This window comes from Citrobacter sp. CK180 (assembly GCF_030333655.1).
GTDB lineage: Bacteria > Pseudomonadota > Gammaproteobacteria > Enterobacterales > Enterobacteriaceae > Citrobacter_B > Citrobacter_B koseri.
In genome coordinates, this window is record NZ_JAOWFM010000031.1 from 1 (window position 1) to 56,610 (window position 56,610).

Below are 56,610 nucleotides of genomic sequence, written 5' to 3' on the forward strand. Positions count from 1 at the left end.
TTTAATGAGATGGTCACTCCCTCCTTCCCGGTACTATGCTGAGGACAGGCTTTCATTCGGAGAACTATCATGGAAAACATTGCGCTCATTGGTATCGATCTGGGTAAAAACTCTTTCCATATTCATTGCCAGGATCGTCGCGGGAAGGCTGTTTACCGTAAAAAATTTACCCGGCCAAAGTTGATCGAATTTTTGGCGACATGCCCCGCTACAACCATCGCAATGGAAGCCTGTGGCGGTTCTCACTTTATGGCACGCAAGTTGGAAGAGTTGGGGCATTCCCCAAAGCTGATATCACCACAATTTGTCCGCCCGTTCGTTAAAAGCAATAAAAACGACTTTGTCGACGCCGAAGCTATTTGTGAAGCTGCATCGCGTCCGTCTATGCGTTTTGTGCAGCCCAGAACGGAATCTCAGCAGGCAATGCGGGCTCTGCATCGTGTCCGTGAATCCCTGGTTCAGGATAAGGTAAAAACAACCAATCAAATGCATGCTTTTCTGCTGGAATTTGGCATTAGCGTTCCCCGAGGAGCTGCCGTTATTAGCCGACTGAGTACCATTCTTGAGGATAATAGTTTGCCTCTTTACCTCAGCCAGTTATTGCTGAAATTACAACAGCATTATCACTATCTTGTTGAGCAGATTAAAGATTTGGAATCCCAGTTGAAACGAAAGTTGGACGAAGATGAGGTTGGACAGCGCTTGCTGAGCATTCCCTGCGTCGGAACACTGACAGCGAGTACTATTTCAACTGAGATTGGCGACGGGAAGCAGTACGCCAGCAGCCGTGACTTTGCGGCGGCAACAGGGCTTGTACCTCGGCAGTACAGCACGGGAGGTAGGACGACATTGCTGGGAATTAGTAAGCGAGGTAATAAAAAGATCCGAACTTTGTTGGTTCAATGTGCCAGGGTATTCATACAAAAACTGGAACACCAGTCTGGCAAATTGGCCGATTGGGTCAGGGATTTACTGTGCCGGAAAAGCAACTTTGTCGTCACTTGTGCTCTGGCAAACAAGCTGGCCAGAATAGCCTGGGCCCTAACGGCACGACAGCAAACTTATGTAGCATAACGGCAGAAATACACCGGTTTAAAGAATTACTGATCTGGTTTTGCGAATACTGATATTGATGATACTAACGGCCCACCGGCCTGTTGAGGAACCTGTAAAACGGAAAGGCTCATTGAAGCCGTATATTTTCTGGAGGTTCATCAGGCGCGGAACTCATCAAGGCGCGGGAATAAAATCCCATTCAGACGCCGGATAGATTCAAGCAAGCCAACTTGTCGTCAAAATCGGTGTTGCAAAAACGGGAGTGACCATAGATTCCGTTTTCGTTCTGAGTGTTGAATTTATCAGCAAAGCGTACAATTTAGCGCCAAATTCACCCCGCCGCAAGCACACCCGGCAGGCAAATCGTAAGCCGGATAAGACGCTTCGCTTCGCCATCCGGCAAACACGCCGTTTACAGCTTAATAAAATTCTCGCGGTAATAAGCCAGCTCCGCCACCGACTCGCGAATATCATCCATCGCCTGGTGCGTCCCCTGCTTGGTAAAACCGGCAAGGATTTCCGGCTTCCAGCGACGCGCCAGCTCTTTCAGCGTACTCACATCCAGATAGCGATAGTGGAAATAGGCTTCCAGTTCAGGCATGTACTTAAACAGAAAACGGCGATCCTGGCCGATGCTGTTGCCACAAATCGGTGATTTACCTGCCGGAACCCACTCTTTTAAAAATTCAATGGTCGCCAGTTCTGCGGCGCGATCGTCAAACGTGCTGGCTTTTACCCGATCCACCAGACCACTTCCGGTATGGGTACGCACGTTCCAGTCATCCATTAACGCCAGCTGTTCAGCAGACTGATGCACCGCAATCGTCGGCCCTTCCGCCAGGATATTCAGGTTGGCATCGGTCACCAGCGTCGCGATCTCAATAATGCGATCGCGCTCGGGATCCAGGCCGGTCATCTCAAGATCTATCCAAATGAGGTTGTTTTCATTGGCACTCATGCTATTTTCCACCCTTCAGAGGTCACAGTCAGTGTGACTATATTCATCTAAAATAGCGTGTATCATAGATGTTTTGCCCATTGCGGGCGACCAGGAGCCAGTACGATTGAGTAAAAATAAACTCTCCAAAGGCCAACAGCGCCGCGTGAAAGCCAATCATCAGCGTCGTCTAAAAACGTCCACGGAGAAGGCAGACTTCGATGACAACCTGTTCGGCGAGACCGCTGAAGGTATCGTCATCAGCCGCTTTGGCATGCATGCCGACGTAGAATCTGCCAATGGCGAGATTCACCGCTGCAACATCCGTCGCACGATCCGTTCGCTGGTCACCGGCGATCGCGTCGTCTGGCGTCCGGGTAAAGCGGCGGCTGAAGGCGTCAACGTCAAAGGGATCGTCGAAGCCGTACACGAACGCACCTCCGTGCTAACGCGCCCGGATTTCTACGACGGCGTGAAGCCTATTGCCGCCAATATCAACCAAATCGTCATTGTCTCCGCCATTTTGCCGGAGCTGTCGCTCAATATTATCGACCGCTATCTGGTGGCCTGCGAAACGTTGCAGGTTGAACCGATTATCGTGCTCAATAAAATCGATCTGCTGGATGACGAAGGGATGGACTTCGTTAACGAGCAGATGGATATCTATCGCGGCATCGGCTATCGCGTGTTGATGGTATCCAGCCATACGCAAGATGGCCTCAAACCATTAGAAGAGGCGCTAACCGGCCGTATCAGCATCTTTGCCGGGCAGTCTGGCGTTGGAAAATCGAGCCTGTTGAACGCCCTTCTGGGCCTACAGGAAGCGATCCTCACCAATGATGTGTCGGATAACTCCGGTCTGGGGCAGCACACCACGACCGCCGCGCGCCTGTATCACTTCCCGCACGGCGGCGATGTGATTGACTCCCCTGGGGTACGCGAATTTGGCCTCTGGCATCTCGAACCGGAACAAATCACCCACGGATTTGTCGAATTTCATGACTACCTGGGCCATTGCAAATATCGCGACTGCAAGCATGATACCGACCCAGGTTGCGCCATCCGTGAAGCGGTAGAAGACGGTAAAATTGCAGAAACCCGTTTCGAAAATTATCACCGCATTCTGGAAAGCATGGCACAGGTAAAAACACGTAAAAACTTTTCTGATATGGACGACTGACAACTACGCTAAGCATCGCTAGAATCGTCCCCTTTTTTCAGGATGCCGGCGTCAATGCCGGTTCAGGAACAACAATGGCCTGGAGGCTACCTTGTTAAACTCATTTAAACTTTCGCTACAATACATTCTGCCGAAACTATGGCTCACTCGCCTGGCGGGCTGGGGCGCGAGAAAACGAGCGGGCTGGCTGACCAAACTGGTTATCGATCTGTTCGTGAAATACTACAAGGTCGATATGAAAGAGGCGCAGAAGCCGGATACCGCCAGCTATCGCACCTTTAACGATTTCTTTGTTCGTCCGCTGCGTGACGACGTCCGTCCGGTGAATACCGATCCAAACGTACTGGTAATGCCGGCTGACGGCGTGATCAGCCAGTCAGGTAAAATCGAAGAAGATAAAATCCTGCAAGCGAAAGGTCACAACTACAGCCTGGAAGCGCTGCTGGCAGGTAACTACCTGATGGCGGACCTGTTCCGCAACGGTTCGTTTGTCACCACCTACCTCTCTCCGCGCGACTACCACCGCGTACACATGCCGTGCAACGGTATCCTGCGCGAGATGATCTACGTACCGGGCGATCTGTTCTCGGTGAATCACCTGACCGCGCAAAACGTACCAAACCTGTTTGCCCGTAACGAACGCGTGATCTGCCTGTTTGACACGGAGTTTGGCCCAATGGCACAAATTCTGGTCGGGGCGACCATTGTCGGCAGCATCGAAACCGTCTGGGCGGGAACCATTACGCCGCCGCGTGAAGGCGTGATCAAACGCTGGACCTGGCCGGAAGGGGAAAGCGAAGGGTCTGTGGCGCTGTTGAAAGGTCAGGAGATGGGCCGTTTCAAACTGGGTTCAACCGTGATCAACCTGTTTGCGCCGGGTAAAGTCACGCTGGCTGAACAGCTGCAAAGCCTGTCAGTGACCAAAATCGGTCAGCCGCTGGCCGTTTCTACCGAACTCTTCGTGACCCCTGAAGCGGAACCCGCGCCGCTGCCGGAAGAAGAGATCAACGCCGAACACGACGCCAGCCCGCTGGTTGACGACAAGAAAGACGAAAGTTAAATAAAGGATCGCTGCTGTGCGCCTGATTATCACTTTTCTGATGGCCTGGTGCCTCAGCCTGGGGGCGTACGCTGCGACGGCCCCCGACGCCAAACTGATTGCCCAGGAACTGGAGCAGGCTAAAGCGGCAAAACCCGCTCAGCCAGAGGCCGTAGAGGCCCTCCAGTCCGCGCTGAACGCGCTTGAGGAACGAAAAGGTTCTCTTGAGCGCGCCGAACAATATCAGCAAGTTATCGACAATTTCCCTAAGCTGTCCGCGACGCTACGCGCACAGCTCAATAACTTGCGCGATGAACCGCGCAGCGTGCCGCCAGGCATGTCCACCGATGCGCTAAGCCAGGAGATCCTCCAGGTCAGCAGCCAGTTGCTGGATAAAAGCCGTCAGGCCCAGCAGGAGCGAGAGCGCGCTCGTGAAATCGCCGATTCGTTAAGCCAGCTTCCACAACAGCAAACGGATGCCCGTCGCCAGTTAAATGAGATTGAGCGGCGCATCGGCACCGCCAGCGGCAACTCCCCGCTCAACCAGGCGCAAAATCTGAGTATGCAGGCCGAATCCGCCAGACTCAAAGCGCAGGTTGATGAGCTGGAACTGGCGCAGCTTTCGGCGAATAACCGTCAGGAACTGGCGCGAATGCGCTCCGAACTGGCGGAAAAACAGAGCCAACAGCTGGATGCCTGGTTGCAGGCATTACGCAATCAATTAAACAGCCAGCGCCAACGAGAAGCAGAGCGAGCGCTGGAAAGCACCGAACTGCTGGCGGAAAACAGCGCTGACCTGCCGCCGGGCATTATCGAACAGTTCAAGGTGAACCGCGAGCTGTCACAGGCGCTTAACCAGCAGGCGCAACGCATGGATCTGGTGGCCTCACAGCAACGCCAGGCCACCAGCCAGACGCTACAGGTTCGTCAGGCCCTGAACACCCTGCGGGAACAGTCGCAGTGGTTAGGCGTATCGAATATGCTGGGGGAAGCCCTGCGCGCGCAGGTATCGCGTCTCCCGGAAATGCCCAAGCCACAGCAGTTAGACACCGAAATGGCGCAGCTGCGCGTACACCGTATGCGCTACGAAGATCTGCTCAACAAACAACCGCAACTGCGTCAGATTCGCCAGGCCGACGGTCAAACGCTGACCTCTGAGCAGAGCCGCATTCTTGACGCCCAACTGCGTACCCAACGCGAGCTGCTGAATTCACTGTTGCAGGGCGGTGATACGCTGATCCTCGAACTCACCAAGCTGAAAGTGTCCAATAGTCAACTGGAAGACGCGCTGAAAGAGGTCAACGAAGCCACTCACCGTTACCTGTTCTGGACGTCTGACGTGAGTCCGATGTCGCTCTCGTGGCCTATCAGCCTCGTTCAGGATCTGCGTCGACTGATCTCACTGGATACGTTCAATCAGCTCGGCAAAGCCAGCATCATGATGCTTACCAGCAAGGAGACGCTGCTGCCGCTGTTTGGCGCGCTGGTGCTGGTTGGTTTTAGTCTCTATTCGCGCAAACATTTCACCCGTTTTCTGGAGCGTTCATCCTCCCGCGTCGGGAAAGTCACGCAGGATCACTTCTGGCTGACGCTGCGCACCGTGTTCTGGTCGATTCTGGTCGCCTCCCCGCTGCCCGTACTGTGGGCCACGCTGGGCTATGGGTTGCAGGAGGCATGGCCTTATCCTCTGGCCGTCGCCATCGGCGACGGGGTGACAGCAACGGTTCCGCTGCTGTGGGTCGTCATGATTTGCGCCACCTTTGCCCGCCCTAACGGTCTGTTCGTGGCGCATTTTGGCTGGCCCCGAAACCGTGTCGCGCGCGCCATGCGCTATTACCTGATGAGCATCGGGCTGATTGTCCCGCTCATTATGGCGCTGATTATGTTTGATAATCTTAACGATCGGGAGTTCTCCGCGTCGCTGGGGCGTCTCTGCTTCATCCTGATTTGCGGCGCGCTCGCGATTGTCACGCTGAGTCTGAAGCGCGCCGGTATCCCGCTGTACCTCGATAAAGAGGGCAGCGGTGACAATATGGTTAACAGTATGCTCTGGAATCTGCTGATGGGCGCGCCGCTCATTGCGATCCTTGCGGCCGCTGTCGGCTATCTGGCCACCGCACAGGCGCTGCTGGCGCGACTGGAGACCTCCGTTGCTATCTGGTTCCTGCTGCTGGTTATCTATCACGTCATTCGCCGCTGGATGCTGATTCAGCGTCGCCGTCTGGCGTTCGATCGCGCTAAGCATCGCCGGGCCGAAATGCTGGCGCAACGTGCGCGCGGTGAAGAAGAACCCGCCCACTCCACCAGCCTCGAAGGGGCCGTCGAAGTGGATGAAAGCGAAGTGGATCTCGACGCCATCAGCGCCCAGTCGCTGCGCCTGGTACGTTCTATCCTGATGCTTATCGCCCTGCTGTCGGTCATTGTGCTGTGGTCGGAAATCCATTCCGCCTTTGGCTTCCTGGAGAATATCTCGCTGTGGGATGTCACCTCCACGGTGCAAGGGGTTGAAAGTCTGGAGCCGATTACGCTGGGCGCGGTGTTGATTGCGATCCTGGTGTTTATCATCACCACGCAACTGGTGCGTAACCTGCCCGCACTGCTGGAGCTGGCGCTCTTGCAGCATCTGGATCTGACGCCCGGCACCGGCTACGCCATCACCACCATCACCAAGTATCTGTTGATGCTGATTGGCGGGCTGGTCGGTTTCTCGATGATTGGCATTGAATGGTCGAAGTTACAATGGCTGGTCGCCGCGCTCGGTGTCGGTCTGGGCTTTGGTTTACAGGAGATCTTCGCCAACTTTATTTCCGGCTTAATCATCCTGTTCGAAAAGCCGATTCGTATTGGCGATACGGTGACCATTCGCGACCTTACCGGCAGCGTGACCAAAATCAACACCCGCGCCACCACCATCAGCGACTGGGACCGTAAAGAGATTATCGTGCCGAACAAAGCGTTCATCACCGAGCAGTTTATCAACTGGTCGCTGTCGGATTCGGTAACGCGTGTGGTGCTGACCATCCCGGCGCCGTCAGACGCTAATAGCGAAGAGGTGACGCAAATTCTGCTGACTGCGGCGCACCGCTGTTCACTGGTGATCGACAACCCGGCGCCGGAAGTATTCCTGGTTGACCTGCAACAGGGGATTCAGATCTTCGAACTGCGTATCTATGCCGCAGAGATGGGGCACCGTATGCCGTTGCGCCACGAAATCCACCAGTTGATTCTGGCGGGCTTCCATGAGCACGGTATTGATATGCCATTCCCGCCGTTCCAGATGCGCCTGGAAAGCCTGAATGGCAGGCAGACTGGAAGAACGCTGACATCCGCCGCCAGGAAAAGTCGCCCGGTGGGAAGTTTGTAAGCCGTAATAATGCCGGATGGCGGCTTCGCCTTACCCGGCCTACAGAACAGCAATGAACGCGTAGGCCGGGTAACGGCAAAAAGATTACTCCACCGCCCACTGGGGCTGGTTTGCCATCCGGCGGCTGTAGTTCTGATAAATCGCCATCGCTAACAGCGAGAAGAATATCGGGCCGCCGGTCATCCACAGCGCGCTATTCCAGTCCCCGGCTTCAATCACCGGCTGAATGATGGTAAACACATTCGCAAACGTCACCACCAGCACGACCACGCCCGTTGCCAGCATCGTAGAAACATGGGTTTTGAAGATCACAAATGGCCGTTCCAGGCCTTCGCGAGACTTAAAGAACGGGAAGGCCAGCGCGAGGAACAGGTACGGCAACGTCATCGACACGTTCGCCATCAGCGTCAGTTTGTTGTAGAACGCCGACGCGGTATCACCGCCAAAAGAGACCAGCAGAATAAACAGACTCACCAGCAGACACTGCATCCACATTGCGGTGGCTGGCATACCTGCCGCGTTCAGCGTCGTCATCGGCGCAGGCCACAGCGCTTTTGGCGTTCCCTGGATAATGGCCTTCAATGGCGAGTAGCTCAGCGTAAAGAACGCGCCGGTATAGGCAAGGAACATGGAGAGGCCAGTGATACGCGCAAACCAGACGCCGGTCGCCATTGCCGCTTCCGGCGACAGATGCAGCGCGTTACCCAACGTCATCCCCAGGCTTTTCATCAGAATATAGGTGATATTTCCTAGGTTAACGGAGCCATTACTTAATACCTGTTGCCAGTTGGTGCTAACGCCCCATAAAAATATCGCCAGCGAATAACCAACGGAAATAACAATTGCCGCAAAAACAATTCCTTTCGCAAAGTTCTTTTCCGGCTTTTCTGTTTTATCCACCAGGCCGCCTACCGCTTCAATTCCGCCGTAGGCAAAAATAGCGAAAACAACAAATGAGAGCATGGCCAGGCCGGATTGATATCCGGGATTGGGCGAGGAGACAAAATGAATATTTTCCGCAAAATGCCCACCATTTAATAACAAAATAGCGACACTCACTAACAACAAAACCAAATTAAGACACATCACGGCAATCCCCCCTACTGCCGTAATACGCGCAATTTTATTAATTCCCTTTGATGCGATACAGGTCACCAGAATCATCCAGCCGACGGCGAGCAGACCAACAACCTGCGTCGGTTCAAGCCCGGCGATCCGCCAGTGCTGCGTCATATCTGCACCAAACAAGAACGTAGAGAAAGGCACCCAGACTTTCGCCGCAGTGCTCACCATCCAGATAACATAGGAGGAGAACCACATAAAAGTGCCGATAAACGCATAACGCGGGCCAACGCTATTATTCATCCACGAATAGATTCCGCCCTCTTCTTTTCGATAAGCAGAACCCATTTCAGCCATCATTAAGGCAAATGGAATAAAGAATAATAATGCAGAAAAGATATACCACGGGATCGCGCTATACCCCATTAAATAAAACGCCGACGGGCTATTGGCAAAACCAAAAACGGACGTAAATATCATCAGGATGAGGCCAGCCAGGCTCATCTTCTTTATTGTCTGGTTCATGAAACCATCCCTTACTCTGGGCACGTTGGCTAAACGGCGCTCACCGGTTTGCACTGCCCCCTTGCAGAGGTCAGCAATAAAAATCAACACAGAATTGATACCTGAATGGTATCAAACATCCAGACTTATATTGTGGCTATAAGAGGGGAATTGAAAAAATGTGCTATAAAATGGCGCTCATTGCGCCATTTTGTTTCGCAAAAGAGGGGTTTTCAGATTTATGCCCGATCAACGGTAAAAGCGATAACCTCAGCGAGGCTTTCCGCCCCCAGCGCCAGCATCACCAGACGATCCACGCCCAGCGCCACGCCGGAACAGTCAGGCATCCCCACCTTCAGCGCCTCCAGCAGATTGTTATCGATAGGCTGCTGCGGTAAGCCTCGCGCGGCGCGCTTACGGTTATCCTGCTCGAAGCGTTGCTGCTGCTCGCGCGCATCCGTCAGTTCGTGGAAACCATTCGCCAGCTCAATACCTTTGAAGTAAACCTCGAAGCGTTCAGCCACCCGATGGTCTTCAGTGCTGATTTGCGCCAGCGATGCCTGGCTTGCCGGAAAATGGTACACAAACGTCGGCTTCTCTTTGCCAATGTGCGGTTCCACGCCCATAGTAAACAGCAGTTGCAGCAGCGTATCGCGATCTTCTTCGGTATCCGCGATATTGCTTAAATCCAGCTTCGCCGCCGCTTCGCGCAGTTGAGTTTTATCCGCAGACAGCGGATCAATCTCCAGATGGCGCTGAAACACCTGCTGGTAAGAAAGACTCTCCGCAGGTTGACATTCCAGCACCTGTTGCAGCAGGTCGTCCACTTCGTTCATCAAACGGTACATGTCGTAGTGGGGACGATACCACTCCAGCATGGTGAATTCCGGGTTGTGATGACGCCCCATCTCTTCGTTGCGAAAGCTACGGCACAGCTGGAAAACCGGGCCACATCCCGCCACCAACAGGCGTTTCATGTGGTATTCCGGGCTGGTCATCAGATAAAGGTTCATGCCCTGAGAGTGGCCAGGGCCGACGAAACGCGTTTCGAACGGGAACAGATGAATGTCCGTTACCGTCGCCTGGCTCATGCAGGGCGTCTCAACCTCCAGCACTCCACGATCGGCAAAGAAACGACGGATCTCCGTCATAATTGCTGCACGTTTTAACAGGTTAGGAATGGACGCGCTCGGCTGCCAGGTTGCCGTTTCGCTCATGGTACTTTCTCCGATTTAAGACAAGGGCACGAAGTCTACTCGTAACACGCCAGTGAAACAAATTTTGTGCGGGAATAATGCGCTCCGCCGGAAAAGTAAAAAAAGTGAAGCCAGGTGGTTTAGTAATTAAATTAATCAGAATCAATGATAAATCGACCCGTTGATGCGCTAAAAAAATCGAACACGTCAAATTTCCCTCACATCCGTAAGACTATACTGTTGTACCTATAAAGGAGCAGTGGAAACGCGTTCGCAACCCGCATCAATCAGGAGTTCAATCTGATGGTGTACGGGGACGAAATAACAACAATCTGGAGGAATGTCGTGCAAACCTTTCAAGCCGATCTTGCCATTATAGGCGCCGGTGGCGCGGGATTACGTGCTGCAATAGCTGCCGCGCAGGCGAATCCTAACGCTAAAATCGCACTGATCTCAAAAGTGTACCCGATGCGCAGCCACACCGTTGCTGCCGAAGGGGGTTCAGCCGCTGTCGCCCAGGATCATGACAGCTTTGACTACCATTTTCACGATACGGTAGCGGGCGGAGACTGGCTGTGTGAACAGGATGTCGTGGATTACTTTGTCCACCATTGTCCAACTGAAATGACGCAACTTGAGCAATGGGGTTGCCCGTGGAGCCGTCGCCCGGACGGCAGCGTCAACGTACGTCGTTTCGGCGGTATGAAAATTGAGCGTACCTGGTTTGCCGCGGATAAAACCGGCTTCCATATGCTGCATACCCTGTTCCAGACCTCTTTGCAGTTCCCACAAATCCAACGCTTTGATGAACACTTCGTCCTGGATATCCTGGTCGATGACGGTCATGCCCGTGGCCTCGTGGCCATGAACATGATGGAAGGCACGCTTGTGCAGATCCGCGCCAACGCGGTGGTGATGGCTACCGGCGGCGCAGGCCGCGTGTATCGCTACAACACCAACGGCGGCATCGTGACCGGCGACGGTATGGGCATGGCGCTGGGCCACGGCGTACCGCTGCGTGATATGGAATTCGTTCAGTATCACCCGACCGGTCTGCCGGGTTCCGGTATCCTGATGACCGAAGGCTGCCGTGGTGAAGGCGGTATTCTGGTCAACAAAAATGGCTACCGCTATTTGCAGGATTACGGCATGGGCCCGGAAACACCGCTTGGCGAGCCGAAAAACAAATACATGGAACTGGGGCCGCGCGACAAAGTGTCTCAGGCGTTCTGGCACGAATGGCGCAAAGGCAACACCATTTCCACGCCGCGTGGCGATGTGGTTTACCTCGACCTGCGCCATCTGGGCGAGAAAAAACTGCTCGAACGTTTACCGTTCATCTGCGAACTGGCGAAAGCCTACGTGGGTGTCGATCCGGTTAAAGAGCCGATTCCGGTTCGTCCGACCGCGCACTACACCATGGGCGGCATCGAAACCGATCAGAATTGCGAAACCCGCATTAAAGGTCTGTTTGCCGTTGGCGAGTGCTCCTCTGTGGGTCTGCACGGCGCTAACCGTCTGGGTTCTAACTCTCTGGCGGAACTGGTGGTCTTTGGCCGTCTGGCGGGCGAACAAGCAATGGAACGCGCCTCAACCGCAGGCACAGCTAACGACGCTGCGCTTGATGCGCAGGTTGCGGGCGTTGAACAACGTCTGAAAGACCTCGTTAACCAGGAAGGCAACGAGAACTGGGCGAAAATCCGCGATGAAATGGGCCTGTCGATGGAAGAAGGTTGCGGTATCTACCGTACGCCGGAACTCATGCAGAAAACCGTGGATAAGCTGGCGGAGTTGCAGGAACGCTTCAAGCGTGTTCGCATCACCGATACCTCCAGCGTATTCAACACCGACCTGCTGTACACCATCGAGCTGGGTCATGGTCTGAACGTAGCGGAATGTATGGCGCACTCCGCGCTGGCACGTAAAGAATCACGCGGCGCTCACCAGCGTCTGGACGAAGGCTGCACCGAGCGTGACGACGTCAACTTCCTCAAACATACCCTCGCCTTCCGCGATGCTGATGGCACAACTCGCCTGGAATACAGCGACGTGAAAATCACCACTCTGCCACCGGCAAAACGTGTGTATGGCGCTGAAGCGGAAGCCGCCGATAAGAAGGAGAAGGCGTAATGGCTGAGATGAAAAACCTGAAAATTGAGGTGGTGCGCTATAACCCGGAAACCGACACCGCGCCGCACAGTGCTTTCTACGAAGTGCCTTACGATGAAGCGACGTCGTTGCTGGATGCGTTAGGCTACATCAAAGATAACCTGGCGCCGGACCTGAGCTACCGCTGGTCCTGCCGTATGGCGATCTGCGGTTCTTGCGGCATGATGGTCAACAACGTGCCAAAACTGGCGTGCAAAACCTTCCTGCGTGATTACACCAAGGGTATGAAGGTTGAAGCCCTGGGGAACTTCCCGATCGAACGCGATCTGGTCGTCGATATGACGCACTTTATCGAGAGCCTGGAAGCGATCAAACCGTACATCATCGGCAACCCGCGTACGCCGGATCAGGGGCCAAATACCCAGACCCCGGCGCAGATGGCGAAGTATCACCAGTTCTCCGGTTGCATCAACTGTGGTCTGTGCTACGCCGCGTGCCCGCAATTCGGCCTGAACCCTGAGTTCATCGGCCCGGCGGCGATCACGCTGGCGCATCGTTATAACGAAGACAGCCGCGACCACGGTAAGAAGGAGCGTATGGCGCAGTTAAACGGTCAGAACGGCGTATGGACCTGTACCTTCGTGGGCTACTGCTCCGAAGTCTGTCCGAAACACGTCGATCCGGCTGCGGCCATTCAGCAGGGTAAAGTGGAAAGTTCGAAAGACTTTCTTATCGCCACCCTGAAACCACGCTAAGGAGTGCAACATGACGACTAAACGCAAAGCCTATGTGCGGCCAATGACGTCCACCTGGTGGAAAAAACTGCCGTTTTATCGCTTTTACATGCTGCGCGAAGGCACGGCGGTTCCGGCAGTCTGGTTCAGCATTGAACTGATTTTCGGCCTGTTTGCCCTCAAACATGGCGCGGAATCCTGGATGGGCTTCGTTGGCTTCCTGCAAAACCCGATAGTGGTGATCTTAAACCTGATCGCCCTGGCGGCAGCCTTGCTGCACACCAAAACCTGGTTTGAGCTGGCGCCAAAAGCCGCCAACATCATTGTTAAAGACGAAAAAATGGGGCCAGAGCCGATCATTAAAGGTCTCTGGGTTGTTACTGCGGTTGTCACCGTAGTCATACTGTATGTTGCCCTGTACTGGTAAGGAGTCCGGGATGATTAATCCAAATCCAAAACGCTCTGACGAACCCGTATTCTGGGGCCTGTTCGGTGCAGGTGGTATGTGGGGCGCGATTATTGCGCCGGTAATGGTTCTGTTGGTGGGTATTCTGCTGCCGCTGGGACTTTTCCCGGGCGATGCGCTGAGCTATGAACGCGTACTGGCATTCGCCCAGAGCTTCATTGGCCGCGCGTTCCTGTTCCTGATGATCGTCCTGCCGCTGTGGTGCGGTTTACACCGTATGCACCATGCGATGCATGACCTGAAAATCCATGTGCCAAGCGGAAAATGGGTATTCTACGGTCTGGCGGCGATTCTGACCGTTGTTACAGCAATCGGTATCCTCACAATCTAAGCCATACGCCCTCTTATCTGCGCGATAAGAGGGCGCTTTTTTATTTCCCCTTCCCCCTTATTTCTCCCGCCAGGTTCTACACTTAGAAAAAACCGCTAAGGAAAATCCCATGCGCCTGCTGCCTGTCGTTGCCGCCGTTACCGCTGCGTTTCTGGTCGTCGCGTGTAGCACGCCTGTCCCGCCCAGGGGCGTTACCGTTGTCACTGACTTTGATGCCAGACGCTACATGGGCACCTGGTATGAAATCGCGCGTTTCGATCACCGCTTTGAAAGCGGTCTTGAAAAAGTGACGACAACCTACAGTCTGCGGGATGACGGTGGCCTGAACGTCCTCAACAAAGGCTACAACCCGGACAGGGGCATGTGGCAGAAAACAGAAGGGAAAGCCTGGTTTACGGGCGACCCCAGCCGCGCCGCGCTGAAAGTATCGTTCTTCGGCCCTTTCTACGGCGGGTATAACGTCATTGCGATCGACAGAGAGTACCGCCATGCGCTGGTGTGCGGCCCGGATCGCGACTACCTGTGGATACTCTCACGCACGCCGACGCTCTCCGAAGAGATGAAGCAGCAGATGCTGGCCGTCGCGACCCGGGAAGGGTTTGATGTCAGTAAATTAATCTGGGTAAAACAACCCGGCGCTTAACGCTTTTCCCGGAGGATTAGTGAGCGCTGAGCTTCAGCCCAATAATCCCCGCTACGATCAGCGCAAGGCTCGCCAGACGCGCAGGACTGGCGGATTCGCCAAGCAGCAAAATACCGGTGATGGCAGCCCCTACCGCGCCAATACCCGTCCAGACCGCATAGGCAGTACCGACAGGCAGCGTTTTCATCGCCCATGACAACAGCGCCATACTGACAATCATCGCCGCAATGGTAATGACGCTGGGCGTCAGGCGACTGAATCCGTGGGTATATTTCAGGCCAACCGCCCAAACGACTTCAAGCAGACCCGCAATGAACAAAATTATCCAGGACATATCTGGCTCCAGAAAAATGGGGCCGTCCCCGGTGAAAGATACATTTGCAGGTCGTCCTGCAAAGCAGAGGTGTGAGAAAGCATTTTTGCCTGCGAAAAAATCAAATTCAACCCTTTTATTTTCCGCCGTTGCAAAAGCATGAATTGGGCGCAATTCGCAGCGCAGTTCACGCATTCGACGCTCATCGGACTTCTCTATGATGAGACGCTTTCTGAGGTCAGGAAGCCATCGCCTACTTCTGGATGCGGAAAGTTTATGTTAAAAATTTTAGTGATTGACCGCTGCCATTTCACCCGCACGGGGATAGAGGCCTGGCTTAATCATTCTGGCTTATTTGATTCTTCGTTCCTGGTATCAGGGTTGAATAACCTGCTACTGGCAAAAGAGCATATTTCCCAGTGGAAACCTCATCTGGTTATCGCTGACTTATATAGTTTTTTCAACTACAGCCACTCTTTTAAGCCAGCAGCGCCGCTCCTGATGGCCTGCGGAGCCACGCCTTTAATTTTGCTGCAATCAGGCGGCGGACAGTACCAGGCCGATAGCGACCCGCTGTATCAGGTTCATGCCGTAGTGTCGAAACAGGCCACGCTGCATGAGCTATCGCGGAATATTCAGGACGTGCTGCTTGCCCAGTCCGTTACTGACACGCCAAAAACCGCCACGCCGCTGCTTACGCCGCAGGAGGAAAAGGTGCTGACAATGTGGATGGAAGGTGCGGGAAACAACGCGATCGCGGCTGCGCTCGGTATTCACGGCAAAACGGTCTACACCTACAAACGCAATATCCGCATGAAATTGCATATGGATAATCGCTACTCGCCGTTTTTATCCTTACCGGAGCAAATCAATTAACGGTACGACGCCACGCCGTACCGTTCACATTTATTGCTGGGCTCTGGTCGCGGCGCCTGAAATGGCGCTGCCGCCTTCAGAGATATCCTGCCCAACGCCGCGTGTTGTATTACACGCAGTTAGCACGGAAGAAAGCACCAAAACAGAAAAGATCGCTGCAATTGTTTTCTTAACCATAACGTCTTCCTTTTCTAGCCAATGTTGTTTGTGTATAGCCACTTAAGCATAGACAAGATCCCGCAATGTGACGGGCGTTCGACGATTTTTTAAGACACCTGGAAATAATTAGCTGGCAGCGTGAGAGATAGAATTGCCGAGATGTTTGATGTCTTCACCAAAGCCACGCGCGGTATTACACCCCGTCAGCAACGCGCCGGTGAAAAGAATGAGTGCTACAAGACTGATAAGACGTTTCATCATTCCTGCCCTGGAAAAGGTATGGCGCAGCTCAATGCCGCACCATAAATTCAACTTAGCAAATTGCTGACAAACTCCACGTCTGTTTTACCGGATGGCGGTAATACCCATGCGTCACGCAGTCGCCGTAGGCCCGATAAACTTGCGCCATCGGGCATTTCAGACGTTGTCATCAATCTTAATGTCAGCGTCTTATTTAACGCGGGATACGTATTCGCCAGAGCGCGTATCCACTTTGATCACTTCGCCAATCTGGACGAACAGCGGAACTTTAACCACTGCACCAGTAGACAGCGTAGCCGGTTTGCCGCCAGTACCTGCGGTATCGCCTTTCAGGCCTGGATCGGTATCTACGATTTCCAGCTCAACAAAGTTCGGCGGGGTCACGGTGATCGGCTGGCCGTTCCACAGGGTCACGATGCACTCAGCCTGATCCAGCAGCCATTTCGCGCTGTCGCCGATCGCTTTGGCGTCAGCAGACAGTTGTTCGAACGTTTCGTTGTTCATGAAGTGCCAGAACTCACCGTCGTTGTACAGGTAAGTCAGGTTCATATCGACAACATCAGCACCTTCAGCAGAGTCGGTGGATTTGAAGGTTTTCTCTACACGAGTGCCGGTCAGCAGGCGGCGCAGTTTAACGCGTGCGAACGCCTGGCCTTTACCCGGTTTAACGAATTCGCTGGCTTCAACCGCATAAGGTTCGCCGTCCAACATGATTTTAAGACCAGCACGAAAATCGTTGCTATAGTACGTTGCCATAAGGCCCTCTGAAAATTGTTAACTGGTAGCTAAGCCACAAAATGGCGCATATTGTAACCCTAAATACCCCATCCAGAGAAGATTGGTTAGCGCAACTTGCCGATGTTGTGACCAATCCCGATGAACTACTGCATCTTTTGAATATAGACGCAGATGAAAAACTGTTGGCCGGACGCGACGCCAAACGCCTGTTCGCCCTGCGCGTACCGCGATCTTTCATCGCGCGTATGGAGAAAGGCAATCCCAACGATCCGCTTCTGCGTCAGGTACTTACCTCGCAGGACGAATTCGTAACCGCCCCCGGTTTTTCCACCGACCCGCTGGAAGAACAGCACAGCGTCGTGCCCGGATTACTGCACAAATACCGCAACCGTGCGTTGCTGCTGGTAAAAGGCGGATGCGCGGTAAATTGCCGCTACTGCTTCCGTCGCCACTTCCCGTATGCGGATAATCAGGGCAACAAACGCAACTGGCAGGTCGCGCTGGACTACATCACCGCACACCCTGAACTGGATGAGATCATCTTCTCCGGCGGCGATCCTTTGATGGCGAAAGATCACGAACTGGACTGGTTGCTTACGCAACTGGAAGCGATTCCGCACATCAAACGGCTGCGTATCCACAGTCGTTTGCCGATCGTGATCCCCGCGCGCATTACGGATGGGCTGGCAGCCCGCTTTGCGCGCTCTTCTCTGCAAATTCTGCTGGTGAACCACATCAACCACGCCAACGAAATTGACGACACGTTCCGTCAGGCCATGACGACGCTGAGCAACGCGGGCGTTACCCTGCTCAACCAGAGCGTACTGCTACGCGGGGTGAACGATAACGCGCAAACGCTGGCAAACCTCAGCAATGCGCTGTTTGACGCCGGCGTCATGCCCTACTACCTGCATGTGCTGGATAAAGTTCAGGGCGCGGCGCATTTCATGGTGAGCGACGATGAAGCGCGGCGAATTATGCGTGAACTGCTGACGCGGGTATCCGGTTATATGGTGCCCAGACTGGCGCGTGAAATTGGCGGGGAGCCGAGCAAAACACCATTAGATTTGCAGTTACGCCAGCAATAATTGTTCAAACGAGTGTCCGGTTTCGGACACTCGCCCTTAAAATCGCTTATTTGAATCCGTTCATATAGCGCGACACTTTCCATATTATGTTATTTTAATAACATAACACACTGAATATAGTTCAAAATTATATATTGATTCAAATTAAGTTACCTGATTAATAATTGGTTAGGGAGAACCTTTATGGCGATGAGTATCAAAGGCGTTAATACGGGCGTTATTCGCAAAGCGAATGAGTTTATTGCGCTGGCATTAAAAATAAAAGAACCGAGGAATAAAGAGTCGTTGTTTTTTCTGACGGCACTGGAATTAAGAGATCTGCTGATCGCTCTGGAAAGCAGGCTGCACCAGAAGCATCACCTGTCCCCCAACGCTCGCCAACAATATGAAAAAGCACGGGATAGAGTCAGTAAAAAAATGCTTGAGAGCATTCCGGCCATTCAGGAAGAGGAACTCAAAAACGCAGATATTAATCGCCGGGTGAATACATTAACGCTGGTAGACGACCAGAGCGAAAACGTCATGCTTTCTTTTACGCTGCATGACGGTAAAACATGCGAGCTGATGATTAATGAATTACAGATTGACGTTCTGGTGCGCGCAATTATTCGCGCTATAGATAATGCCGGTATGCGTGAGCTGGTGCTGCGTATTACATCACTACTGGATTTTCTGCCATTATATGATGCTGACTGTCTGGATAACGGTAATCTGGAATATGACGCCTACGCGCAACCTGAATGGAAGCACAATCTCTTCAGCCATTATCTGGCGGTGCTCTATCGTTATACCGATGAGACAGGTAAAACACATTTTAGCGGCGCCGTGGTGAAAAACCGCACCCCTTCTGGCAGCAAAGAGGCAGAGGCCATTTCACGCCGACTGCTTGATTTCAGCCCACGGCTGAAGAAGCTGGCCGGGAAACCGTGCCAGGTGTTTGTCAGAACGCTAACCGCTGATAAGACGCACAAACTCACTCAGGAGCAGTGCCTGCGCGCGTTGCATCATTTACGCGTTCAGTCGGTTGAGAAAGCGAAAAACGCCTGATGGCGCTGCGCTTATCCGGCCTAAGACCACATGCGCCTGTATAGACCCACTGTATTACACAAAATCATTCAACCTGCATCGCAGCGGCAAGCAAAGAAATCCCCAGCAGCACAGATAACTATGTGACTGGGGTTTCACAGCGCAGCCAACAAAGAGGCAGGTTGAAGAATGAAGTGTAATCAGTTAGGGCACTTATAAACCTGACCGTTCATTTCACTGGCGGTCGGGACAAAGCTGGACAACATTCCCTGCGTTGGGCTGCTGACGCCATAAATCACATTTCCGCCCATTGCCGCAGCCTGGTTACGCAGGTCGTTCGCTGCACCACGCATAGAGCCGCCCTCTTCACCGTGCTGACCAGAAAGCCAGTTGCTTTGCTTACCGGTCGCAGTGCCGATCAACTGGCACTCTGCACCAGGCTTGTCTTCCACAAAACGCACACTTTGCCCGGCAGCGGTCAGTTGGTTGCTGGAGCTACAACCCGCCATCAGCAGCGCAGCACCGACGATCCCTGCTAAATATTTTACGTGCATGTTATTCCCCATAATCAATGAGCTGGACGCCACTCACGTCGTCCATGTCTGAATCTTATACTAAAAAGATGACCAAAAGAAAAACCCCCGAACATTTCTGCCCGGGGGTTTCTAAATTCTGGGAGATGAGCCCCCAAATCATTCTGGTTGCAGGAAGGCGGCCAGTTTGTTAATCCCCAGGAGCTTACTCAAGTAAGTGACTGGGGTTAGCAAACGCAGCCAACGCATCTGCGGCCTGAAGGATGCAGGGTGTGGGCAATTACATCATGCCGCCCATTCCACCCATACCGCCCATGCCGCCGGCTGCGCCTAAGTCAGGAGCATCGCCTTTCGGCAGGTCAGTTACCATGCACTCGGTAGTGATCATCAGACCAGCCACGGATGCCGCGTACTGCAAAGCAGAACGGGTTACTTTGGTCGGGTCCAGGATACCCATATCGATCATGTTGCCGTATTCTTCGGTTGCTGCGTTGTAACCGTAGTTGCCGTCGCCGCTTTTAACGGTGTTAGCCACAACAGACGGTTCTTCGCCGCAGTTCAGCACGATCTGACGCAGCGGGGATTCCATTGCGCGCAGCGCAACTTTGATACCCACGTTCTGGTCTTCGTTCTGGCCTTTGAGTTCCGCAATTTTAGACGCGACGCGAATCAGCGCTACGCCACCACCGGCAACCACGCCTTCTTCAACCGCAGCACGGGTCGCGTGCAGGGCATCTTCAACGCGTGCTTTTTTCTCTTTCATTTCAACTTCGGTCGCAGCGCCAACTTTGATAACCGCAACACCGCCTGCCAGTTTCGCTACGCGCTCTTGCAGTTTTTCACGGTCGTAATCGGAAGTGGCTTCTTCGATCTGCTGACGGATCTGAGTGACACGGCCCTGGATCGCAGACTCTTCACCCACGCCATCAATGATGGTGGTGGTGTCTTTGTTGATCACAACGCGTTTTGCCTGACCCAGGTCTTCCAGGGTAGATTTTTCCAGCTCCATACCGATCTCTTCAGAGATGACGGTACCACCGGTCAGGGTTGCGATATCTTGCAGCATCGCTTTACGACGGTCACCGAAGCCCGGCGCTTTAACCGCCGCCACTTTCACGATGCCGCGCATGGTGTTAACCACCAGCGTAGCCAGCGCTTCGCCTTCCACATCTTCAGCGATGATCAGCAGCGGTTTGCCTGCTTTCGCAACGGCTTCCAGAACCGGCAGCATTTCGCGGATGTTAGAGATTTTCTTATCAGCCAGCAGGATGAACGGGCTTTCCAGTTCTACTGCGCCAGTTTCCGGCTTGTTGATGAAGTAAGGAGACAGGTAGCCACGGTCAAACTGCATACCTTCAACCACGTCCAGCTCATCCTGCAAACCAGTACCGTCTTCAACGGTGATCACGCCTTCTTTACCGACTTTGTCCATCGCTTCAGCGATCAGTTTACCTACGGTTTCGTCGGAGTTAGCGGAGATAGTACCAACCTGAGCAATGGCTTTAGAATCAGAGCACGGTACGGACAGGGTTTTCAGTTCTTCAACCGCAGCAGCAACCGCTTTGTCGATACCACGTTTCAGATCCATCGGGTTCATGCCCGCAGCAACGGCTTTCAGACCTTCAGTGATGATGGACTGAGCCAGTACGGTCGCGGTGGTGGTGCCGTCGCCTGCCGCATCGTTCGCTTTAGAGGCAACTTCTTTCACCATCTGCGCGCCCATGTTTTCGAACTTGTCTTCCAGCTCGATTTCACGCGCTACGGAAACACCATCTTTAGTAATGGTCGGCGCACCGAAAGATTTATCCAGAACCACGTTACGGCCTTTCGGACCGAGGGTCACTTTCACTGCGTCTGCCAGTACGTTTACGCCGCGCAGCATTTTCACACGAGCGTCGTTACCGAATTTTACGTCTTTAGCTGCCATTTTCTCTTTCCCTTAAATTCGTATGTTCAGTGTCGTTCGCGGATTACGCTTCAACAATTGCCAGAATGTCGCTTTCAGACATGATCAACACTTCTTCATTGTCGATCTTCTCAGATTTCACACCATAGCCATCGTTGAAAATAACGATGTCGCCAACCTTAACGTCCAGCGGCTGCACAGTACCGTTATCCAGGATGCGACCCTTACCGACAGCGATGATTTCGCCACGCGTTGATTTACCCGCTGCGGAACCGGTCAGAACAATGCCGCCAGCAGATTTGGATTCAACTTCTTTACGTTTGACGATCACACGATCATGTAACGGACGAATACTCATTGATAGCTCTCCTTTGAGAAAGTCTTTATCAGTTATGGGTGACGCCGGCCCGTGAACGGTTTCCCGGCTAGTGACCAGAGAGATGGGGATGGGTTTTTGCCCCTTCAAGGGGGCAGATGAAAAAAAATTCTTATCAGCAGAAAATCGCGCGAAAACGGTAGCTCACCTCACATTTCATAACGATTTAAGGCGGCCCGTCATAAGTAAATCCGATTGTGTTACCATCGAAAATCTGCGCAGTTGCCCAAAAATTGGGCGTAACCGGATAGTGACTCATGAGTGGACTAAAACAAGAGCTGGGACTGGCTCAGGGCGTGGGCCTGTTGTCGACATCACTGTTAGGAACCGGCGTCTTTGCCGTCCCGGCGCTGGCCGCGCTGGTGGCGGGCAATAACAGCCTGTGGGCCTGGCCTGCGCTCATCGTTTTAGTCTTTCCTGTGGCGATTGTTTTTGCCATCCTGGGGCGTCATTTCCCCAGTGCGGGCGGCGTGGCGCATTTTGTCGGGATGGCGTTTGGTTCGCGAATGGCGCGCGTCACCGGATGGCTGTTCCTGTCGGTCATCCCCGTCGGCCTGCCAGCGGCGCTGCATATCGCCGCCGGGTTCGGTCAGGCGATGTTTGGCTGGCACGGCTGGCAGCTTTTACTGGCGGAATTCGGCACGCTGGCGCTGGTGTGGTTCATTGGCTCTCGCGGCGCCAGTTCCAGCGCCAACCTGCAAACGATCATTGCCGGGCTGATTGTGGCGCTGATTGTCGCCATCTGGTGGGCGGGCGATCTCAAGCCGAACCAAATTCCATTCCCTGCCCCTGCGGATATTGAGCTGCCCGCCCTGTTCGCCGCGCTGTCGGTTATGTTCTGGTGCTTTGTCGGCCTTGAAGCGTTCGCCCATCTGGCATCAGAATTTAAAAACCCTGAACGCGATTTCCCGCGCGCACTGATGATCGGTCTGCTGCTGGCTGGCTCCGTTTATTGGGCGTGTACGGTGGCGGTTCTGCATTTTGACGCCTACGGCGCGCAAATGGCGGCGGCAGCGTCGCTCCCTGACATCGTCGTGCGATTGTTTGGCGTACAGGCGCTGTGGGTCGCCTGCATTATTGGTTATCTGGCCTGCTTCGCCAGCCTGAATATCTATATCCAGAGTTTCGCCCGCCTTGTCTGGTCACAGGCGCAGGACAGGCCAGATCATTATCTGGCACGCCTTTCTGCCCGCCGCGTTCCCCGCAATGCGCTGAACGCCGTACTGGGCTGTTGCGTACTCAGCACATTGTGCATTTACATCCTTGAGATCAATCTCGACGCGCTGATCGTCTATGCCAACGGCATTTTCATTATGATCTACTTGCTGTGTATGCTGGCCGGGTGTCGGTTGCTGGCAGGACGCTATCGCGCGCTGGCGGTGACTGGCGCTCTGCTGTGTCTGTTATTGCTGGCGATGGTGGGATGGAAGTGCCTGTACGCGCTGATTATGCTGACGGCGCTGTGGCTGTTTTTACCCCGCAGGTTGGCTAAGCGTCAGCAGTTGTAGGCCCGGTAAGCATAGCGCCACCGGGCATTTATGCCGGATGACGCCGCTGAAGCGGTTTATCCGGCCTACGGTTCAACGTTTGATTTAATCCTTGCGGTCGTCTTTATGATCTAAACGGTCACGCTCGTCCTCTTTACGCTGAAACTCACCGTCAAACGTCTCGCCGCCGCCCGTTCCGGCGCTAAAACCGCCGCCAGGCATACGGGAAAAACGCAAATGCGGCAGCAGCTTCATGGTCAGGTGTTTCTGCACGGGCGGCAATAAAAGAAGCAGCCCCAGGAAGTCGGTGAAGAAGCCGGGCAGCACCAGCAGCAGGCCCGCGATGATCAGCGACACGCTCTTGATCATCTCCGCCGCCGGACTTTCGCCAGCCGCCATTTTCTGCTGCATCAACAAAAAGTTCTTGAAACCCTGGTTTCGCACCAGCGACATACCAATGACCGAGGTGAAAATCACCAGGATCAGCGTCATCAGGACACCCAGCACATGGGCAACCTGGATAAAAATAGAAATCTCAATGTAAACATAGAGAAAGATGGCAATAAACGGTATCCAGCGCAAAGGACTCTCCTGTAAATGACAGCCGTTTTCATCACGTCTGTCTGATATGGGTGCGCGATTCGCATGCGTCAGATGTTGAGACGGTTAGCAAAATTTCAAGCTGTTTGTACACTTATTTTTAGTGGTAATCCCAAAGCGGTGACCTATTTCACAAAATAATAAATAAGGGGTAACTTCCCACACTTTAAGTGATCCAGGTTACGGTAGAAATCCTGAAGCAGAATATGATCTCGAGTATCAGACCGATGCAGGGGATAATCGTCGGTCAGGAAACATTCGAAACCACATATATCCTGTGTGTTTATGTAATTATTGGCAGCTTGAAAAAGAAGGTTCACATGTTAAACAACATTCGTATCGAAGAAGATTTGTTGGGTACCAGGGAAGTTCCAGCGGATGCCTACTATGGTGTTCACACTCTGAGAGCGATTGAAAACTTCTACATTAGCAATAACAAAATCAGCGATATCCCTGAATTTGTACGCGGTATGGTAATGGTGAAAAAGGCAGCGGCCCTGGCCAACAAAGAGCTGCAAACCATCCCTAAAAGTGTGGCCAACGCCATCATTGCCGCATGTGATGAAGTCCTGAATAACGGCAAATGCATGGACCAGTTCCCGGTAGACGTTTACCAGGGCGGTGCAGGTACTTCCGTCAACATGAATACCAACGAAGTGCTGGCCAATATCGGGCTGGAGCTGATGGGTCATCAGAAAGGTGAATATCAGTACCTGAACCCGAACGACCATGTGAATAAATGTCAGTCCACCAACGACGCCTATCCGACTGGTTTCCGTGTTGCCGTTTACGCGTCTATCGTCAAACTCATTGATGCAATCAATCAGTTGCGTGAAGGCTTCGAGCGTAAAGCCGTTGAGTTCCAGGACATCCTGAAAATGGGCCGTACCCAGTTGCAGGATGCTGTACCGATGACCCTCGGCCAGGAATTCCGCGCTTTCAGCGTACTGCTGAAAGAAGAAGTGAAAAGCATTGAACGTACTGCTGAGCTGCTGCTGGAAGTTAACCTCGGCGCGACGGCAATCGGTACTGGCCTGAACACCCCGAAAGAATACTCTCCGCTGGCGGTGCAGAAACTGGCTGAAGTCACTGGCTTTGCCTGCGTACCGGCAGAAGACCTGATTGAAGCAACGTCCGACTGCGGCGCTTATGTCATGGTACACAGCGCGCTGAAACGCCTGGCTGTGAAGATGTCTAAAATCTGTAACGACCTGCGTTTGCTCTCCTCAGGCCCACGCGCGGGTCTGAACGAGATCAACCTGCCGGAACTACAGGCGGGCTCTTCTATCATGCCAGCGAAAGTAAACCCGGTAGTACCGGAAGTTGTTAACCAGGTATGCTTCAAAGTCATCGGTAACGACACCACCGTAACGATGGCAGCCGAAGCAGGCCAGTTGCAGCTGAACGTAATGGAGCCGGTTATCGGCCAGGCGATGTTCGAATCTATCCACATTCTGAGCAATGCCTGCTACAACCTGCTGGAGAAATGCATTAACGGCATTACCGCAAACAAAGAAGTGTGCGAAGGATACGTTTATAACTCCATCGGCATCGTCACCTACCTCAACCCGTTCATCGGCCACCACAACGGCGACATCGTTGGTAAGATTTGCGCCGAGACCGGTAAGAGCGTCCGTGAAGTGGTGCTGGAGCGCGGCCTGTTGACTGAAGCAGAGCTGGACGATATTTTCTCCGCACAGAACCTGATGCACCCGGCTTACAAAGCAAAACGTTATACTGATGAAAGCGAACAGTAATCGTACAGGGTAGTAACACAGGAGGCACGTCAGATGACGTGCCTTTTTTCTTGTCATAAGTTACCAAATAACAACAATTTAATATCAACTTGTTAAACAACAAGGAAGGCTAATATGATAGTTTTAGAACTTATCATCGTTTTGCTGGCAATCTTTTTGGGTGCCAGACTTGGGGGCATCGGTATTGGATTTGCAGGTGGGCTTGGCGTTCTGGTTCTTGCAGCCATCGGCGTTAAACCAGGGAATATCCCGTTCGATGTTATTTCCATCATCATGGCGGTTATCGCTGCCATCTCCGCAATGCAGGTTGCGGGCGGTCTGGACTATCTGGTTAACCAGACGGAAAAACTGCTGCGCAAAAACCCGAAATACATCACGATCCTTGCACCGATCGTCACCTATTTCCTGACTATCTTTGCCGGTACTGGCAACATCTCTCTGGCAACCCTGCCGGTTATCGCTGAAGTGGCGAAGGAGCAAGGCATCAAACCTTGCCGCCCGCTCTCCACGGCGGTGGTTTCCGCACAGATTGCGATCACCGCATCGCCTATCTCTGCGGCGGTGGTGTACATGTCTTCCGTCATGGAAGGTCATGGCATCAGCTATATTCACCTGCTGTCCGTGGTGATTCCGTCCACTCTGCTGGCGGTACTGGTGATGTCCTTCCTGGTCACAATGCTGTTTAACTCTAAACTTTCTGACGACCCGGTTTACCGCAAACGTCTGGAAGAAGGGCTGATCGAGCTGCGCGGCGAAAAGCAAATTGAAATCAAACCGATGGCAAAAACCTCGGTCTGGCTGTTCCTGCTGGGCGTTGTCTGCGTCGTGGTTTATGCCATCGTCAACAGTCCAAGCCTCGGCCTGGTCGCAACACCGCTGATGAACACCACCAACGCGATTCTGATCATCATGCTGAGCGTCGCGACGCTGACGACCATCGTCTGCCGCGTCGAAACGGACTCCATCCTGAACTCCAGTACCTTTAAAGCGGGTATGAGCGCCTGTATCTGTATTCTGGGCGTAGCATGGTTGGGCGATACTTTCGTTTCTCACAACATCGACTGGATCAAAGACACTGCGGGTAGCGTGATTCAGGGCCATCCGTGGCTGCTGGCCGTCATCTTCTTCTTTGCTTCCGCTCTGCTGTACTCTCAGGCAGCCACAGCGAAAGCGTTGATGCCAATGGCGCTGGCGCTGAACGTCTCTCCGCTGACCGCTGTCGCGTCTTTCGCTGCGGTTTCCGGCCTGTTCATTCTGCCGACCTACCCAACGCTGGTTGCTGCGGTTCAGATGGATGACACCGGTACAACCCGTATCGGTAAATTCGTCTTTAACCACCCGTTCTTTATCCCAGGCACGCTGGGTGTTGCCCTTGCCGTTTGCTTCGGCTTCCTGCTGGGCAGCGTCATGCTGTAAGTTCTCCTCGCGGGGCGTATACGCGCCCCGCTTTCTTACCTCCGCTTTGACTAACATCCCGCCGCCTTCCGTTGTATAGTGACCACACTCTTGCTGCTCTTTCTGTTCTTTCGAGGTGTTTATGCTTGATGATAATAGTCAGGATATCTCCATCCCCGAGGCCGTCGTGGTGCTCTGTACCGCGCCGGATGAAGCAACAGCCCAGGATCTGGCCGCTAAGGTGCTGGCGGAAAAACTGGCCGCCTGCGCCACGTTACTGCCGGGCGCGACATCCTTGTATTACTGGGAGGGCAAACTGGAGCAGGAATACGAAGTGCAGATGATTTTAAAAACCACCGTTTCGCACCAGCAAGCGCTTCTTGAATGCCTGAAGTCTCACCACCCGTATCAAACGCCTGAACTTCTGGTTTTACCCGTCACTCACGGAGACACTGATTACCTCTCATGGCTCAACGCATCCTTACGCTGATCCTGCTGCTGTGTAGCACATCCGCCTTCGCCGGATTATTTGACGCACCAGGCCGCTCGCAGTTTGTCCCTGCTGACCAGGCTTTTTCCTTTGATTTTCAGCAGAATCAACATGACCTGAACCTCTCCTGGCAGGTGAAAGACGGCTACTATCTTTACCGCAAACAGATAAGCATCACCCCCTCTCAGGCCGAAATTGCCGAAGTCCGGCTCCCGGCGGGCGTCTGGCATGAAGATGAGTTTTATGGCAAAAGCGAAATCTACCGCAAGCGCTTAAACATTCCGCTCATCGTTAACCAGGCCGCATCCGGCGCGACGTTAACCGTGACGTATCAGGGCTGTGCTGACGCAGGCTTCTGCTATCCGCCGGAAACCAAAACCGTGCCGTTAAGCGAAGTGAGCGCCAGCACGGTGGCTAAATCCACGCCGTCGCCGGTCGCGGCGCAAACGGAAGAGACGCCGCAACCTGCCGCCCGGCTGCCTTTCTCCGCACTGTGGGCATTGCTGATTGGCATCGGGATCGCCTTTACGCCCTGCGTCCTGCCGATGTATCCGCTGATTTCCGGCATTGTGCTCGGCGGTAAACAACGCCTCTCAACCGGACGCGCGCTGCTGCTGACCTTTATCTACGTACAAGGTATGGCGCTCACCTACACCGCGCTGGGGCTGGTTGTGGCCGCTGCCGGGCTACAGTTCCAGGCGGCGCTCCAGCACCCTTATGTGCTAATCGGCCTTGCGCTGGTCTTCACGCTGCTGGCGCTGTCAATGTTCGGACTGTTCACGCTACAACTGCCTTCTTCATTGCAAACGCGCCTCACGTTGATGAGTAACCGTCAGCAGGGCGGCTCTCCTGGCGGCGTATTTGTCATGGGCGCGATTGCCGGGCTTATCTGCTCGCCATGCACCACCGCGCCGCTGAGCGCCATTTTGCTGTACATCGCCCAGAGCGGGAACATGTGGCTTGGCGGTGGAACGCTGTATCTCTACGCGCTGGGCATGGGGCTGCCGCTGATTCTGGTCACCGTGTTTGGCAACCGTCTGCTACCGAAAAGCGGCCCGTGGATGGAACACGTCAAAACCGCTTTTGGCTTTGTGATCCTCGCGCTGCCGGTCTTTTTGCTGGAGCGGGTAATCGGCGACGAGTGGGGACTGCGTCTGTGGTCGCTGCTGGGCGTCGCCTTCTTCGGCTGGGCGTTTATTACCAGCCTGCACGCCAGACGCGGCGGGATGCGCATTGTGCAAATCATCCTGCTGGCGGCGGCGCTGGTCAGCGTACGTCCGTTACAGGACTGGGCGTTTGGCGCAACAACCGCCCAGACGCAGGCGCACCTGAACTTCAAGCCGATTACGACAGTCGATGCGTTAAATCAGGCGCTGGCAGAGGCAAAAGGAAAGCCGGTAATGCTGGATCTCTACGCCGACTGGTGCGTCGCCTGTAAAGAGTTTGAGAAGTACACCTTCAGCGATCCGCAGGTTCAGCAGACGCTGGGCGACACCGTGCTGCTACAGGCTAATGTCACCGCCAACAATGCGCAGGATGTCGCCTTACTCAGGCACCTGAATGTGCTGGGTTTACCGACAATCCTGTTTTTTGATGCGCAAGGCCATGAGCACCCGAATGCGCGAGTGACGGGCTTTATGAATGCGACGACCTTTAGCGCACATTTGCGCGATCGCCAACCGTGAGCGACACTTTCTGTGGGAAAGACGGAGGAGAATACCGTGCAACGTGAAGATGTCCTGGGAGAAGCCCTGAAATTACTTGAGGTTCAAGGGATAGCAAACACCACGCTTGAAATGGTGGCAGAACGCATTGATTATCCACTTGATGAGTTACAGCGCTTCTGGCCCGATAAAGAGGCTATTCTGTACGACGCCCTGCGTTATCTGAGTCAACAGGTAGACATCTGGCGTCGCCAGCTTTTGCTTGATGAAACCCTTACCGCAGAACAAAAACTGCTGGCGCGCTATAACGCGCTTTCGGAGTGCGTGAGCAACAACCGCTATCCTGGTTGTCTGTTTATTGCTGCCTGTACGTTTTATCCCGATCCTGCCCACCCTATTCACCAACTGGCCGATCAGCAAAAACGGGCGGCGCATGACTTCACCCACGAATTGCTGACAACGCTCGAAATTGACGACCCGGCGATGGTGGCGAAACAGATGGAACTGGTGCTGGAAGGTTGCCTCAGCCGAATGCTGGTCAATCGCAGCCAGGCTGATGTGGATACCGCCCACCGTCTGGCGGAGGATATACTGCGCTTTGCCCGCTGCCGTCAGGGCGGCGCGTTGACGTAATTAGAGCCAATTTTGCGCTTTTTGCGTGAAAAGCAGGCAGTCAGCTGTCTTTTGTCATTTTTTTCATGGAAAGCCGTTGACGCCTGCGCCCCTTTACGGTTTAATGCGCCCCGTTGCCCGGATAGCTCAGTCGGTAGAGCAGGGGATTGAAAATCCCCGTGTCCTTGGTTCGATTCCGAGTCCGGGCACCACTTCTTCAGAGCCTGTTCGTTAAGAGATGAGATCCTTAACGGGCAAGACAGTAGTCCCCAGACGGCATGATGATGGTACTTGTGTTACCGCATCAGTTGAACACGGGACTTAAATCCAGAGGATGTTCGAACCATCCTCTGGATTTCTCACGTCCACAATTTACTTCACGAACGTATTTACCCTCAGATCTTCCCTGTGTCAATCTTTTGTAAAGCAAACATCCCTTTTTTTTCCATTTTTAATTTCATCAACTTAGATTTAACTTAAGATTAGTCTTATGCCGCATCCAGCTCCTCCAGCATGTCCCGGACCTTATCCAGGTCACTTTCAACATACTCCAGCGTGACCGCCGGCGTTGAATGACCCAGCAGGTCCTGTGCCATCTTCAGATTACGATCCGGCAAACGCATCAGGTTAGTCGCGATGGTGTGTCGGAATCTGTGCGGGCTGACTGTAAAACCGCATTCTCGTGAAAGTCGTCTGAAAAACGCGCGCAACGGCGGATAATCCATGTTGCTGCTGATTTCATTCTTCCGGCCATCAAAGCGAGAAAGATTAAACAACTGATCCTGCATCTTCGCGCCACGCTCAAGGGAAAGGTTATAGAGCCTTTCAAGTCTGGGTCGTAGGTTTTCAGTAATCGGAACCCGGTGTTCCTTATGGTTCTTGGAACCCTCAGGCCGGAGATTAATCCATCGGTGCTCAAAATTTACATCCTCCAGGCGAATGTGCAGCAGCTGGTTCTGGCGCATCCCTGTTCTCCGCAATGCATCCAGTACCGTTAACCAGAACCATGCTGGCCGTAAGGCGCTTTTTCTTAACTCCATCATACCAGTCCGTTCATCCTCTTCCCTCGCCTGCATGTGCAGATAAATTTTATTCATCTGCACATCAGTCAGTGTTTTTTTGCGTTTGACATCGGGTCGGGTAATTACCCCGTTGAAAGGATTTTCCCTCATCGTTACAAGCCCATTAACGATGGCGTGATTAAATATAGCGCGCATATGAGTCACTTTATTATTCCAGGTCGTTCTGCTCAGTCCTTCCTCATGGATAATTTTTCGGCGCCACGTTAAAACCAGCGTTTTATCAACCTGCTCAGGTGAAATACCTTCACCGCTAAAGGAAATGAATGATCTGACTACCTTCCTGTAGCTCCACTCCGTAGCCGGGCGCAAAGATTTACTGAAAAAATAATCATCCAGCACTTGTTCAAATGCATTGTTCATATTCACCTCGTATATTGTTATTCTGACTTAAGCAATAGTATTAATTTCTTCGTGCAAGCCATACGCTGTCCGGTGGACAGGTTCCTTTTCTGTAAATAATGTCAGCGCTCAGCATGTATCCTGACATTTTGGTGTAACGACCGCTTTTGTCCGGCGTATCGTATTTATGGTAATGCCAGAGGCCTTTACCATTTCGTGAATAATGAACGTTCAGAGCTTCAAAGCTTTTTTGTAACGCTGATTTATCCAGTGACTCGTTTGTATTCAGCGATAAATATTTAAAAAAACACTCAGGTGAAACAATGAATACAAACTGAGCAAGAATATGTGCAAAACTCTCGCCCTCATTGACACTAACCGTACCGTCATGGATTGAGGATTTCAGCCAGTCCAGAAACTTTTCTCCTGGAGTGCCAGATTCCATCCCGACTAGCGAAAACTCTTCAGAAGAAGTAGTTTCAACCTTCGCTTCAACAACAGGTGCACCAGAGCCCGACATCTGGTCAAGCACGCTAAGAAGTTCTGCGGTTGATACCGACTCATCCGGGACAGTGTCATCACCTGTTCGTTCATCGGATGACTGCGTATCATGATTATCAAATGCCGAAAGCAACGTAACCTGACCGGTAACATCCTTGGCAGCATAATCACCTGTCTGGTTAGTATCGTAACCTATTGATGCATTGTTAATTGGCTCTGGAACCGGTGTTATATTTTTGTGACTGGACGTTTGATGCATATCGTCGTCTATTAAATTTGGGATATTGTTTGTTCTGGATTCTTCCTCCCCTTCCTCCCCTGTGGTGATCACCTTATCGCTTTCAGAGGGGCTTGCTGTACCAGAAACGGTTCCTGATTTATTGGCAACGCTGGCAAGCGCATCGCTGATGATGCTGTTGAGAATTCCAGACTGAGCTTTTTGTCCGCTGAGGTACAAAAATAGCGCACCTGAAATCGCCGGCCAGCGTTGAAGCCAGATAGCCGCAGCATCCGGGATGAGTTTACTGGCAATGTACATTCCGTTCATTGAAGCCGTTCTCCCCTGCCGGGGACGCACCCGCCAGTTTGCACCGGGTATTTCCATCCCCGGACACCAGGCTTTTCCGTTCGCCAGGCTCCCTTCAATCTGCGACAACCAGTCAAGATGATGAAAAAGCCCAGCCCAGAACACTGCGCATATCCAGGCTGGCCCCTGCTCTGCCTGCTCCTCAGGCGTCGCTCCCGGAGGTAACATCATACCGCGTACCAGCCTCACGGCACTTGCGGCCACGGATAAACTGAGGTCAGTAAAGCCCCCTGGAGTGGCGAACGGCCCCGCCCAGGCTGCCGGTACTTCCTGAACGCGAGCGGCCATTTGCTCTAAGGGTTTTAGCCAGAATTCGTCAAAGGCAGACTGTGACAGTGGGCAATTTTCCCGCAACATCCGGACGAACTTCTGTCGCTCCGCAGTTCCCAGTAACAACTGACCGGACAGTACGTTCCGGAACCCTCCCGCTTGCGCCGGCTGCACGGATGGCCTTACTGAGTGTTCCGTTCCGACTGCCAGCCCAAGGCCTGTTAACCATTTCAGTCCACGCATAACCACCCCATAACCAGATTCCGAATTGACGCTACGCTATGGAGACGGTTGTATTTTGCAAGTCAAAAGCCTTAGTTCCTGATTAAACAAAACGAACTTGCATTAATCCTTAAAGGCCGGTTCACAGTTTTCAGATGAAGAGAATTAATCAGCATGCTTCCTTAAGCGCCATCAGAAATCTGAGGGAAGCGACAGAAATGCAAAGATTAGTAGTCTCTGGAATTATCCTCTGCTGGGGTCTTGTGAGTTACGGGCTCATCGCTCTGATTACGGGGTATCAGGATGGGATGGTGTATCTCTGGGGGCTTGTTTTGCTATCCCCTTTTTCTCTGAGAGTGGTGAACTGGATGCAGCGCAGACTCATCAACCAGCCCTGCATCCTGAGCTACCATAAGCGCAGCTCAAGGATATTCGTGCATCTGTCGCCAAACCAGCCAACCGTCAGTATTTCATCCGAACGTGTGGCCTGGTTCTGGAATGGAGTGCTAACCAGTATAGAGGACGCTCTCAGTGGCAGAGAAAACACCATCGTGATTGCCTCCCATCTCCTCACCTCTTATCGAATTAAACGTATCAGAAGGCATCTTCAGATTCAGGCCGGACATTACCGAAGCCATGTCATACATGTCCCCTTCACACCCGCTGCGCGTGCAGTTATGCAACTGGAAATTCTTCTTGCACAGTGGCGCTGGCGTGTACCGTCCAGAACGTTATGGCCCGTTCTTGTCATACGAAAAACTTTCAATCCGGAAAAATAATTTCCCCTGTTTTGATTTTTCACCTGTTGTCACACTGGCTACATCAATGTAGTCGATCTGAACGATCGATTTTCATCGTTATACATCCACTCTGGTGCGCGGTAACGTATCCACAGTGGATACAATAATTAATAACTTAAGTCGAATTAATGTATTAGCCAACACCGGGAAATGATATGAACCGTCTGAACATCACCTCCATCCTTGCCAGTATCATCACTGAACGGGATGAAAATATGCAGCAGCTGGTAGCCCAGCTTTCGGACGGAAAGAAAACGTCTGGCAGCCCTATTGCAATACGTTTTAAACCAGCTGTCAGGGATTTCGTCACACTGGTATCAGGACGCCTGGGTATTTCATCAGCTGAACTGGTCAATATTCTCGTCGAGGGTATCATGCGCGAGACGCTTATCCCCCGACAGGCTGTGATCACACATATCCACGAACGGTTCTGGCTGCTGATGGATGAGCACCGCCTGTCGGTACTGGACGTGGCTCGCCTGCTCTCGGACTGGAATATCGGTCTGAGCGTTCTGGAAAGCCGTGAAAGAACGATGGATTACTTAACTGCACCTTTGCTGAAACAGCTATCTGACTGGTTCTGTGTAAGTACCAGATGGCTGGAAGGAAGTGATCCCCGGCCAGTGTACCTGACCGCTTTCAGCGAATGGATGCAGGTTGCCATGATAATTAAAAAAAGAATTCAGGAATATACATCTGACGACAACCTGACCCGTCCTGACATATTCCTGGTCAGAGAGAATCAATACACCTCAGGAGATATCAAAGACGAATCCGGACATGTTTTCATTTTTATTCGGCGCTATAAAACCGTTAATAACACAACAATTCGTGTAGTTGAATGTATCGGGCACTGTCCATCTTCAGGTGCTTATAAAACACAACTTAATTCATTTCTGAGCATGAGCAACATTCTCTTCAGAGCGCATATTCTCAACAGTTTCGACACATTTTATGCATCCGGTTATTTACTGGATGCGCTGAGAGAAGGAAAGATACTTCCGGCCGCTGCACTGTGGGAGATTCAGAAACTTCAACGAACAGAGTCAGGTAAGTTTTCTCAAAATATTTGGACCGAAGAGGAAAGAGAACCTTTTCTTTTCCCTGAGGAATTTATAACACCAGAATGGAGTAAATTTGTTAGCCAAATAACAGCCCTCAATATTAAGTGAAATAACCAGTCAGACACATTGTTTTATTGGTGCGCCAGCGCCAGGGGTTTTTTTTGCCTTAAACACCATAAACGACAAAGGATATAAATGATGAAAGCTTCAATTTCAATGATTACACGCTGCGTTTCCCTTGCTCTTCTGGTTTCCGCAGTGCCATCGGTTAATGCTGCGACGAACTGGATGGAGGCACGCGGTGATGCTATGGGTGGCACCGGCGTGGCATCCGCGCACTACGGTACAGCTGCTCTGTCTAACCCTGCTCTGTTAACTACGTCCGGACCAACCGATGATTTCAGCCTGGTGCTGCCATCGATGGGCGCCCAGGTCTCTGACCCGGATAAAACCGTGGATAAAGCGGATGATGTTAAGGACCTCTGGGATCGTTTCGACAGCGCCGTCGCTAATCAGTCCGGTGTCAGCGAAAGCGCCGCGGCACTCAAGAGTAAGCTTCAGGATTTGAAAAACACACATGCGAACGGCCAGGTCGGGGCTTCAGTTATTGCAACTGTGCCGAACCAGACACTACCGTTTGCCGTTGTGGTGAAATCATGGGGTACTGTCTCTGTCGATGGTAAGGTCAGCGATCACGACCTGGAATACCTCGACAAGGTCGCCGATGGCACAATCCCCCCTTCTGCAGTGGATACTGACTCACTTACGTCAAGAGCCTACGGTCGTGCGGCTGTGATCACCGATGTCGGCGTGGCCATGGCGCATGAGTTCGAAACTGCAGGACATGCCTGGTCCTTTGGTATCACACCAAAATACCAGCGCGTTGACCTGTTTAACTACAACGTTTCCGTCAGTAATTTTGACAAAAACGACATTGACTCCAGCGAGTACCGCAATACCAAAACCGGTTTTAACGCCGACGTCGGTCTGTCCACAAACCTGAACGATAACTGGACTCTCGGTCTGGCCGTACAAAATATCATCCCCCGCTCAATCGATACCAAAGAAGTAAATGGTGAAAAGGGAACGTTCAAGATTAAACCGCAGGCCACTGCCGGCGCCTCATGGCACAACAGCTTCATCACAACCGCGCTCGATGTCGACCTGACTGAAGCGAGTGGTTTCACCAGTGATAATAAGCGTCAGTTTGCAAGTCTGGGTGCCGAGATTAATGCCTGGAACTGGATGCAGGTGCGTGCGGGTTACCGCCAGAACATGGCTTCCGGAGAAGGCAATGCTTTCACTGCCGGCCTGGGGTTCTCTCCGTTTGATGTGGTTCACCTGGATATCACGGGCATCGCAGGCACTGATCGTACCTACGGGGCGGTTGCACAACTTCAATTCACTTTCTGATCCAGCAAAATGAAGGGGCTGTTTACTGACAGCCCTGGAAGTCCTCAGGAGAACACTATGAAAAAACTCATTCTTTGCTCAGGTATCTCTTTTGTACTTATGGCTCTTGCGGGGTGTAGCCAGAACCAGCTCAATCAGTTTCAGCAGCAACTGTCAGATGTCAGCACAATGATATCACCTGGAGAGCAGCATACTTCTGACAAACAGGCTGAACGTAATGAGATTACCCAGGCATTCAGCCTGCCAGTCGGCGTAGATACTGCTGCACTACGCCTGAAGCAACATTATGGTTTTCCCTCAGATGAAGATGTTTCAGCAGCAAGAAACAATGGCCAGGGAAATGCTGGCTGGTCAGCATCGGCAATTTCAGAAGGTGCCAGTTGGTCAGCCCAACCTGGGTCTTATTATCGCATGAGCCGGAACTGGGCAGCTAATGATCGCCTGACAATAGAAGTCACAGGCGATGCTAAACGCAGCAACGTGACCGCAATTTATCGTTCCTCCAATCCGGAGCATCTTAAACCTGAATGGACCGCGCGCCTGTGGAAACAAATTCCGGAAGTCGCACGCGGTACGAAGGTTAGTCGGGAGGTCGGGCAATGAGCAAGTCACCTTCTCCACGGCCGCAGGAGACTGATATGTCCAGTTTACCAACTGGTGAAAATATCAAAGCCATTGAAAAGCTAATTAGCGATGCCTCAGAGGTTATTGCAAAACGCGAGCGCTCAGTCAGACGTGCAGAACGAAATCTGGAAATAGCCGAAGACCACCTTGCAGACCTGGAAAATCAGAGAGATGAACTCGTCATAGCGAGCTGGGGAGATGTTCCTAATTGGCATGGAATATTTAGTATGAGTGAGGATGCCTCAACTACCATGCGAGCATACCGTGATAAATGGGTCGGTACGATCGCAGGTCTGCGTCTAACTGCCTTCGGCAATATTTATACCGGACAGTCAGTTTACGGGATCGGTTTCACAACAAAGTCTGAAGAAGAACTGGAGCAAACAGTCCAGATGGTGGAGTTTGTTCTGCCGTACCTTATTGCTGATGAGCGAAAAGAAAAATCATTAATGATTTATAACTACCCCGCGGTGGACTGCTACCACAGCTTCGTTTTTAATATCGAAACAGGTACATATGGCATCGCCACAGATCGCTTTATGTCACGTCAGGAAACGATGGAGTTTCCCTCACTGGAATTCGCACTTCGTCATCTCCAGGCAAACACCTTAATAGACGATGTAGATAAACGGAAAAGCCTGAACGATGAGGTGACGGAATGAAAGATGTGTACTGGGTAGTCGAAGCCAACGGGAAGGAAATTGGCGCTATGACACTGGATGAGTTTGAAGACATCCAAAAGTCCGTGAAGGCAAACTGGTTGAACAGGATCGTTGCCGTTATCAGGTTTTTCTTTTTCCCTGCATATAAGAAAACAGGCCTGTATTTGCCTGAAATTGAAGAGGAAGTAAAAGCACTTTTGCAGGTCAGAACTGATGCTCCGCTAACCATTAAATTCGTTCGCGGAGAAATGCCATCTCAGATAAGACTACTATAACGGCCAGTAGCAAGATGCTGCCTCATCAACCATTCAATCTCTATACCCAATAAAAAAGCCCCCGGGAGGGAGCTTTTTATTATTCAGGCGGCCTGATTCAGGACATGACGTAAACGACCGGGCCAGTTGCCCTGGTAATGCGCAAACGTATGCAACACACGACGGCGTTCATCGCAAAGAGAGTTGCCAATAACCACTTCACCTGGCACTCCACACAGCGTTAACTGAATATAAGCCATCCCCGCAGCCAGCGGATCGATATCAGTAGCTGAAACCCACAAATACCGGTGTGGTGAATAACCGGCATCGCGCAGCACAGTGGCAAATGCGAGCACCATACATCCTGCGCCACAGGCTGGCTCCGCCAGGGTAATAAAAGGCTTGTCCGCAAAATTATCAGCAACGTTGCCGAGTTGCATGCGCGCCATCATGATGCCCACATCCCATGGGGTAAAAAACTGACCACGATATTTATCACCCAGTTCGAGCTGCATGAAAACCTGTCCAAGAAAATCCCCCGGTGAATCATCCAGCCCATTGACAACATGGGCCAGCAATTCTGCCATACGGACTACATCCTTCTTTTCATAACGTGCAACTATGTGTAGATATTTCTGCTCCCGCTTTTCGCAGAAACTGAGGGCATTCTGAAGAGCAATAACGCTGCAACTGATGAAGTCTTCAAAAACCTGATGTCGATGGTGATAACGAGCAGTCTGGTTGAAAAGCGAAATGAACGCCTTTTCATGGTTTATAAGATTTTTCATGCATGTCTCCTTTAACGGGAAACACGCCCCTGACGGGGAAACAGTGTTTCCCGTCAGGGTGAAAAAAAGCCACAACAAGTGTTGTGGCCAGTATGTTGAACCGGTTAGCCCGGGTTATCCTGGTTTAGTGTCAGGCCCGAATGCTCCCGTATTGTGCCGCTGGCGCCGCATATGGCGTTACCGCTGTGGTTTCCGTAGAGACAAGGTACATTCTTGCTGTTTCACCGTTGCTCAGTTGCTGCATTTCTTCCGGCCAGGGGCCACTGTCAACGTGATCACCGCGGTCAAAACAGTTATATCCGGAAAAACCTTCATCCACTGATTTCCAGTAATGACGGATCTCACAGTCAAACAGCTCTGACATCTCACCCATAACCTCTCCAGATGGCGGGTACCAGGGGGTATCGAACGTCAGTAATATCGTGCCCAGTGATTCACGGCTCCAGTTGGCTTTATGACCAGCCGGGAACTCCACACCATACAGCTGCGTGTAAAGATCTGCAGTTGTGTTAAGCCCCCGGAACAAACCACTGTTACCGTTCAACTCAGTTGCAAGACGTGACGGCATTATCATCAGCATATCGCAGGGACAACTCGCGGCCGGCATTATACTGAGCCATTCCCAACGCTCCTGCGGATCGAACTGTTCCCCGAAGCTGGCAACACCAAACCAGTCAGCATAGTGAACAGCCATCAACTGGGACATTATCTGGCGCGATGAAACTGGAATACTCTCCCATTTAAGTGTTTCCAGGCCGGACTGAACCCAGATCTTCTCCATACGTGCAATAGTAGCGCTGTCGAGCCACGCATCCTTTTCCATTAATTCCAGGAAATGCTGGAACGCCTGGTTTGCCGAAGTAGAAGCCCCCGTACCGGCGGCCGTAAGCATCGGATAAGCAGTAAACTCTGTCGCTTTTGTTGGCTTAAGTATCCCGGCACATCCAGCAAGAAACAGCTTTATGGCCTGCCGTATGGCATGTCGATAACGCGGAGTTTCAGTGCCGGCAATCCAGGACTGCATCACGTCAATACAAACAGATTTCGCAGTGATTTCCAGACGGTTTTTGCACCATGAAAACATAGTTATTACTCCTCTTTAGTTTAGACAGAGGGCATCTCCCTGAGGAGATACCCTCAGGGGATGCTGATGACCAGGGCCATCAAGTTTATTGTTAAGCAGCCTTGTTCTGTTCCGGTTGTCGGTTCAGTGGCTGCAGTAAAAATTCCGACGCTTCCCGGGCAAACCGGCAGGCGCGGAAAAAGGCTTTTTTATCGTCACGAAGTACCTTCAGCCAACTGGCCAGATAGCTTTCATGTTGAACATCACCGTAAATACCCAGCTCTGCACAAAGAAAAGCACTGCCGGTTTCGGCAATAAGCTCCTCAAAGGCGTAAACCGGATCACCGAATTTTCGCGAAGAAGATGTTATCCCTTCACGGCTAAGGCGGCGGCTGTGGCCGGTTGCATGAACCAGTTCATGCAGTAGCGTGGACCAGTAATCAGCTTCAGAATTAAACTGCGAAGTCGTAGGCATCACAATTCGATCGGTTGATGGCTGATAATACGCCCGGTTTTGTCGGTACGATGTGCAAACCACACCGGTTGCATTCAGTACTGACAGTACCTGCCCCTGTTGTTGTTCACTGAGTATGGAATGCCGCTCCTCTTCTGCCTCTGTTGGCGGCATGCCGGCAACAGCATCCGGCAGTCCATCACACTGGGCGACATTGAAAAGTTGCAGCGGCTTCAGCATCGCAAGCGACTCCATGACGGGATTACCGTCTTTATCGAACAGCTTGTTATCGTTGCCATCCGTCGCCTGTTTCTCAAACGGTTTGTAGATAATGGCCATCGAGCTGGTTTCACCCTTGCGCACCTGACCACCCACGGCTTTCGCCTGCTGGTATGTCAGCCATCGATCGGATGGAAATCCCCGCTCTTCAGCAGACATCCACAGCAAGGGTATATTCACTCCGCTGTAATGGCGGCCGGTTGTGGCATTCACCGGTAACGCGCTGCCATGTACGTTCTGTGCAGAACGCCACGGCCGGCGCCACGGTGGAACCCCTTTTCCCAGGGCAGCAATGATTTTGTCGGTGACCTGCTGGTAAAGATCGGCTTTCTGAGCCGGCGCGGCCTTACGGCCGCGAATGGATTTGTTCATAAGGATGCAACCTGTAAAAAAGGGCGCATCCTCCCCGGGGGCGGAAGAATGCGCCACCGGGAGTGGAAAAAAGTCAGAGATAGTCAGTAATACAACCTAACGGCGGGTTGCCGCGTAACGGAAAGAGCCATCAGACATCACCTCGCTGACGCTGCTGCGCACGCTGCGAACCGCACTCTCAAATATCGCGCGATCAGCAGGTTTTGCCCGTTTACAGTCGAGACGGATTACCCTGTCAAGCACATACAGCGCCTGCGAGCGCCAGCTCAGACGTTCCGCATTCCCCACACAGGCAGGTAAATGCCGGAGAGACTGATCGTAGAGCCAACGAATATTGCTGCGATATTCCTCCACCAGGACATACACCTTTTCTGGCGGACGGGTCTCTTTACGAATTGTCATACCAGTCCCCAGTGGACCGGCCGATGGCATCATAAAAAGATCGTGGTGTTCGGTCAGAACGGCGTCGAATTTGCTCTGCTCCATAAAGGTCTGAAAAGCGTATTCCTTCCCGGGAATTAACAGGTCTGCATTTTCCGACCAGTTTGCATCTTTCGAGGGATTACAACCTTCCGCCCATGCCCTGAGCCATTCGCCGGGGTTTCGGTCATCCGGAACCCGGATGTATATACCAAGGTTCTTTTCAAGCAGCAGTGGCCTTTGCATACCGCCCTGCTGTGATAAAAGAGGGCGTAATTCGGTTGAGGTAAAGCGAATCATCAGGACTCCTTAAATTAATAAGGAGGAGACTTCCCCTGGAGGGAAGGTCCCTCCGGGAAGTGTTAATCAGTCAGAACTGATTCAGTCGAAACGGTAACGCAGCCAGGCCATCTGCTGCGCCATCTGCCGTCCCGCCCGTAAAGCCTTACGTGCGGAGGCAAACTGACCGGCGCTGGCCAGTTGCTGATACTGCCAGTCACGCGAACTGTAGCCCGTTCTGCGTGAAATGATGGCGGTAAAACCCCCTTCAGACTGAACGACCTCGGCGCGGAAACTGCTGTGACCGCTACGGTTGGTGAACCATTCGGCCTGCTGCTGCCGCATTGCTTCTGAAATGCGGCTGAGGACGCGCGTGGTATGGGTGATAAACAACAGTATTATACTGCTCATGGTTTTCTCCTTAGTTAATGCGGAGAAAACCATCACCGCAGATGCAGGGAGGTTGTCCCCGCATGGGTTGGTACATCAGTTATAAGCTGGCTTCATTCAGAAAACACAACCACCTCCGTATGGAGAAAGTCCCCATAGGGTTCAGTGCATCACGTCAGAAATCAGCATCGCTGCGTTCCATAGACAGAAAGGCCTCTTCGTCTTTGACTGCGCTTTTGTAGAAATATATCCAGGCTTCTTTATCAATACCTTCTGCCATGCGGCAGAGGTCGTTAAAGAATGCCTCCCATGATCCCGGTATAAGTTTTCGAACATACAGTTCAGCCAGTTCCCGGGCAACAGAAGCCATATCCCAGACATAATACGGAAAGCCGTCTTCATCTGTCCCGGTATTTAGGTCAAGGCGGCGAAGCGCTGCGATACTCAGCAGCTCGCCTTCCGCTTTAGCCAGTGCAACTTTGTGAGCATTACGCTCGCTGGCACGGATGTGAAAATCTTCGGTGAGAATTAACTCGTTCATAAAGGATTCCTTAAAGAGTTGTGGAATCCTGTCCCTGACCGGGACAGAAGTCCCGTTAGGGTGAGAAAATCTTCGACTAATAAGGCCGTCAGGCGATGTCTGAGAAATGGGCGCTCTGATAAAACATTTCGCGCAATTGCTCTGTAGCTTCGTCCAGCTCTTTTTCCTCGCGAGACCTGGTAACGCCCTGAAGAAAAGCTGTACTCCAGTGAAAACTGTGAACATCTGTCCCCAGAAGCGTAAGCTCGCTCACTGCTTCTTCGACAAAGGTATGTTTTATGAAGCCATGCTCAGTTGCAAAACCAACTGTATGCGCGACATGTCTGAGAAAAGTCAGGTAATCAGGAAGGCCGTCAGCAGGAACCTGAGGATCTGCGTCGACCATGAGTTTGTTATCCAGACGAACGTTAAGCTGAGTTTTTACGTAATCCACAATGATTTTTGCAGAAGCGGGTGAGTCACAACTCAGTAACGCGAGCGGATTGATCATTCTGGTGTAATGCATGGGTACGATTCCTTATGAAAAAAGGGAACCGTCCCAAAGGGAAAGTATCCCTCAGGGTGAGAATCAGGCCAAAAATGCCGGATGAGTAAATCAGGTGTTTGGTAGTGTGAAGTGATGTAGAAAAGGACCTTAACCTGTAATCAGGTTCCTGTTTGCAAAGGTTAAACAGGTTTGAACCGCCCGAAAGCGCCATCTCTCAGGTTATGATGGCATTGGCATGTGATTACCCGAAGGCGCCTGTCTCAAATCACTCAGGCATTGGCAGTTGTCAGAGACAACGTTAGCAAATTAAGCGTACACAATTCCCGCACCTCAGGCAATAGTGTCAACGCAAAGATCTTCCCACATTGTGGTTTGAACCAGGACGATGAAGCCCTTAACGGAAAGTCACTACTGCTGAGAATATCCTGAGAAAATGTGTCATGTTTAAATTGACCAGAAAAAAGGATCATATTTTTACATTTCATGAGCGTTTTCTTTTTCTCTCAGTGATTTCCTGAAAGTTTCAGACAGTGCGCCACGGATGAAATACAGACAGGCATCAGTACGGGTAAATTTGTCTCCGTAATGCGCATGAACCTCCTGTGAACAAGCCACCTCGTAATGCCCCCTATCGATAATACGTGAAATCCTTTCCTTCCATCCCAAAAACACACGACCAATAACCAAATCCTCACCAGAAACAAAAATGCTTTTACTCATTACCCTCTACCTTATTATAAACACGAGCCACGTATTGTCCCCTGCCATCGCCATGTCCCAAATCCATTGATGCCAGAGCCTGTGCCTCTTCTTTAGTGAAACCTCTTTTCATATGATAATTCATGACATCAACAGAGTAGGCATAGCGTAAACTATGAGGCGCATATTTTCCTGTTAATCCGGACTCACGGACAACATTGCGATAACGTTCAATAGCCGTATGTAATGATGGCTTATCAATCAACTTTCCATTATTTTCATTCAAGTGTTTAAGGGACGCATTGATTGCAGCCAGAGTTGATTCACGATCTAATACCGTTGTATCTCTTGGTCGTCCTCCTTTTGTCCCAAATACAACACGTATTTTTTCGTCACCATTGAGTAAAGCTTTTTTCCAGGTACGCAACGATTTAGCAGACTGTACTGTTTCTTCTGTTCTTAACCCGAGTAATCTGGATAATCTCATTGCACATGCAACGCCATCATCCTTTTGCTCTACACTCGTCAATACCTGCCGAAAATAAGCATCGGGAATAGCAACCTTAGTTCCATCCCGGCTCGTTTCCGAAATACCCAGAGCCTGATTGCTCAGTTTATCATGAGAAGGATTTGCCATGAATGTTTTCCCCGCAACACGTAACAAAGCCCGGATAGCTGCCATTTCGTTCTGAAGTGTGCGTCTGGAAATATCTTCAGAAAGGCGGCTCTTCATATACAACTCGATATGCCCCGTCTTGATATTTTTAATATCTCTGATTTGAACATTAAGTTTTAATAAACGTTCGGCAAACCTGTCCGCAATTTTCATTCGGTCAGAAACGGTTTTAAAACTTCCCCCTGCCTGCCTGGCAAGCGTTTTAAGATTTTTATTCAGTTTTGCCATAAACAACCCTCCATTTAAACAGGTGTCAGTGCTTTTCCGTCTGCGTGAACGGAAAAGCACTGACACCGGCTGCGCCACAGCTACAGACGATGAATTTCACCCCGACGGCACGGTTTATGGTTGTGCTTCCTGCGTCTCGACAGATATCTGTGCATCGGGGCGGCGAAATGTTGAGTTATTGCGAAGCTCCCCAGGTCTCTGACCTGTTCGCGGTTTGCACCGGGCTGAAATTAATCAGTCTGCTTCCACACACCAGTATGTTGACTGGTGTCGCCATCGATATCGTGTCGATTTTCTCCTTTCAGAATGAAGTCCTTACCCGTTTTTACGAGAAAGACGTTTGGTTGATAAATGAACAAGAAGTGAATGAAGTACGTTTTTAAGGCCCTTAAAACCTTTAAGTACGTGTTGGTCAGTTGGTAAAAAAGTTGTCGAAATGGCAGTGCGTCAGCTCTGCCTGTTATGCGCTGCGCGCGTCACTTGGTACTCGTTTCACTCGTGCACAAGTGACGCCGCGCTCCTCTGCTCTCAATGCAGTCGTGGAAGATGCCCAAATGTTCCAAATGGTCATACCCACGCCGCAAAGTTCGCAACGGCCAGCAGCGTCATAAAGAGTGAAAACGATAAGAAAATTGCGGCCAGACAACGGCTGCAAGACGTATCTGAAAAACAGATACAGAAGTGAAAGGGACCTTCATCGCCAGATTCAAACTGTATGCGATCTTCGTTTTCAAAGGGTAAACGAAGTTACCGCCCGAAGGCGCCACCTCTCAGGTCACGGTGGCATTGGCATGGCGATCACCCGAAGGCGCCTCTCTCAGATCGCCGAGGCATTGGCATGTTGCATACAACGCAACGGTACAACGAGCAAGATATTAGATCGGAGCGTGATCCTTTATCAAGTTTTTATCTGTGACATGGAAGACGAGTCTGCAGGAAACCCTCCAAAATTTGAAGGGTACCTTTAATGATTTACATGTAATCAATAGTCACCTTTATGATGGATTCTCGACGATGAACTTATCATAAATATCGTCCAGACCAGTGGCCAGACTATGGTAAAACTCCGTATGATATTCCCCATTACATGAGTACTTTATAATCCATCCATATGAAAAGTCTTTCGTTGTATATTCAATATCTAAAATTGTCACAGAACTACCGAAACACAATAAACGTATAAGTCTGTTAAATCTGTTTAAATACTCAACTGAATTTATCTCTACATCGTAATTACTTTCTATATGACCTATTCGATCAGCAATAAACCAAGTTTCTGATAACATGCCTTTAATTGTTGATGGAAATAACCTACATGCCATCAAACCATCAATAATATCCTCATTGAATGATACGCCCTGGCAGTTTATTTTCGTTCTGACAGAACCCAGAAAATAAAAAATGAATCTTAAATAACCACGACATTTATCATAATTCCATCTCTGAAACTCGCAAACTTCGTATTTTGTAAAAGATACACCATTAACCGTAGATGTATAGCTTAATATAAATCCGACATACAACCTGGAATGTTTTTCTTCAAGTTTCTCAGCGTTCTCAAAAGATACATTATTTGCCTTAACTACAGAAACCTTAAGATCAGAATGTCGGAATGATTTATCCAATATCAATATACTGATTGGCTCAGGCGCTTCAGCACTTGTTCCAGACACTGCCCCTAACCATTAAGGATTGAATCGCCACAGAATACCAAGTAATGCGCCAACCTGGTAAGCACTGAGAGCCAGATTAATATTTTAATCTGGCTCTGTTTCTGAGAATATCTATGTAGTTACATTTTGGTTCAAGAATCAATCGAAAGTAAATAATCAAGTCCTGACAAGCACTCCTCCAGACATTCAGCTACGACTTTAATATAGGGTTCAGTTTGGCTGCCTAATAAATGGGTATACCCCTGTAGAGCAGGTAAGTGTGCACATATAAATCCCTTTAAAATACTCCAGGTCTCGGGGGTGTTTAAATTTTCATTTGTCAGCACACAACTTATAAAAAGCAATTCCACACCAAAATGGTCACCAGGAACATGTTTATGTACCATCGGCAATTTGATGTTAAGCATAGAGGGAGCAAAATTGAATTTTTGATAGAAATCCTCTTCTTCTGCTCCCCCATCAAAGCTTGCTGCAGGAAATTGCCAGATGTCTCCATGACGTAAGCCATTACTAAAGACATGATTATAGGGTGGACAAAACAAACCAGATTGTGGGAAGCAGAAATAGTCATAAAACGCCTGCTGACATTCTTTAATCGCAAGGTTTTGCCCTGTACATTGCTTTATCCAGTCAATAAGCTCTTGTTCAGGGCTTTTGAGTAGTAAGGATCCAGCAATATCACAGGTTCTTCTCAACTCTTCCACTTCACACATACTTGCCCCCTACGCTTTGATAATTTTAGCTCGTGTATTAAAGAAACTGCTACTGCCACCAATTGGATCCATAAGCGGCATCCCCCATACATCTGGATCCAGTCGCATTATTGGATTTAAATTTATCCCCGCAGCCCGGATTTTACTGCCTTTAATTCGCTTCCCACCAATATCAATATCGGTTGCTCCGTAACCCCAATGGCCATAGCCAACGATAAAGCTGATCACTCCGGGTGCAACCCCATCTCTGAGTTTTACTTCACAACGCCTACGCCCTTCAACAGTTTCGACCCATACACTATCACCGGTTTTCAAACCGAGAGCTTTCCCATCCTCGGTATTAATTTCAGCCCAGTTTGTCGGCTGTATCTCTCGGATAAAACTGTTGGAAGACAGTCGGGACTGGGTCTGAAGTGCACTTTTTCGGGTCAATATTGTAAAATCCATACCTTTGCCCTGATCGAGCTCATCCACTTTTTTCCCCATCATAGTGAGAGATGGTTGCCAAAGTGCAGTTCCTGAAAAACGTTCACCGGTAAAACTATTTAGACCCTGAGCAATTTTTTCATTGTACATTCTGATACGATTATTGAATTGATTTTTCAATTGCGTACCATTCCGTCTGGTAGTAACTGGCTCAAAACGACCACCGCGTGACATTAAAAAAAGTACTTTTCTCCATTCATCAGACTTAAGACTACTGAAATACTTCTTCTGGTAATCTTCAAGACCGGCAATTTTTATATCATCATCAGTAGCATCCGATACTGGTGTTCCACTATAAGCAACGTTTGCAGTACCTTTCAGATAGTAATCCTCCATTTTTTCGAGAGGCCATAGAGTTCCATTACTGTCAGGGATAGCATTTTTCCCAAACCCAGCCATGTTTAATTTCGAAGCTATATCAATAAAGAAAGTCTCAAGACAAAAATGTTGTCCCGCCTGGTTTTTTCCAGTCAGCGGCTCGATAACGGGATAACGTACAGCAGTCCCCTTGACCATAGTTGCTTCAAGCATCGGATGCTGGACATAACGTTCCAGATATGTAATGTCAGGGATAATATAATCTGCATACATGCTGGTATCACTAACGACAATATCACTGGCAATAATTAATGGTATTTTTGTTGGATCACAAACCCCTCGAATAATATCTTCTTTACCCATGCCTGGAGCGCTGTATAAAGGCGTACACATATGCCACAACAGAATGTCGGCTGTATACGGATAACCTTCCAGTGCTGAAGGCAAGATATCACTGAAAATATCTTTAGTGAAAGGGAACCACGGCCTTTTAGCTGGGTAGGGGGCTTCGCCACGAGCAACCTTTGTCTTAAATTCAGTAGAATCTTCATAGCGAAAGCCATCTTCACGGGTAATTTTAATACCAAATTGAGCTGGCACCAGAGAAGGAATAGCAGTCAGGTCATATACCCCTTTGTCATAAGGGAATCCACCTCCCCCGAGGGAACCACCACCACTCCAGTTCAAATTACCGATTAAGACGTTCAACTGATTTATTGCAAAACCTGTATAATAACCGTTCGGGTGCTGTGCAATTCCACGATAAAACTCTGTGGATGCTTTTCGTCCATGCTTAGTGAACTCGTCAGCTAAATTGACAATATCGTCAATGCGAACACCACTGATATCGGCATAATACTCTAGAGAATAATCATTCGCTGATGTCTTTAATAAATGAAATGCTGTAGCAACCCCTATACCATTAACACTCCCGCTATAATCCAGTATTGCTTTAACACATTTTTCCGCTAATTCTGGAATACCAGTGAGATTAATTACGACACTGTCGTTACTGTCCCCCAAGGCAGCTTCACTAGAAGTAATAAATTTCCCAAAATTAGGATGTGTTTCATCGGTAATAATCAGATAACTGGCATCCGTGAAACAAGTTTCACCAGCATTTTTGGCAGAAGACTGATTAGGGTAACTTAAAAAATCCGTATTATGGCGATTATGATCTATAATCCAGCTTATCATCCCCATTGCGATAGCACCATCAGTACCTGGTCGCGGAGCAAGCCAGAACATATTTGGGTCATCCGTTATAGTTCGGGGTAATACTGGATCAATAACAGCAATTTTACAGCCCTTTGAACGCGCCTCTGCTGAGTATTTCCCTAATGTCTGCATAGGGAAATTAGCTTCTCCAGGCGCGGTTCCCCAATATAAAACAAACTCTGACTCACAAAGATCTGCTTTAAAATTATTATGCTCAGTATATACAGCACTCGTAGCAATGTGATGGCTTAATTCGCATATATTAGTGTGTTCGTAATTATTAACTGTGCCAAAGGATTTCGCGAAACGAGTCTGAAAATCTTTTCGCGTTTTAACAATACGTCCGCTTTGTATAACAAGCTTATTAGATACTCGCCCTAAGTCATGATTGTTATCATCAATCCATTCATCACGTTTTTCATATAATGCCCGGAATCCTTTTATCTCAAGGTTTTGACTAGCCTCATCACCTGTATCAGCGAAAATCTTTCCACCATTGACCACTTCATCGATCAGTTTTTCCCACTCAATAGGCACCCATTTATTACTTCCTCTCGGGCCAGAGCGCTTCAGGGGAACTGTCAGTCGATATGGGTCGTAAGCAGTTTGTAGACCCGCGTTCCCTCGGGCACATAGTGTACCCGGAGTATTGGCAGTGTCCACCACCGGGATATTCATATCCTTATAATCAATCAATGTGTTCGGATGATATGGATTACCCTGTAAGCGTTCCAGTTTTCCGGTTTTACGGTTCACTTTGGCTCTCAGTCCACACTCTCCATGACACTGAAGACATACAGAATGACGTACCATATAATTGGGATTTATAACATGCTGGCCAGTTTCTTTATCAAGCAGCCATTCAGGTTCAGTTGACTGACCATAAAAGGTTGATTTTGCTTGCTCTCCTGCATCTAAGAATGTACCTGCACGGTAAAATACTTTTCCATAAATACTGGCACCAACACCTACACCTAGCGCGGCACAACCTGTAAGAAAATGACGTCTGTTCATTTAATTTCTCCTCCTGTATGTGCCGGATATTTGTGTTGGAAATTCTCATAAAACAATATGACTAAAGCAAGAATACCTGCCATGAAAAATATACTACCAAAAGAATATAAATATTCTTTTGGTTCAGGGTGATAAGTAAAGACTCCGGCGCTGCTACGACTCGTTCCCTGCCCCCCAACCAACAAAAGAAAACGAACACCCCAGGCAGAGATAGCAGATAGAATAATGATAATTATGTAGTGGATTTTATTTTTAGATCTAATTACAGCAATCATAACGCAAGCTAAAACCAACGCTCCCACAGTAATTATCTGCGTTGCTAAATAGTTAGAATCAAGTAAACCAAAGGAGGTGCTGATAGTTTCTCCCGCAAAGACATGCCCCCACCATGTGAATAGCAATAAAATAAACATAGTAATAAGCATCACACCAAGCCCGCAATAAGATGAAATTACTGCCGGTTGTTCATTAGTATGTTTAGAAACTAAACTGTAGGCTATGAATCCAGTATAAAGTCCACTAAGTAACATTAAGACTGCAGACAGTGGGGTATTCCAGAGTGCAATACCATGCTCATTAGTCATGAATATTCCAGAGTACATCCCTAAAAATATCCCAGTTCCTATAAGAAGGATTTTCGTTAATTTATCAACGAAAACAGACAGCTTTAATGGCGTGAGTTGCAGGATTAGTAACAGGCAAAACAGGGGTAAAATCAGTACACCATATTTTATTATTGAACCGTACCAGTGTTCCCAACCATATATAAATCCATAAATTAACCGGCCGGGTTGCTGTACCTCTGCTAATACATTTAATATGCCTCCAAATGCTAATGCAAAAGCCAATGCCACAGGTAAAAGGTTAGTCTTTGACTGACTCCCCCAGTTAAGGAAGGACCAGATAACAGCGAGACCTCCTGATGCACCTAACAATAGCGAGTAATTAATAAAAAGCAAGCCAAATGGAGATTGATGTGCAATATTTAAAATGGTCGTCATCATGATTTACTCCTGATTTACCCAGGGGAGTTCCTGATCGAAAACATCAGAAAACTCTTTCGTCCAAGTCTTACTTTTTATTTCTTCTCCTACAGTCATTTCATTGTTTAACCCAATATAAAATACCTGAGGCTTGTTACCCGTTGCTGGATTCAAAACATTTGTTATATGCTCTGAATATAATTTATGCACTTCACTTTCTTTGTCATTCAGATCACCAAAAACCCTTGCTGCACCGACACAAGTTTCGACACAGGCTGGGACGAGCCCCTGTTCTATGCGATGCGCGCAAAAGGTACATTTATCAGCTGTTTTGGTTTCAGTATTAATAAAACGAGCATCATAAGGGCAGGCAGTAACACAGGCACCACAGCCCCAACAAATATCCTGATTGATAAGAACAATGCCATCATTGCGTTTAAACGTAGCACCTGTTGGACAAACAGGGACACAGCTAGGGTTTTCACAATGGTTACATAGACGCGGAAGAAACTGTCTTTTGGTTTTTGGATATTGACCAACTTCAATATCGGCGACCCAGGTTCTGAATTGCCCCGGCGGTGCGTGATTCTCGATTTTGCAACTGACAGTACATGCCTGACAACCCACGCATTTACGCAGATCTATGACCATACACCAGTGCTGTTTTTTTTCAGTAAGTCTGGGGGCTGCCTGAGTAGGAGCTATAACAAGCGCAGCTCCAGTCGCAATGGCTAATGTAGATATAAGTTTCCGTTTTTGGGAATCTTTTGGATAGTCGTCATCATCGGTATTCATAGTTACCCTTCAATTTATTGTTTACATAAATATGAATAAAAAGACATAACAAAAGAAAACAGAGGTAGTATGGGTGTACGAACTTGTCATTGTTTTGACATTTATCAAATACATTCGCTTATGCGTATATGTTGTTGATTTTCATCTCCGCTGGAGATATCGTTACCCAAACGAACAGGAGGAATGATGTCGCTTACTTCCCTACAACTCTTTAAGAATCTGTCTGATGAAACACGTCTGGGTATTGTTCTCATACTCAGAACCATGGGGGAGTTGTGCGTCTGTGATCTTTGCACTGCACTTGATCAATCACAGCCTAAGATCTCCCGGCATCTGGCAATGTTGCGGGAAAGCGGGATTTTGCTTGATAGTAAGCACGGAAAATGGGTTCATTACCGCTTATCCCCACACATTCCTTCATGGGCTGCGCAGATTATTGAGCAGGCCAGGTTAAGCCAACAGGACGATCTTCAGGCCATCGCCCGTAAACTGGCTTCAGTCAACTGCACTAACAGCAGTAAGGCTATTTGTATTTAAAAATTTGCCTGAATATATATGATTTTCCACATGTGAGGTGTTAAGGATGAAAACGCTAACGGTATTCGACCCAGCGATGTGTTGTAGCACCGGTGTCTGCGGTACTGATGTCGATCAGGCTCTGGTTGATTTTTCTGCGGATGTACAATGGCTTAAACAACGAGGTGTTCAGGTAGATCGTTACAATCTGGCACAGCAACCGATGAGCTTTGTCCAGAACGAGAAAGTTAAAGCATTCATTGAGGCTTCCGGTGCGGAAGGACTGCCACTACTGTTACTGGATGGCGAAACAGTGATGGCCGGACGTTATCCGAAACGGGCTGAACTTGCACGGTGGTTTGGGATTCCGCTGGAGAAAGTAGGATTAGCGCCTTCAGGCTGCTGCGGTGGTAATACTTCTTGTTGTTAAGTATGCCAGGAGGACAAATGAAATTTTTAGAAAATATACCCCCTTATCTGTTTTTTACTGGTAAAGGTGGTGTAGGTAAAACCTCTATTTCCTGCGCCACAGCGATCCGTCTTGCATAACAGGGTAAACGAGTATTGCTGGTCAGTACCGACCCGGCCTCAAACGTTGGCCAGGTGTTTGGCCAGACGATAGGCAACACCATTCAACCAATAGCCTCTGTTCCGGGATTATCGGCTCTTGAGATTGATCCTCAGGCAGCTGCACAGCAGTACCGGGCCAGAATCGTTGACCCAATTAAAGGCGTCCTGCCTTATGACGTCGTTAGCAGCATCAACGAACAACTGTCGGGTGCATGCACAACCGAGATTGCTGCATTTGATGAGTTTACTGGATTGCTGACTGACGCCTCTCTGCTGACCCGCTTTGATCATATCATTTTTGATACAGCACCTACTGGCCATACTATCCGCCTTCTCCAGTTGCCTGGTGCATGGAGCAGTTTTATAGAGAGTAATCCAGATGGCGCATCTTGTCTGGGCCCAATGGCGGGACTGGAAAAACAGCGTGAACAATATGCTCATGCCGTTGAAGCGTTGTCTGACCCAACACGCACCCGACTGGTTTTAGTCGCGCGGTTGCAGAAATCAACGCTACTGGAAGTCGCCAGAACTCATCTGGAACTTGCCGCCATCGGTCTTAAAAATCAGTATCTGGTCATTAATGGCGTTCTTCCAAAAACTGAAGCCGCTACCGATACACTGGCTGCAGCAATATGGGAACGTGAACAGGAAGCGCTAGCTCATCTTCCCTCTGATCTTTCTGGCCTTCCAACTGACACGCTATTCCTTCAACCGGTTAATATGGTCGGTGTATCTGCACTCAGCGGGCTTCTCTCCACTCAGCCAGAAGCAGTATTATCTTCTGCAGACTACATTCAGCAACGTCCTGATATTCCATCGCTCTCTGCGCTAGTTGATGACATTGCCCGTAATGAACATGGTTTGATCATGCTGATGGGCAAAGGTGGCGTGGGGAAAACCACGATGGCTGCTGCCATTGCCGTCAGACTGGCCGAAATGGGATTTGATGTCCATCTGACAACGTCTGATCCTGCGGCGCATCTCAGCACAACCCTCAATGGCAGCCTTAAGAATCTGCAGGTCAGCAGGATCGATCCTCACGAGGAAACGGAACGCTACCGTCAGCATGTTCTTGACACTAAGGGAGGCGAACTGGACGAAGCAGGAAAACGCCTGCTGGAAGAAGATTTACGCTCTCCTTGCACCGAAGAGATTGCGGTCTTCCAGGCCTTTTCACGGGTGATTCGTGAAGCGGGTAAGCGCTTCGTGGTCATGGATACGGCACCCACCGGGCATACGCTACTACTGCTGGATGCCACCGGGGCGTATCACCGCGAAATTGCTAAGAAAATGGGCGATAAAGGCCATTTCACCACGCCAATGATGCAGCTTCAGGACCCGGAGCGAACCAAAGTGTTACTGGTCACGCTGCCGGAAACCACGCCTGTGCTTGAGGCGGCAAATTTGCAGGCCGACCTTGAACGCGCAGGGATTCATCCCTGGGGCTGGATTATCAATAACAGCCTTTCCATTGCCGATACCCGTTCACCGCTGCTTCGTCTGCGGGCACAACAGGAACTTCCGCAGATCGAGAGCGTTAAATTCCAGCATGCCAGTCGCGTAGCTCTTGTTCCTGTACTGGCGTCAGAACCGACCGGCATCGACAAACTCAAACAACTCGCTGGTTAATTATTGTCATTATTCGGGGCAGCTTTGCTGCCCTTTCGGGAGGTTATATGTTACTGGCAGGAGCCATTTTTATCCTGACCATCGTGTTGGTTATCTGGCAGCCAAAGGGATTAGGCATTGGCTGGAGCGCCACGCTGGGTGCCGTACTGGCTCTGGCATCGGGTGTGATTCATATCGCCGATATTCCGGTGGTGTGGAATATCGTCTGGAACGCCACGGCCACCTTTATTGCCGTCATTATCATCAGTCTGTTGCTGGATGAGTCCGGCTTTTTTGAATGGGCTGCCCTGCACGTTTCCCGCTGGGGCAATGGGCGTGGACGTCTGCTATTTACCTATATTGTTCTGCTCGGCGCGGCGGTGGCGGCATTGTTTGCCAACGATGGCGCGGCGTTAATTCTGACGCCGATCGTTATCGCCATGTTACTAGCGCTGGGGTTCAGTAAAAGCACCACGCTGGCGTTTGTAATGGCCGCAGGGTTTATTGCCGATACCGCCAGCTTGCCACTTATCGTATCGAACCTGGTCAATATCGTTTCGGCTGATTTCTTCCGTCTGGGATTCACAGAATATGCGTCGGTGATGGTGCCAGTGGATATCGCCGCCATTGTCGCCACGCTGGTGATGCTGCATCTTTTTTTCCGCAAAGATATCCCGCCCACTTATGAGCTGGCGCGACTGAAAGAACCCGCAAAAGCCATCAAAGATCCAGCAACATTCAAAACGGGCTGGATTGTTTTAGTCCTTTTGTTAGTCGGTTTTTTTGTACTCGAGCCACTCGGAATTCCTGTGAGTGCAATCGCGGCAGTGGGAGCCGCAATCCTGTTTGCGGTGGCCAAAAAAGGTCATGGGATTAACACCGGTAAAGTGCTGCGCGGTGCGCCCTGGCAGATCGTGATCTTCTCACTGGGGATGTATCTGGTGGTCTACGGATTACGCAACGCAGGGCTGACAGAATACTTGTCTAACGTGCTGAACGTACTTGCTGATAAAGGTCTTTGGGCTGCTACCTTAGGTACTGGCTTCCTGACTGCATTCCTGTCTTCCATCATGAATAACATGCCTACCGTGCTGGTTGGCGCTCTCTCTATTGATGGCAGCACCGCAACAGGCGTTATCAAAGAGGCGATGATTTATGCCAACGTGATTGGCTGCGATCTGGGACCGAAAATAACACCTATCGGCAGCCTGGCAACGCTACTCTGGCTGCATGTGCTTTCACAGAAGAATATGACCATCACCTGGGGATACTATTTCCGCACCGGGATCGTCATGACTCTGCCTGTGCTGTTTGTAACGCTGGCCGCGCTGGCGCTACGTCTCTCTTTCACTTTGTAATGAGATACTGATATGAGCAACATCACCATTTATCACAACCCGGCCTGCGGCACATCGCGTAATACGCTGGAGATGATCCGAAACAGCGGTACTGAGCCGACCGTAATTCTCTATCTTGAGAATCCACCTTCACGCGATGAGCTGGTCAAACTCATTGCAGATATGGGTATTTCAGTACGAGCCCTGCTTCGTAAAAACGTTGAGCCTTATGAAGAATTGGGACTCGCCGAAGATAAATTTACTGATGATCAGTTAATCGACTTTATGTTGCAGCATCCGATCCTGATTAACCGACCCATTGTTGTATCACCACTGGGAACCCGACTGTGCCGCCCATCGGAAGTGGTACTGGATATTTTGCCTGATGCACAGAGAGGTGAATTTACTAAAGAAGACGGTGAAAAGGTGATCGACGCACATGGGCAGCGTGTAATCAAGTAGTTCCATTTCACCAGGCAGCTCTATTTATTGCTGCCTGGTGACAGAGCTTATGCGATTTTTACTCAGAGGCTGAAATGATGGATAAAACGTACCATGTCCTTTTCCTGTGCACAGGCAACTCTGCCAGAAGTATTTTTGCTGAGGCTTTAATGAATCAGCTCGGTGGTGGGATTTTCAAGGCGTTTAGCGCCGGCAGCCATCCCGCTTCATCACCGCACCCTTTGACGCTAAAAGTATTGAAAAGTCAGGGGTTTGACATCTCCAGCCTTTCAAGTAAAAGTCTCCTGCAGTATCAGCAAGTCGACTCACCAAAAATGGATTTCATTTTCACCTTGTGTGACAAAATGGCTGGAGAAGGATGCCCGGTATTTCCAGGCCAACCGCTGACGGCCCATTGGGGATTCAAAGATCCCGCACTCGCAGAGGGCGATTCGGAAGCAATGTACCAGGCATTTGTGGACGTCGAGAAGCAAATAGCCAGTCGCATCAGACTGTTTCTGAGTTTGCCGTTTGAGAAGCTAG

At 50.5% G+C, this 56,610-nt stretch carries 57 protein-coding genes, 1 tRNA gene and 1 pseudogene (1 of these 59 only partly in view); 32 read left to right on the plus strand and 27 right to left on the minus strand.

Annotation, left to right across the window (positions count from 1 at the left end; genetic code table 11):
• Positions 1 to 69: 69 nt before the first annotated feature.
• Complete coding sequence (locus tag OGV50_RS02985) at positions 70 to 1,074, plus strand: IS110-like element IS4321 family transposase (RefSeq protein ID WP_000427623.1); 1,005 nt, start codon at positions 70 to 72, stop codon at positions 1,072 to 1,074.
• 394 nt (positions 1,075 to 1,468) lie between these two features.
• On the opposite strand, the gene orn is transcribed toward OGV50_RS02985, so the two are convergent.
• Positions 1,469 to 2,014 carry an oligoribonuclease gene (orn, locus tag OGV50_RS02990; RefSeq protein ID WP_049011514.1) on the minus strand — a complete coding sequence of 182 codons (546 nt, stop codon included), beginning with the start codon at positions 2,012 to 2,014 and terminating at the stop codon, positions 1,469 to 1,471.
• A 106-nt stretch (positions 2,015 to 2,120) separates the two neighbouring features.
• Here orn and rsgA point away from each other — a divergent pair, with 106 nt between their 5' ends.
• The 3 genes from rsgA to mscM all read left to right on the plus strand — a co-directional run bounded on the left by rsgA (position 2,121) and on the right by mscM (position 7,576).
• Positions 2,121 to 3,173: a small ribosomal subunit biogenesis GTPase RsgA gene (gene rsgA, locus OGV50_RS02995; RefSeq protein WP_058668459.1), complete on the plus strand. Its 1,053-nt coding sequence runs from the start codon at positions 2,121 to 2,123 to the stop codon at positions 3,171 to 3,173.
• Between the two features lie 91 nt (positions 3,174 to 3,264).
• Positions 3,265 to 4,233 carry an archaetidylserine decarboxylase gene (asd, locus tag OGV50_RS03000; protein WP_012134448.1) on the plus strand — a complete coding sequence of 323 codons (969 nt, stop codon included), beginning with the start codon at positions 3,265 to 3,267 and terminating at the stop codon, positions 4,231 to 4,233.
• 16 nt (positions 4,234 to 4,249) lie between these two features.
• Positions 4,250 to 7,576 carry a miniconductance mechanosensitive channel MscM gene (mscM, locus tag OGV50_RS03005; RefSeq protein WP_071257327.1) on the plus strand — a complete coding sequence of 1,109 codons (3,327 nt, stop codon included), beginning with the start codon at positions 4,250 to 4,252 and terminating at the stop codon, positions 7,574 to 7,576.
• 84 nt (positions 7,577 to 7,660) lie between these two features.
• On the opposite strand, the gene yjeM is transcribed toward mscM, so the two are convergent.
• Complete coding sequence (yjeM, locus tag OGV50_RS03010; protein ID WP_200091130.1) at positions 7,661 to 9,163, minus strand: glutamate/gamma-aminobutyrate family transporter YjeM; 1,503 nt, start codon at positions 9,161 to 9,163, stop codon at positions 7,661 to 7,663.
• A gap of 218 nt (positions 9,164 to 9,381) precedes the next feature.
• Positions 9,382 to 10,359, minus strand: a complete 978-nt coding sequence (epmA, locus tag OGV50_RS03015; protein ID WP_012134451.1) for an elongation factor P--(R)-beta-lysine ligase — start codon at positions 10,357 to 10,359, stop codon at positions 9,382 to 9,384.
• Between the two features lie 324 nt (positions 10,360 to 10,683).
• Here epmA and frdA point away from each other — a divergent pair, with 324 nt between their 5' ends.
• From frdA to OGV50_RS03040, 5 genes are all read left to right on the plus strand, one after another.
• Complete coding sequence (frdA, locus tag OGV50_RS03020) at positions 10,684 to 12,468, plus strand: fumarate reductase (quinol) flavoprotein subunit (protein WP_047459485.1); 1,785 nt, start codon at positions 10,684 to 10,686, stop codon at positions 12,466 to 12,468.
• Positions 12,468 to 13,202, plus strand: a complete 735-nt coding sequence (gene frdB / locus OGV50_RS03025) for a fumarate reductase iron-sulfur protein (protein WP_104867865.1) — start codon at positions 12,468 to 12,470, stop codon at positions 13,200 to 13,202. The genes frdA and frdB overlap by 1 nt, the downstream gene beginning before the upstream one ends.
• Positions 13,203 to 13,212: 10 nt before the next feature.
• Positions 13,213 to 13,608, plus strand: coding sequence for a fumarate reductase subunit FrdC (gene frdC, locus OGV50_RS03030; RefSeq protein ID WP_200091128.1), 396 nt, complete (start codon positions 13,213 to 13,215; stop codon positions 13,606 to 13,608).
• A gap of 10 nt (positions 13,609 to 13,618) precedes the next feature.
• Positions 13,619 to 13,978: a fumarate reductase subunit FrdD gene (gene frdD, locus OGV50_RS03035; RefSeq protein WP_012134455.1), complete on the plus strand. Its 360-nt coding sequence runs from the start codon at positions 13,619 to 13,621 to the stop codon at positions 13,976 to 13,978.
• A 109-nt stretch (positions 13,979 to 14,087) separates the two neighbouring features.
• Entirely contained in the window at positions 14,088 to 14,621 is a 534-nt protein-coding gene (locus tag OGV50_RS03040; protein ID WP_047459488.1) for a lipocalin family protein, read from the plus strand.
• Positions 14,622 to 14,637: 16 nt separating this feature from the next.
• Here OGV50_RS03040 and sugE read toward each other — a convergent pair whose 3' ends face one another.
• Positions 14,638 to 14,955 (minus strand): quaternary ammonium compound efflux SMR transporter SugE, encoded by a 318-nt coding sequence (gene sugE / locus OGV50_RS03045; RefSeq protein WP_012134457.1) that lies wholly within the window; start codon positions 14,953 to 14,955, stop codon positions 14,638 to 14,640.
• A gap of 255 nt (positions 14,956 to 15,210) precedes the next feature.
• Between sugE and OGV50_RS03050 the strand changes: the two genes are divergently transcribed.
• Positions 15,211 to 15,810, plus strand: coding sequence for a LuxR C-terminal-related transcriptional regulator (locus OGV50_RS03050; RefSeq protein ID WP_049011510.1), 600 nt, complete (start codon positions 15,211 to 15,213; stop codon positions 15,808 to 15,810).
• Between the two features lie 30 nt (positions 15,811 to 15,840).
• Here OGV50_RS03050 and ecnB read toward each other — a convergent pair whose 3' ends face one another.
• The 3 genes from ecnB to efp all read right to left on the minus strand — a co-directional run bounded on the left by ecnB (position 15,841) and on the right by efp (position 16,986).
• Entirely contained in the window at positions 15,841 to 15,987 is a 147-nt protein-coding gene (gene ecnB / locus OGV50_RS03055) for a lipoprotein toxin entericidin B (protein WP_024130801.1), read from the minus strand.
• Between the two features lie 108 nt (positions 15,988 to 16,095).
• Positions 16,096 to 16,230: a lipoprotein antitoxin entericidin A gene (gene ecnA, locus OGV50_RS03060; RefSeq protein WP_024130802.1), complete on the minus strand. Its 135-nt coding sequence runs from the start codon at positions 16,228 to 16,230 to the stop codon at positions 16,096 to 16,098.
• Between the two features lie 189 nt (positions 16,231 to 16,419).
• Positions 16,420 to 16,986: an elongation factor P gene (efp, locus tag OGV50_RS03065; RefSeq protein WP_012134461.1), complete on the minus strand. Its 567-nt coding sequence runs from the start codon at positions 16,984 to 16,986 to the stop codon at positions 16,420 to 16,422.
• 41 nt (positions 16,987 to 17,027) lie between these two features.
• On the opposite strand from efp, the gene epmB reads away from it, so the two are divergent.
• Together epmB and OGV50_RS03075 are read left to right on the plus strand one after the other, a co-directional pair.
• A complete protein-coding gene (gene epmB / locus OGV50_RS03070; protein ID WP_200091126.1) occupies positions 17,028 to 18,056 on the plus strand; it encodes an EF-P beta-lysylation protein EpmB in 1,029 nt (342 codons plus the stop codon).
• 183 nt (positions 18,057 to 18,239) lie between these two features.
• Positions 18,240 to 19,103, plus strand: coding sequence for a YjeJ family protein (locus tag OGV50_RS03075; RefSeq protein WP_071257322.1), 864 nt, complete (start codon positions 18,240 to 18,242; stop codon positions 19,101 to 19,103).
• 179 nt (positions 19,104 to 19,282) lie between these two features.
• Here OGV50_RS03075 and OGV50_RS03080 read toward each other — a convergent pair whose 3' ends face one another.
• From OGV50_RS03080 to OGV50_RS03090, 3 genes are all read right to left on the minus strand, one after another.
• Positions 19,283 to 19,636, minus strand: coding sequence for a DUF4156 domain-containing protein (locus OGV50_RS03080; RefSeq protein WP_024130803.1), 354 nt, complete (start codon positions 19,634 to 19,636; stop codon positions 19,283 to 19,285).
• A 259-nt stretch (positions 19,637 to 19,895) separates the two neighbouring features.
• Complete coding sequence (gene groL / locus OGV50_RS03085; protein ID WP_012134466.1) at positions 19,896 to 21,542, minus strand: chaperonin GroEL; 1,647 nt, start codon at positions 21,540 to 21,542, stop codon at positions 19,896 to 19,898.
• Positions 21,543 to 21,585: 43 nt separating this feature from the next.
• Positions 21,586 to 21,879 (minus strand): co-chaperone GroES, encoded by a 294-nt coding sequence (locus tag OGV50_RS03090; protein WP_000027827.1) that lies wholly within the window; start codon positions 21,877 to 21,879, stop codon positions 21,586 to 21,588.
• Positions 21,880 to 22,154: 275 nt separating this feature from the next.
• Here OGV50_RS03090 and yjeH point away from each other — a divergent pair, with 275 nt between their 5' ends.
• Positions 22,155 to 23,405: an L-methionine/branched-chain amino acid transporter gene (gene yjeH, locus OGV50_RS03095; RefSeq protein WP_200054029.1), complete on the plus strand. Its 1,251-nt coding sequence runs from the start codon at positions 22,155 to 22,157 to the stop codon at positions 23,403 to 23,405.
• Between the two features lie 84 nt (positions 23,406 to 23,489).
• Here the strand turns inward: yjeH and OGV50_RS03100 are convergent, their stop codons facing one another.
• Positions 23,490 to 23,966 (minus strand): FxsA family protein, encoded by a 477-nt coding sequence (locus tag OGV50_RS03100; protein WP_071257314.1) that lies wholly within the window; start codon positions 23,964 to 23,966, stop codon positions 23,490 to 23,492.
• Positions 23,967 to 24,304: 338 nt separating this feature from the next.
• On the opposite strand from OGV50_RS03100, the gene aspA reads away from it, so the two are divergent.
• From aspA to OGV50_RS03130, 6 genes are all read left to right on the plus strand, one after another.
• Entirely contained in the window at positions 24,305 to 25,741 is a 1,437-nt protein-coding gene (aspA, locus tag OGV50_RS03105; RefSeq protein ID WP_024130804.1) for an aspartate ammonia-lyase, read from the plus strand.
• 114 nt (positions 25,742 to 25,855) lie between these two features.
• Complete coding sequence (gene dcuA / locus OGV50_RS03110; protein ID WP_012134471.1) at positions 25,856 to 27,157, plus strand: anaerobic C4-dicarboxylate transporter DcuA; 1,302 nt, start codon at positions 25,856 to 25,858, stop codon at positions 27,155 to 27,157.
• A 121-nt stretch (positions 27,158 to 27,278) separates the two neighbouring features.
• Positions 27,279 to 27,626, plus strand: a complete 348-nt coding sequence (gene cutA / locus OGV50_RS03115; protein ID WP_012134473.1) for a divalent cation tolerance protein CutA — start codon at positions 27,279 to 27,281, stop codon at positions 27,624 to 27,626.
• Complete coding sequence (locus OGV50_RS03120) at positions 27,602 to 29,311, plus strand: protein-disulfide reductase DsbD (RefSeq protein ID WP_200091118.1); 1,710 nt, start codon at positions 27,602 to 27,604, stop codon at positions 29,309 to 29,311. The genes cutA and OGV50_RS03120 overlap by 25 nt, the downstream gene beginning before the upstream one ends.
• Before the next feature lie 36 nt (positions 29,312 to 29,347).
• On the plus strand, positions 29,348 to 29,923 hold the full coding sequence (locus tag OGV50_RS03125) for a transcriptional regulator (protein ID WP_024130805.1): 576 nt from the start codon (positions 29,348 to 29,350) through the stop codon (positions 29,921 to 29,923).
• A gap of 115 nt (positions 29,924 to 30,038) precedes the next feature.
• Positions 30,039 to 30,114, plus strand: a tRNA-Phe gene (locus tag OGV50_RS03130).
• A gap of 276 nt (positions 30,115 to 30,390) precedes the next feature.
• Here OGV50_RS03130 and OGV50_RS03135 read toward each other — a convergent pair.
• The gene (locus OGV50_RS03135) at positions 30,391 to 31,344 is read right to left on the minus strand and encodes a tyrosine-type recombinase/integrase (RefSeq protein ID WP_042999152.1); all 954 of its coding nucleotides are present in this window, start codon (positions 31,342 to 31,344) and stop codon (positions 30,391 to 30,393) included.
• Between the two features lie 40 nt (positions 31,345 to 31,384).
• Positions 31,385 to 32,923, minus strand: a complete 1,539-nt coding sequence (locus OGV50_RS03140; RefSeq protein ID WP_042999151.1) for a TraI domain-containing protein — start codon at positions 32,921 to 32,923, stop codon at positions 31,385 to 31,387.
• Positions 32,924 to 33,120: 197 nt separating this feature from the next.
• Between OGV50_RS03140 and OGV50_RS03145 the strand changes: the two genes are divergently transcribed.
• From OGV50_RS03145 to OGV50_RS03170, 6 genes are all read left to right on the plus strand, one after another.
• Positions 33,121 to 33,681 carry a hypothetical protein gene (locus OGV50_RS03145; RefSeq protein WP_043001809.1) on the plus strand — a complete coding sequence of 187 codons (561 nt, stop codon included), beginning with the start codon at positions 33,121 to 33,123 and terminating at the stop codon, positions 33,679 to 33,681.
• A 176-nt stretch (positions 33,682 to 33,857) separates the two neighbouring features.
• Positions 33,858 to 34,874, plus strand: coding sequence for a hypothetical protein (locus OGV50_RS03150; protein ID WP_042999150.1), 1,017 nt, complete (start codon positions 33,858 to 33,860; stop codon positions 34,872 to 34,874).
• A 108-nt stretch (positions 34,875 to 34,982) separates the two neighbouring features.
• Positions 34,983 to 36,179 (plus strand): conjugal transfer protein TraF, encoded by a 1,197-nt coding sequence (locus tag OGV50_RS03155; protein ID WP_077816025.1) that lies wholly within the window; start codon positions 34,983 to 34,985, stop codon positions 36,177 to 36,179.
• A 57-nt stretch (positions 36,180 to 36,236) separates the two neighbouring features.
• Positions 36,237 to 36,782: a hypothetical protein gene (locus OGV50_RS03160; protein ID WP_042999148.1), complete on the plus strand. Its 546-nt coding sequence runs from the start codon at positions 36,237 to 36,239 to the stop codon at positions 36,780 to 36,782.
• A gap of 35 nt (positions 36,783 to 36,817) precedes the next feature.
• The gene (locus tag OGV50_RS03165; RefSeq protein WP_042999147.1) at positions 36,818 to 37,465 is read left to right on the plus strand and encodes a hypothetical protein; all 648 of its coding nucleotides are present in this window, start codon (positions 36,818 to 36,820) and stop codon (positions 37,463 to 37,465) included.
• Positions 37,462 to 37,740 (plus strand): hypothetical protein, encoded by a 279-nt coding sequence (locus OGV50_RS03170; protein WP_042999146.1) that lies wholly within the window; start codon positions 37,462 to 37,464, stop codon positions 37,738 to 37,740. Before OGV50_RS03165 ends, OGV50_RS03170 begins: the two co-directional genes overlap by 4 nt.
• Before the next feature lie 83 nt (positions 37,741 to 37,823).
• On the opposite strand, the gene OGV50_RS03175 is transcribed toward OGV50_RS03170, so the two are convergent.
• The 9 genes from OGV50_RS03175 to OGV50_RS03215 form a co-directional block, all read right to left on the minus strand.
• A complete protein-coding gene (locus OGV50_RS03175; protein ID WP_042999145.1) occupies positions 37,824 to 38,507 on the minus strand; it encodes a DNA methyltransferase family protein in 684 nt (227 codons plus the stop codon).
• Positions 38,508 to 38,637: 130 nt separating this feature from the next.
• Positions 38,638 to 39,591, minus strand: a complete 954-nt coding sequence (locus OGV50_RS03180) for a DUF1281 domain-containing protein (RefSeq protein ID WP_000493293.1) — start codon at positions 39,589 to 39,591, stop codon at positions 38,638 to 38,640.
• A 91-nt stretch (positions 39,592 to 39,682) separates the two neighbouring features.
• Entirely contained in the window at positions 39,683 to 40,675 is a 993-nt protein-coding gene (locus tag OGV50_RS03185; RefSeq protein ID WP_042999144.1) for an ArdC family protein, read from the minus strand.
• A 96-nt stretch (positions 40,676 to 40,771) separates the two neighbouring features.
• Entirely contained in the window at positions 40,772 to 41,395 is a 624-nt protein-coding gene (locus OGV50_RS03190) for a hypothetical protein (RefSeq protein ID WP_042999143.1), read from the minus strand.
• Between the two features lie 81 nt (positions 41,396 to 41,476).
• Positions 41,477 to 41,785, minus strand: a complete 309-nt coding sequence (locus OGV50_RS03195) for a hypothetical protein (RefSeq protein WP_032676630.1) — start codon at positions 41,783 to 41,785, stop codon at positions 41,477 to 41,479.
• Between the two features lie 154 nt (positions 41,786 to 41,939).
• Entirely contained in the window at positions 41,940 to 42,305 is a 366-nt protein-coding gene (locus tag OGV50_RS03200) for a hypothetical protein (RefSeq protein ID WP_042999142.1), read from the minus strand.
• An 88-nt stretch (positions 42,306 to 42,393) separates the two neighbouring features.
• Positions 42,394 to 42,810 carry a hypothetical protein gene (locus OGV50_RS03205; protein ID WP_000559511.1) on the minus strand — a complete coding sequence of 139 codons (417 nt, stop codon included), beginning with the start codon at positions 42,808 to 42,810 and terminating at the stop codon, positions 42,394 to 42,396.
• A gap of 456 nt (positions 42,811 to 43,266) precedes the next feature.
• Positions 43,267 to 43,512: a hypothetical protein gene (locus OGV50_RS03210; RefSeq protein WP_042999141.1), complete on the minus strand. Its 246-nt coding sequence runs from the start codon at positions 43,510 to 43,512 to the stop codon at positions 43,267 to 43,269.
• Entirely contained in the window at positions 43,505 to 44,395 is an 891-nt protein-coding gene (locus tag OGV50_RS03215) for an integrase domain-containing protein (protein WP_042999140.1), read from the minus strand. The genes OGV50_RS03210 and OGV50_RS03215 overlap by 8 nt, the downstream gene beginning before the upstream one ends.
• A gap of 167 nt (positions 44,396 to 44,562) precedes the next feature.
• Between OGV50_RS03215 and OGV50_RS03220 the strand changes: the two genes are divergently transcribed.
• A complete protein-coding gene (locus OGV50_RS03220; RefSeq protein ID WP_125093457.1) occupies positions 44,563 to 44,778 on the plus strand; it encodes a hypothetical protein in 216 nt (71 codons plus the stop codon).
• 612 nt (positions 44,779 to 45,390) lie between these two features.
• Here the strand turns inward: OGV50_RS03220 and OGV50_RS03225 are convergent.
• The 5 genes from OGV50_RS03225 to dsrO all read right to left on the minus strand — a co-directional run bounded on the left by OGV50_RS03225 (position 45,391) and on the right by dsrO (position 51,595).
• The gene (locus OGV50_RS03225) at positions 45,391 to 46,068 is read right to left on the minus strand and encodes a hypothetical protein (protein WP_053263390.1); all 678 of its coding nucleotides are present in this window, start codon (positions 46,066 to 46,068) and stop codon (positions 45,391 to 45,393) included.
• 131 nt (positions 46,069 to 46,199) lie between these two features.
• Complete coding sequence (locus OGV50_RS03230) at positions 46,200 to 46,781, minus strand: hypothetical protein (RefSeq protein WP_042999138.1); 582 nt, start codon at positions 46,779 to 46,781, stop codon at positions 46,200 to 46,202.
• A 9-nt stretch (positions 46,782 to 46,790) separates the two neighbouring features.
• Positions 46,791 to 49,817: a molybdopterin-dependent oxidoreductase gene (locus OGV50_RS03235; protein ID WP_042999137.1), complete on the minus strand. Its 3,027-nt coding sequence runs from the start codon at positions 49,815 to 49,817 to the stop codon at positions 46,791 to 46,793.
• Positions 49,814 to 50,821 (minus strand): hypothetical protein, encoded by a 1,008-nt coding sequence (locus OGV50_RS03240; RefSeq protein WP_046494316.1) that lies wholly within the window; start codon positions 50,819 to 50,821, stop codon positions 49,814 to 49,816. Before OGV50_RS03240 ends, OGV50_RS03235 begins: the two co-directional genes overlap by 4 nt.
• Positions 50,822 to 50,824: 3 nt before the next feature.
• A complete protein-coding gene (dsrO, locus tag OGV50_RS03245; RefSeq protein ID WP_042999135.1) occupies positions 50,825 to 51,595 on the minus strand; it encodes a sulfate reduction electron transfer complex DsrMKJOP subunit DsrO in 771 nt (256 codons plus the stop codon).
• A 186-nt stretch (positions 51,596 to 51,781) separates the two neighbouring features.
• Here dsrO and OGV50_RS03250 point away from each other — a divergent pair, with 186 nt between their 5' ends.
• From OGV50_RS03250 to OGV50_RS03275, 6 genes and pseudogenes are all read left to right on the plus strand, one after another.
• Entirely contained in the window at positions 51,782 to 52,132 is a 351-nt protein-coding gene (locus OGV50_RS03250; protein ID WP_042999134.1) for a transcriptional regulator, read from the plus strand.
• A gap of 46 nt (positions 52,133 to 52,178) precedes the next feature.
• Complete coding sequence (gene arsD / locus OGV50_RS03255; protein WP_046494310.1) at positions 52,179 to 52,541, plus strand: arsenite efflux transporter metallochaperone ArsD; 363 nt, start codon at positions 52,179 to 52,181, stop codon at positions 52,539 to 52,541.
• A gap of 17 nt (positions 52,542 to 52,558) precedes the next feature.
• A pseudogene (gene arsA / locus OGV50_RS03260) lies at positions 52,559 to 54,310 on the plus strand (arsenite efflux transporter ATPase subunit ArsA).
• 47 nt (positions 54,311 to 54,357) lie between these two features.
• Positions 54,358 to 55,647 carry an arsenite efflux transporter membrane subunit ArsB gene (gene arsB / locus OGV50_RS03265; RefSeq protein WP_042999131.1) on the plus strand — a complete coding sequence of 430 codons (1,290 nt, stop codon included), beginning with the start codon at positions 54,358 to 54,360 and terminating at the stop codon, positions 55,645 to 55,647.
• Positions 55,648 to 55,659: 12 nt separating this feature from the next.
• On the plus strand, positions 55,660 to 56,088 hold the full coding sequence (arsC, locus tag OGV50_RS03270) for a glutaredoxin-dependent arsenate reductase (RefSeq protein WP_042999130.1): 429 nt from the start codon (positions 55,660 to 55,662) through the stop codon (positions 56,086 to 56,088).
• 74 nt (positions 56,089 to 56,162) lie between these two features.
• Positions 56,163 to 56,610, plus strand: the 5' portion of a protein-coding gene (locus OGV50_RS03275; protein WP_000968905.1) for an arsenate reductase ArsC. Its footprint extends 50 nt past the window's final position; only the first 448 of its 498 coding nucleotides appear in the window; its start codon is at positions 56,163 to 56,165; its stop codon lies beyond the right edge, outside the window.

What these genes read in the sequence shown, in the direction of transcription:
- OGV50_RS02985 (WP_000427623.1), top strand. Translation starts at nt 70, where the DNA reads ATGGAAAACATTGCGCTCATTGGTATCGATCTGGGTAAAAACTCTTTC.
- orn (WP_049011514.1), bottom strand. Translation starts at nt 2,014, where the DNA reads ATGAGTGCCAATGAAAACAACCTCATTTGGATAGATCTTGAGATGACC.
- yjeM (WP_200091130.1), bottom strand. Translation starts at nt 9,163, where the DNA reads ATGAACCAGACAATAAAGAAGATGAGCCTGGCTGGCCTCATCCTGATG.
- epmA (WP_012134451.1), bottom strand. Translation starts at nt 10,359, where the DNA reads ATGAGCGAAACGGCAACCTGGCAGCCGAGCGCGTCCATTCCTAACCTG.
- frdB (WP_104867865.1), top strand. Translation starts at nt 12,468, where the DNA reads ATGGCTGAGATGAAAAACCTGAAAATTGAGGTGGTGCGCTATAACCCG.
- frdC (WP_200091128.1), top strand. Translation starts at nt 13,213, where the DNA reads ATGACGACTAAACGCAAAGCCTATGTGCGGCCAATGACGTCCACCTGG.
- frdD (WP_012134455.1), top strand. Translation starts at nt 13,619, where the DNA reads ATGATTAATCCAAATCCAAAACGCTCTGACGAACCCGTATTCTGGGGC.
- OGV50_RS03040 (WP_047459488.1), top strand. Translation starts at nt 14,088, where the DNA reads ATGCGCCTGCTGCCTGTCGTTGCCGCCGTTACCGCTGCGTTTCTGGTC.
- sugE (WP_012134457.1), bottom strand. Translation starts at nt 14,955, where the DNA reads ATGTCCTGGATAATTTTGTTCATTGCGGGTCTGCTTGAAGTCGTTTGG.
- OGV50_RS03050 (WP_049011510.1), top strand. Translation starts at nt 15,211, where the DNA reads ATGTTAAAAATTTTAGTGATTGACCGCTGCCATTTCACCCGCACGGGG.
- ecnB (WP_024130801.1), bottom strand. Translation starts at nt 15,987, where the DNA reads ATGGTTAAGAAAACAATTGCAGCGATCTTTTCTGTTTTGGTGCTTTCT.
- ecnA (WP_024130802.1), bottom strand. Translation starts at nt 16,230, where the DNA reads ATGATGAAACGTCTTATCAGTCTTGTAGCACTCATTCTTTTCACCGGC.
- efp (WP_012134461.1), bottom strand. Translation starts at nt 16,986, where the DNA reads ATGGCAACGTACTATAGCAACGATTTTCGTGCTGGTCTTAAAATCATG.
- epmB (WP_200091126.1), top strand. Translation starts at nt 17,028, where the DNA reads ATGGCGCATATTGTAACCCTAAATACCCCATCCAGAGAAGATTGGTTA.
- OGV50_RS03075 (WP_071257322.1), top strand. Translation starts at nt 18,240, where the DNA reads ATGGCGATGAGTATCAAAGGCGTTAATACGGGCGTTATTCGCAAAGCG.
- OGV50_RS03080 (WP_024130803.1), bottom strand. Translation starts at nt 19,636, where the DNA reads ATGCACGTAAAATATTTAGCAGGGATCGTCGGTGCTGCGCTGCTGATG.
- groL (WP_012134466.1), bottom strand. Translation starts at nt 21,542, where the DNA reads ATGGCAGCTAAAGACGTAAAATTCGGTAACGACGCTCGTGTGAAAATG.
- OGV50_RS03090 (WP_000027827.1), bottom strand. Translation starts at nt 21,879, where the DNA reads ATGAGTATTCGTCCGTTACATGATCGTGTGATCGTCAAACGTAAAGAA.
- yjeH (WP_200054029.1), top strand. Translation starts at nt 22,155, where the DNA reads ATGAGTGGACTAAAACAAGAGCTGGGACTGGCTCAGGGCGTGGGCCTG.
- aspA (WP_024130804.1), top strand. Translation starts at nt 24,305, where the DNA reads ATGTTAAACAACATTCGTATCGAAGAAGATTTGTTGGGTACCAGGGAA.
- dcuA (WP_012134471.1), top strand. Translation starts at nt 25,856, where the DNA reads ATGATAGTTTTAGAACTTATCATCGTTTTGCTGGCAATCTTTTTGGGT.
- cutA (WP_012134473.1), top strand. Translation starts at nt 27,279, where the DNA reads ATGCTTGATGATAATAGTCAGGATATCTCCATCCCCGAGGCCGTCGTG.
- OGV50_RS03120 (WP_200091118.1), top strand. Translation starts at nt 27,602, where the DNA reads ATGGCTCAACGCATCCTTACGCTGATCCTGCTGCTGTGTAGCACATCC.
- OGV50_RS03135 (WP_042999152.1), bottom strand. Translation starts at nt 31,344, where the DNA reads ATGAACAATGCATTTGAACAAGTGCTGGATGATTATTTTTTCAGTAAA.
- OGV50_RS03140 (WP_042999151.1), bottom strand. Translation starts at nt 32,923, where the DNA reads ATGCGTGGACTGAAATGGTTAACAGGCCTTGGGCTGGCAGTCGGAACG.
- OGV50_RS03145 (WP_043001809.1), top strand. Translation starts at nt 33,121, where the DNA reads ATGCAAAGATTAGTAGTCTCTGGAATTATCCTCTGCTGGGGTCTTGTG.
- OGV50_RS03150 (WP_042999150.1), top strand. Translation starts at nt 33,858, where the DNA reads ATGAACCGTCTGAACATCACCTCCATCCTTGCCAGTATCATCACTGAA.
- OGV50_RS03155 (WP_077816025.1), top strand. Translation starts at nt 34,983, where the DNA reads ATGATTACACGCTGCGTTTCCCTTGCTCTTCTGGTTTCCGCAGTGCCA.
- OGV50_RS03160 (WP_042999148.1), top strand. Translation starts at nt 36,237, where the DNA reads ATGAAAAAACTCATTCTTTGCTCAGGTATCTCTTTTGTACTTATGGCT.
- OGV50_RS03165 (WP_042999147.1), top strand. Translation starts at nt 36,818, where the DNA reads ATGTCCAGTTTACCAACTGGTGAAAATATCAAAGCCATTGAAAAGCTA.
- OGV50_RS03170 (WP_042999146.1), top strand. Translation starts at nt 37,462, where the DNA reads ATGAAAGATGTGTACTGGGTAGTCGAAGCCAACGGGAAGGAAATTGGC.
- OGV50_RS03175 (WP_042999145.1), bottom strand. Translation starts at nt 38,507, where the DNA reads ATGAAAAATCTTATAAACCATGAAAAGGCGTTCATTTCGCTTTTCAAC.
- OGV50_RS03180 (WP_000493293.1), bottom strand. Translation starts at nt 39,591, where the DNA reads ATGTTTTCATGGTGCAAAAACCGTCTGGAAATCACTGCGAAATCTGTT.
- OGV50_RS03185 (WP_042999144.1), bottom strand. Translation starts at nt 40,675, where the DNA reads ATGAACAAATCCATTCGCGGCCGTAAGGCCGCGCCGGCTCAGAAAGCC.
- OGV50_RS03190 (WP_042999143.1), bottom strand. Translation starts at nt 41,395, where the DNA reads ATGATTCGCTTTACCTCAACCGAATTACGCCCTCTTTTATCACAGCAG.
- OGV50_RS03195 (WP_032676630.1), bottom strand. Translation starts at nt 41,785, where the DNA reads ATGAGCAGTATAATACTGTTGTTTATCACCCATACCACGCGCGTCCTC.
- OGV50_RS03200 (WP_042999142.1), bottom strand. Translation starts at nt 42,305, where the DNA reads ATGAACGAGTTAATTCTCACCGAAGATTTTCACATCCGTGCCAGCGAG.
- OGV50_RS03205 (WP_000559511.1), bottom strand. Translation starts at nt 42,810, where the DNA reads ATGCATTACACCAGAATGATCAATCCGCTCGCGTTACTGAGTTGTGAC.
- OGV50_RS03210 (WP_042999141.1), bottom strand. Translation starts at nt 43,512, where the DNA reads ATGAGTAAAAGCATTTTTGTTTCTGGTGAGGATTTGGTTATTGGTCGT.
- OGV50_RS03215 (WP_042999140.1), bottom strand. Translation starts at nt 44,395, where the DNA reads ATGGCAAAACTGAATAAAAATCTTAAAACGCTTGCCAGGCAGGCAGGG.
- OGV50_RS03220 (WP_125093457.1), top strand. Translation starts at nt 44,563, where the DNA reads ATGTTGAGTTATTGCGAAGCTCCCCAGGTCTCTGACCTGTTCGCGGTT.
- OGV50_RS03230 (WP_042999138.1), bottom strand. Translation starts at nt 46,781, where the DNA reads ATGTGTGAAGTGGAAGAGTTGAGAAGAACCTGTGATATTGCTGGATCC.
- OGV50_RS03235 (WP_042999137.1), bottom strand. Translation starts at nt 49,817, where the DNA reads ATGAACAGACGTCATTTTCTTACAGGTTGTGCCGCGCTAGGTGTAGGT.
- OGV50_RS03240 (WP_046494316.1), bottom strand. Translation starts at nt 50,821, where the DNA reads ATGATGACGACCATTTTAAATATTGCACATCAATCTCCATTTGGCTTG.
- dsrO (WP_042999135.1), bottom strand. Translation starts at nt 51,595, where the DNA reads ATGAATACCGATGATGACGACTATCCAAAAGATTCCCAAAAACGGAAA.
- OGV50_RS03250 (WP_042999134.1), top strand. Translation starts at nt 51,782, where the DNA reads ATGTCGCTTACTTCCCTACAACTCTTTAAGAATCTGTCTGATGAAACA.
- arsD (WP_046494310.1), top strand. Translation starts at nt 52,179, where the DNA reads ATGAAAACGCTAACGGTATTCGACCCAGCGATGTGTTGTAGCACCGGT.
- arsB (WP_042999131.1), top strand. Translation starts at nt 54,358, where the DNA reads ATGTTACTGGCAGGAGCCATTTTTATCCTGACCATCGTGTTGGTTATC.
- arsC (WP_042999130.1), top strand. Translation starts at nt 55,660, where the DNA reads ATGAGCAACATCACCATTTATCACAACCCGGCCTGCGGCACATCGCGT.